General features: G+C 67.8%; 49 protein-coding genes and 7 pseudogenes (1 of these 56 only partly in view). 31 read left to right on the top strand and 25 right to left on the bottom strand.

The annotated features are described in order from the left end of the window. A protein-coding gene (gene hslU / locus F1643_RS11450) for an ATP-dependent protease ATPase subunit HslU (RefSeq protein WP_194913306.1) crosses the window boundary here: on the top strand, window positions 1–1,320 show its 3' portion. It extends 24 nt beyond the left edge of the window; 1,320 of the gene's 1,344 nt are visible here — the last part of the coding sequence; the start codon falls outside the window, past its left edge; its stop codon occupies window positions 1,318–1,320. 54 nt (window positions 1,321–1,374) lie between these two features. Here the strand turns inward: hslU and F1643_RS11445 are convergent, their stop codons facing one another. Both F1643_RS11445 and F1643_RS11440 read right to left on the bottom strand, forming a co-directional pair. Beyond that, the gene (locus F1643_RS11445; RefSeq protein WP_194913305.1) at window positions 1,375–2,589 is read right to left on the bottom strand and encodes a murein transglycosylase A; all 1,215 of its coding nucleotides are present in this window, start codon (window positions 2,587–2,589) and stop codon (window positions 1,375–1,377) included. Window positions 2,590–2,606: 17 nt separating this feature from the next. After that, the gene (locus F1643_RS11440) at window positions 2,607–3,287 is read right to left on the bottom strand and encodes a Tim44/TimA family putative adaptor protein (protein WP_194913359.1); all 681 of its coding nucleotides are present in this window, start codon (window positions 3,285–3,287) and stop codon (window positions 2,607–2,609) included. A 271-nt stretch (window positions 3,288–3,558) separates the two neighbouring features. On the opposite strand from F1643_RS11440, the gene F1643_RS11435 reads away from it, so the two are divergent. Both F1643_RS11435 and secB read left to right on the top strand, forming a co-directional pair. Continuing rightward, complete coding sequence (locus F1643_RS11435; RefSeq protein WP_194913304.1) at window positions 3,559–4,194, top strand: FxsA family protein; 636 nt, start codon at window positions 3,559–3,561, stop codon at window positions 4,192–4,194. 184 nt (window positions 4,195–4,378) lie between these two features. Then, complete coding sequence (gene secB, locus F1643_RS11430; protein WP_194913303.1) at window positions 4,379–4,867, top strand: protein-export chaperone SecB; 489 nt, start codon at window positions 4,379–4,381, stop codon at window positions 4,865–4,867. A 244-nt stretch (window positions 4,868–5,111) separates the two neighbouring features. Here secB and rho read toward each other — a convergent pair. The 4 genes and pseudogenes from rho to hemE form a co-directional block, all read right to left on the bottom strand. Further along, a pseudogene (rho, locus tag F1643_RS11425) lies at window positions 5,112–6,367 on the bottom strand (transcription termination factor Rho). Window positions 6,368–6,750: 383 nt separating this feature from the next. Further along, a complete protein-coding gene (gene hemJ / locus F1643_RS11420; protein ID WP_324867703.1) occupies window positions 6,751–7,179 on the bottom strand; it encodes a protoporphyrinogen oxidase HemJ in 429 nt (142 codons plus the stop codon). Between the two features lie 41 nt (window positions 7,180–7,220). Beyond that, window positions 7,221–8,348: a ferrochelatase gene (gene hemH / locus F1643_RS11415; RefSeq protein WP_194913302.1), complete on the bottom strand. Its 1,128-nt coding sequence runs from the start codon at window positions 8,346–8,348 to the stop codon at window positions 7,221–7,223. Window positions 8,349–8,439: 91 nt separating this feature from the next. Further along, window positions 8,440–9,465 carry a uroporphyrinogen decarboxylase gene (gene hemE, locus F1643_RS11410; protein ID WP_194913356.1) on the bottom strand — a complete coding sequence of 342 codons (1,026 nt, stop codon included), beginning with the start codon at window positions 9,463–9,465 and terminating at the stop codon, window positions 8,440–8,442. Window positions 9,466–9,967: 502 nt separating this feature from the next. Here hemE and F1643_RS11405 point away from each other — a divergent pair. The 5 genes from F1643_RS11405 to dnaQ are packed head-to-tail and all read left to right on the top strand — an operon-like array spanning window position 9,968 to window position 13,599. Further along, window positions 9,968–10,807 (top strand): pyruvate, water dikinase regulatory protein, encoded by an 840-nt coding sequence (locus F1643_RS11405; protein WP_098740894.1) that lies wholly within the window; start codon window positions 9,968–9,970, stop codon window positions 10,805–10,807. Continuing rightward, entirely contained in the window at window positions 10,804–11,406 is a 603-nt protein-coding gene (locus F1643_RS11400; RefSeq protein ID WP_194913300.1) for a Maf family protein, read from the top strand. Before F1643_RS11405 ends, F1643_RS11400 begins: the two co-directional genes overlap by 4 nt. After that, window positions 11,403–12,269 carry a shikimate dehydrogenase gene (locus F1643_RS11395; protein ID WP_194913297.1) on the top strand — a complete coding sequence of 289 codons (867 nt, stop codon included), beginning with the start codon at window positions 11,403–11,405 and terminating at the stop codon, window positions 12,267–12,269. Before F1643_RS11400 ends, F1643_RS11395 begins: the two co-directional genes overlap by 4 nt. Before the next feature lie 9 nt (window positions 12,270–12,278). Continuing rightward, on the top strand, window positions 12,279–12,923 hold the full coding sequence (gene coaE / locus F1643_RS11390) for a dephospho-CoA kinase (RefSeq protein WP_194913295.1): 645 nt from the start codon (window positions 12,279–12,281) through the stop codon (window positions 12,921–12,923). Next, window positions 12,916–13,599, top strand: a complete 684-nt coding sequence (dnaQ, locus tag F1643_RS11385) for a DNA polymerase III subunit epsilon (protein WP_014249171.1) — start codon at window positions 12,916–12,918, stop codon at window positions 13,597–13,599. The genes coaE and dnaQ overlap by 8 nt, the downstream gene beginning before the upstream one ends. A gap of 205 nt (window positions 13,600–13,804) precedes the next feature. On the opposite strand, the gene F1643_RS11380 is transcribed toward dnaQ, so the two are convergent. From F1643_RS11380 to F1643_RS11370, 3 genes are read right to left on the bottom strand one after another with little or no spacing between them, the layout of a single operon-like run. Beyond that, window positions 13,805–14,779 (bottom strand): quinone oxidoreductase, encoded by a 975-nt coding sequence (locus tag F1643_RS11380; protein ID WP_194913293.1) that lies wholly within the window; start codon window positions 14,777–14,779, stop codon window positions 13,805–13,807. A 41-nt stretch (window positions 14,780–14,820) separates the two neighbouring features. After that, entirely contained in the window at window positions 14,821–15,318 is a 498-nt protein-coding gene (locus F1643_RS11375; RefSeq protein ID WP_194913291.1) for a methylated-DNA--[protein]-cysteine S-methyltransferase, read from the bottom strand. A gap of 18 nt (window positions 15,319–15,336) precedes the next feature. After that, entirely contained in the window at window positions 15,337–17,388 is a 2,052-nt protein-coding gene (locus F1643_RS11370; RefSeq protein WP_194913288.1) for a thioredoxin domain-containing protein, read from the bottom strand. A gap of 183 nt (window positions 17,389–17,571) precedes the next feature. Here F1643_RS11370 and F1643_RS11365 point away from each other — a divergent pair, with 183 nt between their 5' ends. The 7 genes and pseudogenes from F1643_RS11365 (at window position 17,572) to F1643_RS11335 (ending at window position 23,899) form a co-directional block, all read left to right on the top strand. Further along, on the top strand, window positions 17,572–17,823 hold the full coding sequence (locus F1643_RS11365; protein ID WP_014249167.1) for a DUF6489 family protein: 252 nt from the start codon (window positions 17,572–17,574) through the stop codon (window positions 17,821–17,823). Then, window positions 17,820–18,179 carry a (2Fe-2S) ferredoxin domain-containing protein gene (locus F1643_RS11360; protein ID WP_194913286.1) on the top strand — a complete coding sequence of 120 codons (360 nt, stop codon included), beginning with the start codon at window positions 17,820–17,822 and terminating at the stop codon, window positions 18,177–18,179. Before F1643_RS11365 ends, F1643_RS11360 begins: the two co-directional genes overlap by 4 nt. Before the next feature lie 10 nt (window positions 18,180–18,189). Further along, entirely contained in the window at window positions 18,190–19,518 is a 1,329-nt protein-coding gene (gene mnmE, locus F1643_RS11355; protein WP_194913285.1) for a tRNA uridine-5-carboxymethylaminomethyl(34) synthesis GTPase MnmE, read from the top strand. A gap of 118 nt (window positions 19,519–19,636) precedes the next feature. Next, window positions 19,637–21,517 (top strand): tRNA uridine-5-carboxymethylaminomethyl(34) synthesis enzyme MnmG, encoded by a 1,881-nt coding sequence (gene mnmG / locus F1643_RS11350; protein ID WP_194913284.1) that lies wholly within the window; start codon window positions 19,637–19,639, stop codon window positions 21,515–21,517. Then, a pseudogene (gene rsmG / locus F1643_RS11345) lies at window positions 21,514–22,127 on the top strand (16S rRNA (guanine(527)-N(7))-methyltransferase RsmG). Before mnmG ends, rsmG begins: the two are co-directional and overlap by 4 nt. A 65-nt stretch (window positions 22,128–22,192) precedes the next feature. After that, window positions 22,193–22,991, top strand: a pseudogene (locus F1643_RS11340) (ParA family protein). Further along, a complete protein-coding gene (locus F1643_RS11335; RefSeq protein ID WP_194913281.1) occupies window positions 22,988–23,899 on the top strand; it encodes a ParB/RepB/Spo0J family partition protein in 912 nt (303 codons plus the stop codon). Before F1643_RS11340 ends, F1643_RS11335 begins: the two are co-directional and overlap by 4 nt. A gap of 135 nt (window positions 23,900–24,034) precedes the next feature. Here the strand turns inward: F1643_RS11335 and F1643_RS11330 are convergent, their stop codons facing one another. The 4 genes and pseudogenes from F1643_RS11330 to rph all read right to left on the bottom strand — a co-directional run bounded on the left by F1643_RS11330 (window position 24,035) and on the right by rph (window position 27,084). Further along, window positions 24,035–24,529: a dihydrofolate reductase gene (locus F1643_RS11330; protein ID WP_194913279.1), complete on the bottom strand. Its 495-nt coding sequence runs from the start codon at window positions 24,527–24,529 to the stop codon at window positions 24,035–24,037. A 34-nt stretch (window positions 24,530–24,563) separates the two neighbouring features. After that, window positions 24,564–25,734 (bottom strand): annotated as a pseudogene (gene hemW, locus F1643_RS11325) (radical SAM family heme chaperone HemW). After that, complete coding sequence (rdgB, locus tag F1643_RS11320) at window positions 25,722–26,321, bottom strand: RdgB/HAM1 family non-canonical purine NTP pyrophosphatase (protein ID WP_194913276.1); 600 nt, start codon at window positions 26,319–26,321, stop codon at window positions 25,722–25,724. The pseudogene hemW and the gene rdgB overlap by 13 nt, the downstream one beginning before the upstream one ends. 42 nt (window positions 26,322–26,363) lie before the next feature. Further along, window positions 26,364–27,084: pseudogene (gene rph / locus F1643_RS11315) on the bottom strand (ribonuclease PH). A 331-nt stretch (window positions 27,085–27,415) separates the two neighbouring features. Between rph and F1643_RS11310 the strand changes: the two are divergent. Then, window positions 27,416–29,685: pseudogene (locus tag F1643_RS11310) on the top strand (NADP-dependent malic enzyme). A gap of 173 nt (window positions 29,686–29,858) precedes the next feature. Here F1643_RS11310 and F1643_RS11305 read toward each other — a convergent pair. The 3 genes from F1643_RS11305 to F1643_RS21680 are packed head-to-tail and all read right to left on the bottom strand — an operon-like array spanning window position 29,859 to window position 31,035. Further along, complete coding sequence (locus F1643_RS11305) at window positions 29,859–30,398, bottom strand: GNAT family N-acetyltransferase (RefSeq protein WP_255542660.1); 540 nt, start codon at window positions 30,396–30,398, stop codon at window positions 29,859–29,861. Between the two features lie 11 nt (window positions 30,399–30,409). Further along, window positions 30,410–30,823: a cupin domain-containing protein gene (locus tag F1643_RS11300; protein WP_206692450.1), complete on the bottom strand. Its 414-nt coding sequence runs from the start codon at window positions 30,821–30,823 to the stop codon at window positions 30,410–30,412. Next, window positions 30,820–31,035 (bottom strand): helix-turn-helix domain-containing protein, encoded by a 216-nt coding sequence (locus F1643_RS21680; RefSeq protein WP_206692449.1) that lies wholly within the window; start codon window positions 31,033–31,035, stop codon window positions 30,820–30,822. Before F1643_RS21680 ends, F1643_RS11300 begins: the two co-directional genes overlap by 4 nt. Before the next feature lie 138 nt (window positions 31,036–31,173). Here F1643_RS21680 and F1643_RS22910 point away from each other — a divergent pair, with 138 nt between their 5' ends. The 9 genes and pseudogenes from F1643_RS22910 to F1643_RS11265 all read left to right on the top strand — a co-directional run bounded on the left by F1643_RS22910 (window position 31,174) and on the right by F1643_RS11265 (window position 39,279). After that, entirely contained in the window at window positions 31,174–31,524 is a 351-nt protein-coding gene (locus tag F1643_RS22910; RefSeq protein ID WP_255542659.1) for a hypothetical protein, read from the top strand. Beyond that, window positions 31,445–32,191, top strand: a complete 747-nt coding sequence (locus F1643_RS22905) for a histidine kinase dimerization/phospho-acceptor domain-containing protein (RefSeq protein WP_255542658.1) — start codon at window positions 31,445–31,447, stop codon at window positions 32,189–32,191. Before F1643_RS22910 ends, F1643_RS22905 begins: the two co-directional genes overlap by 80 nt. After that, window positions 32,125–32,583: pseudogene (locus F1643_RS22900) on the top strand (sensor histidine kinase); the annotation flags it as partial. The gene F1643_RS22905 and the pseudogene F1643_RS22900, both read left to right, overlap by 67 nt. 364 nt (window positions 32,584–32,947) lie before the next feature. Next, complete coding sequence (locus F1643_RS11290; protein ID WP_370540564.1) at window positions 32,948–34,030, top strand: PstS family phosphate ABC transporter substrate-binding protein; 1,083 nt, start codon at window positions 32,948–32,950, stop codon at window positions 34,028–34,030. After that, window positions 34,021–35,403 carry a phosphate ABC transporter permease subunit PstC gene (gene pstC, locus F1643_RS11285; protein WP_194913274.1) on the top strand — a complete coding sequence of 461 codons (1,383 nt, stop codon included), beginning with the start codon at window positions 34,021–34,023 and terminating at the stop codon, window positions 35,401–35,403. Before F1643_RS11290 ends, pstC begins: the two co-directional genes overlap by 10 nt. Then, a complete protein-coding gene (pstA, locus tag F1643_RS11280; protein ID WP_194913272.1) occupies window positions 35,396–36,721 on the top strand; it encodes a phosphate ABC transporter permease PstA in 1,326 nt (441 codons plus the stop codon). Before pstC ends, pstA begins: the two co-directional genes overlap by 8 nt. Window positions 36,722–36,836: 115 nt before the next feature. Next, window positions 36,837–37,583, top strand: a complete 747-nt coding sequence (gene pstB, locus F1643_RS11275; RefSeq protein ID WP_255542666.1) for a phosphate ABC transporter ATP-binding protein PstB — start codon at window positions 36,837–36,839, stop codon at window positions 37,581–37,583. 108 nt (window positions 37,584–37,691) lie between these two features. Next, on the top strand, window positions 37,692–38,396 hold the full coding sequence (gene phoB, locus F1643_RS11270; RefSeq protein ID WP_063635613.1) for a phosphate regulon transcriptional regulator PhoB: 705 nt from the start codon (window positions 37,692–37,694) through the stop codon (window positions 38,394–38,396). Window positions 38,397–38,550: 154 nt separating this feature from the next. Further along, window positions 38,551–39,279 carry an S-adenosyl-l-methionine hydroxide adenosyltransferase family protein gene (locus F1643_RS11265; RefSeq protein WP_194913270.1) on the top strand — a complete coding sequence of 243 codons (729 nt, stop codon included), beginning with the start codon at window positions 38,551–38,553 and terminating at the stop codon, window positions 39,277–39,279. A gap of 93 nt (window positions 39,280–39,372) precedes the next feature. Here the strand turns inward: F1643_RS11265 and F1643_RS11260 are convergent, their stop codons facing one another. The 3 genes from F1643_RS11260 to F1643_RS11250 all read right to left on the bottom strand — a co-directional run bounded on the left by F1643_RS11260 (window position 39,373) and on the right by F1643_RS11250 (window position 43,793). Continuing rightward, a complete protein-coding gene (locus F1643_RS11260) occupies window positions 39,373–40,098 on the bottom strand; it encodes a Bax inhibitor-1/YccA family protein (protein WP_194913269.1) in 726 nt (241 codons plus the stop codon). Window positions 40,099–40,243: 145 nt separating this feature from the next. After that, window positions 40,244–42,769, bottom strand: coding sequence for an ABC transporter permease (locus F1643_RS11255; RefSeq protein ID WP_194913267.1), 2,526 nt, complete (start codon window positions 42,767–42,769; stop codon window positions 40,244–40,246). Between the two features lie 256 nt (window positions 42,770–43,025). After that, on the bottom strand, window positions 43,026–43,793 hold the full coding sequence (locus tag F1643_RS11250; RefSeq protein ID WP_194913264.1) for an ABC transporter ATP-binding protein: 768 nt from the start codon (window positions 43,791–43,793) through the stop codon (window positions 43,026–43,028). Window positions 43,794–43,905: 112 nt separating this feature from the next. Between F1643_RS11250 and F1643_RS11245 the strand changes: the two genes are divergently transcribed. From F1643_RS11245 to thpR, 4 genes are all read left to right on the top strand, one after another. Next, a complete protein-coding gene (locus F1643_RS11245; RefSeq protein WP_194913262.1) occupies window positions 43,906–44,526 on the top strand; it encodes an arylesterase in 621 nt (206 codons plus the stop codon). A gap of 6 nt (window positions 44,527–44,532) precedes the next feature. Continuing rightward, a complete protein-coding gene (locus F1643_RS11240) occupies window positions 44,533–45,684 on the top strand; it encodes an FIST N-terminal domain-containing protein (RefSeq protein WP_194913260.1) in 1,152 nt (383 codons plus the stop codon). 28 nt (window positions 45,685–45,712) lie between these two features. Beyond that, window positions 45,713–46,756 carry an NADP(H)-dependent aldo-keto reductase gene (locus F1643_RS11235; protein WP_194913258.1) on the top strand — a complete coding sequence of 348 codons (1,044 nt, stop codon included), beginning with the start codon at window positions 45,713–45,715 and terminating at the stop codon, window positions 46,754–46,756. 174 nt (window positions 46,757–46,930) lie between these two features. Next, window positions 46,931–47,473 (top strand): RNA 2',3'-cyclic phosphodiesterase, encoded by a 543-nt coding sequence (gene thpR, locus F1643_RS11230; protein WP_194913255.1) that lies wholly within the window; start codon window positions 46,931–46,933, stop codon window positions 47,471–47,473. Here the strand turns inward: thpR and F1643_RS11225 are convergent. The 3 genes from F1643_RS11225 to dnaK form a co-directional block, all read right to left on the bottom strand. Continuing rightward, window positions 47,470–48,642, bottom strand: coding sequence for a diguanylate cyclase (locus tag F1643_RS11225; protein ID WP_194913254.1), 1,173 nt, complete (start codon window positions 48,640–48,642; stop codon window positions 47,470–47,472). The two genes, thpR and F1643_RS11225, sit on opposite strands and share 4 nt — an antisense overlap. A 228-nt stretch (window positions 48,643–48,870) precedes the next feature. Next, the gene (gene dnaJ / locus F1643_RS11220; RefSeq protein WP_194913253.1) at window positions 48,871–50,022 is read right to left on the bottom strand and encodes a molecular chaperone DnaJ; all 1,152 of its coding nucleotides are present in this window, start codon (window positions 50,020–50,022) and stop codon (window positions 48,871–48,873) included. 150 nt (window positions 50,023–50,172) lie between these two features. Continuing rightward, on the bottom strand, window positions 50,173–52,089 hold the full coding sequence (gene dnaK, locus F1643_RS11215) for a molecular chaperone DnaK (protein WP_194913251.1): 1,917 nt from the start codon (window positions 52,087–52,089) through the stop codon (window positions 50,173–50,175). Between the two features lie 635 nt (window positions 52,090–52,724). Between dnaK and F1643_RS11210 the strand changes: the two genes are divergently transcribed. Continuing rightward, on the top strand, window positions 52,725–52,928 hold the full coding sequence (locus tag F1643_RS11210) for a hypothetical protein (RefSeq protein WP_014249133.1): 204 nt from the start codon (window positions 52,725–52,727) through the stop codon (window positions 52,926–52,928). Between the two features lie 54 nt (window positions 52,929–52,982). Here F1643_RS11210 and F1643_RS11205 read toward each other — a convergent pair whose 3' ends face one another. The 3 genes from F1643_RS11205 to ddpX form a co-directional block, all read right to left on the bottom strand. Continuing rightward, window positions 52,983–53,528 carry a hypothetical protein gene (locus F1643_RS11205; RefSeq protein WP_255542655.1) on the bottom strand — a complete coding sequence of 182 codons (546 nt, stop codon included), beginning with the start codon at window positions 53,526–53,528 and terminating at the stop codon, window positions 52,983–52,985. Between the two features lie 136 nt (window positions 53,529–53,664). Further along, the gene (locus F1643_RS11200; protein WP_194913249.1) at window positions 53,665–54,717 is read right to left on the bottom strand and encodes a polysaccharide deacetylase family protein; all 1,053 of its coding nucleotides are present in this window, start codon (window positions 54,715–54,717) and stop codon (window positions 53,665–53,667) included. Window positions 54,718–54,926: 209 nt separating this feature from the next. After that, the gene (ddpX, locus tag F1643_RS11195; RefSeq protein WP_194913246.1) at window positions 54,927–55,475 is read right to left on the bottom strand and encodes a D-alanyl-D-alanine dipeptidase; all 549 of its coding nucleotides are present in this window, start codon (window positions 55,473–55,475) and stop codon (window positions 54,927–54,929) included. A 160-nt stretch (window positions 55,476–55,635) separates the two neighbouring features. On the opposite strand from ddpX, the gene tsaB reads away from it, so the two are divergent. After that, a partial coding sequence (tsaB, locus tag F1643_RS11190; RefSeq protein WP_370540563.1) for a tRNA (adenosine(37)-N6)-threonylcarbamoyltransferase complex dimerization subunit type 1 TsaB occupies window positions 55,636–56,379 on the top strand: 744 nt, incomplete at its 3' end.

Here is a 56,379-nt window from a genome sequence, read left to right as displayed (position 1 = left end):
TCCGCCGACACCGCCGCCTTCAGCCCGCGCGAGATCGTCTCCGAGCTCGACCGCTACATCGTCGGCCAGAACGACGCCAAGCGCGCGGTCGCCATCGCGCTGCGCAACCGCTGGCGCCGGCAGCAGCTGCCCGAAGGCCTGCGGGAAGAGGTGCTGCCGAAGAACATCCTGATGATCGGCCCGACCGGCGTCGGCAAGACCGAAATCGCCCGCCGCCTCGCCAAGCTGGCCCAGGCGCCCTTCCTGAAGGTGGAGGCAACCAAGTTCACCGAGGTCGGCTATGTCGGCCGCGACGTCGAGCAGATCGTCCGCGACTTGGTGGAGGCCGCCATCGGCCTGACCCGCGAGCGGCTGCGCAAGGAGGTCGCCGCCAAGGCCGAACTGCGCGCCGAGGAACGCGTTCTCGACGCGCTGTGCGGCGACAGCGCCAGTGCCGATACCCGCGCCAAGTTCCGCAAGATGTTGCGCGAAGGCACGCTGAACGACAAGGAGATCGAAGTCCAGGTGGCCGACACCGGCGCCGGCAACATGCCGACCTTCGACATCCCCGGCATGCCGGGCGCCCAGATGGGCATGCTGAACCTGAACGACATGTTCGGCAAGATGATGGGCGGGCGAACCAAGACCCGCCGCATGAGCGTGGCCGAGAGCCACGGCGTGCTGATGGCCGAGGAGTCCGACAAGCTGCTGGACCAGGAGAAGGTGGTGGCGGAGGCGATCCGCGCGGTCGAGCAGAACGGCATCGTCTTCCTCGACGAGATCGACAAGATCTCCGCCCGATCGGACGCGCGCGGCGCCGACGTCAGCCGCGAGGGCGTTCAGCGCGACCTGCTGCCGCTGATCGAGGGCACGACGGTGTCGACCAAGCACGGCCCGGTGAAGACCGACCACATCCTCTTCATCGCGTCGGGCGCCTTCCACATCGCCAAGCCGTCGGACCTGCTGCCCGAACTGCAAGGCCGCCTGCCGATCCGCGTCGAACTGAAGGCGCTGAGCCAGGACGACTTCAAGCGCATCCTGACCGAGCCGGAAGCCAGCCTGATCCGTCAGTACAAGGCGCTGATGAAGACGGAGGAGGTCGATCTGGTCTTCACCGACGACAGCATCGACGAGCTGGCCCGGCTGGCGGCGGAGATCAACAGCTCCGTCGAGAACATCGGCGCGCGGCGCCTGCACACGGTGCTGGAGCGCCTGCTGGAGGAGATCAGCTTCGCCGCCAGCGACCGCGCCGGCGAGACGATCACCATCGACGCCGCCCTGGTGCGCGAGCGTGTCGGCGGACTGGCGAAGAACGCGGATCTGTCGAAGTTCATTCTGTGAGGGTGTGGGGGGCGCTCGTGTCGGGCGCCTCCTGCTTCACGTGAAACATTCCCCCTACCCGCCTGCCGCCGGCTTCACACTCTTCGGCAGCAGCAGCGCGTAGGTGCCGCGGCTCTTCATCACCCCGGCCTTCTGCTCCGCCTCCGCCCCATGGCCCCAGAAGACGTCGCCGCGCACCGGGCCGCGGATGGCGCCACCGGTGTCCTGGGCGATCAGCAGCCGCTGCAAACGCTGCCGGCCGTCGAGCGGATCCTCGGCATCCAGCCAGACCGGCGCGCCGTAGGGCATGAACTTGGAGTCCACCGCCAGACTGCGCCCTGGCGTCAGCGCCACGCCCTGGGCGCCGTTGGGGCTGTCGCCGGTCAGCGGTTGGAAGAAGACGTAGGACGGGTTGAGGTTCATCACCGCCGCCGCCTGGTCGGGATTGGCGAGCAGCCAGGCGCGGATGGTCTGGAGCGAGACCTCCTCCCGCTTCAGCGCACCGCGGTCGATCAGCTCCTTGCCGATGGCGACGTATTTGTGGCCGTTCTGGGCGGCGTAGCCGACGCGCATCTCGCCACCGTCTGCCAGCCGGATCCGCCCCGACCCTTGGATCTGCAGGAAGAAGGCGCCGATGGGGTCCTTCACCCAGACCAGTTCCAGCCCCTTGCCCCCAAGGGCGCCGGCGGCGATGGCAGCGCGGTCCTCATAGGGCTTCAGCCGGCCGTTCACCACCCGGCCGGCGGTGCGTTCCCCCTTCCAGCGATCTGAGAAGTCGCCGAGATCCACCATCACCAAGTCCGAAGGCTGGCGATGGAGCGGCACGGGATAGGCTGGATCCGGCCGGCGGCTGCCCTCCAGCTCGGGCTCGTAATAGCCGGTGAACAGCCCTTCACGCGTGCCGTTGTTACCGGCGGCATAGGGGGTGAAAATGGCTTCGAAGAAGGCGCGGGCGGCCTCGTCGCCGGGCGGCAGATCCGTCAATTGGGCGCAAGGGCCCTGCCAGTCGCCGACGGTGCCGGCCACCCCGTTCGGCCCGACCGGGCGGTCCGCCGGCTGTGTCCTGAAGCGGGCGCAGGAGCGGGCGAGCGCCGGGATCGCCTGGGCGACCGGATCGGTCCGCCAGCCCGGAAGCTCGGCGAAGGTCAGCGGCGCCAGGGTCAGGGCATCGGGCGGCGGCTTGGCCTCTTCCCGCTTCGCTTCGTCCTTCGGCGTGCAGGCCGAAAACAGCAACGCCACCGCCCCGAAGAGGGCGATGGCGTTGAAACCGGTCCGATGACGGGTGTTCATTACCGGCGGTCGTCCGATCACTGAACCTGCCGCACCTCGACCAGAGACCAGTTCGGGTCGCGCGAGCGGATGTTGCGGGCAAAGGTCCAGACGTCGACGTTCTCCACCAGATCCTTGGGATCGCCGTCGATGACGGTGCCGTCGCGGTCGCGCACCACATTGACCTGATCGGTGACCAGACGGACGGTGACGAAGGCGGTGCGGCCGGCATCCAGCCTCGCTTCCACCACCTCGGCCTCGCGCACGAACTCGATGCGGGCCTCGTGCTGCTCGCCGGCGGTCTGACGGTCGCGGATGACGCGGGCGAAGCTCTCGTACACATCGTCGGCCAGCAGCGGGCGAAGCGTCGCGGTGTCGCCGCGGGCGAAGGCGTCGACGATCATGGCGAAAGCGGCCTTGGAGCCTTCCAGGAAGTGCTTTTCATCGAAGGTCGGGTCGGCGGCGCGGATCTGTTCGATGGAGGCGGCCAGCGACAGCGGCTCGTCCGGAGAGACTGCGACATCAGGACGCGGCCGATTGCGCTCCGGCAGAGGCACGACGTTATCGGGCTTCGCAGTGCTGGGGGCGGCGGTGAAAGGATTGGGGCGCTGACGCTCCTCCCCCGTCCGGCGGCCCAAGACGCTGCGCAGCCGATAAACGAGGAAGGCCGCGATCATCGCGAAGATCACGATCTCGATGAACACGAACCCATCTCCCATCATCTGTTCCTTCCAACGACTTGAGCCAACGACTTGAGCGATTTGACCTGCGGAAGCGGCCTTGATACGGCAGATCCACGGCGGATCCGATGAAAGATCCGGTTGCGGCCGCGGCGTCACCGCCTGCCCCACCCCTGGACCTTGCGGACGGGCGGCATTACGTGTTGCTTGCCCGTCAGAAACCGCCATCCCGGATGGAGCCGCCGGACTTTCGACCGGACGACCTATCCAAACCTAGATAGGGGCAGCGAGCCCGAAGAGCAAGGACACCATGAATCCCCTGCTGTTGATCCTTCTTCTGCCGATCCTGGAGATCGTCGGATTCATCCAGGTCGGCGACTGGATCGGCGCCGGGCCGACCATCGGGTTGCTCGCCCTGTCGGCGGTGGTGGGCGTGCTGCTGGTCCGCCACCGTGGCCTGTCGTCGCTGACCCGCGCGCAGGCCGCGGCGGCCCGCGGCGAGGCGCCGATCGGCACGGTGCTGGACGGCTTCTGCGCCGTGCTGGCCGGCATTCTGCTGATCATTCCCGGCTTCCTGACCGACATTCTGGGGCTGGTCCTGCTGATCGGCCCGCTGCGCCGGGGCATCGGCCGCTGGTTGCTCGGCCGCATCGGCGCCGGCATGCCGGTCTTCACCATGGGCGGGACCGCCGCCGGCGGGCGGCCCGGCTTCGGAAGCGGCGGTTTCGGCGGCGCAACGGATCGTGGTTTCGGCGAGCCGGACTTCGGGTCCGGCAATGCCCGCCGCCCCGACGATCCCTTCCGCCCCACACCCGGCGTGATCGACGTGGATTACCGCGACGTCACGCCCGGCGAAGGCGGAACGGGCGATGGGAAGGACGACGCCGACGCGCCGCGGCTGACCGATTCCCAATGGGGGAAGCACCGCCCGGATGAGCGGCGCTGAGCCAGCGTCCGGCCGGCGGTTTCCGTTGGCAGGACGGCCGATCCGTGATAGCCAGCCCACTGGGCGAAGGCACAACCGTCGCGAACCAAACCCTGTCACCTCACATCCGGGTCGGCCCGCCGCCCCTGCCCTGTTCCAAGCCGGGACCCGGGCCGGGAGGAAGGCCGGCGATTAGGAGTCCGTTATGTCCGATCAGATGAGCAACGGCGCCGAGCAGCAGCAGGCGTCCTCGCTGCCGATGCATGTCCTCGCGCAGTATGTGAAGGACCTCTCGTTCGAGAACCCCAACGCCCCGCAGAGCCTGCTGCCCAACCAGCCGCAGCCGCAGGTGAACATCGGCGTCGACGTCCAGGGCCAGAAGGTCGGCGAAGACATCTACGAGCTGACGCTGAACCTGCGCTGCGAAGCCCGCCAGGGTGAGGCCGTGGCCTTCCTGGTCGAGCTGTCCTATGGCGCCCTGTTCCAGTTCCCCGGCCTGCCGGAAGAGCATCACCGCCCGGTCCTGATGATCGAGGGCGCCCGGATGATCTTCCCGTTCGCCCGCGCCATCGTCTCCAGCGCGACCCGCGAAGGCGGCTTCCCGCCGCTGATGATCAACCCGATCGACTTCGCCGAGCTGTACCACCGCCAGTCGGCCGAGCAGGCCGAGCAGCCGCAGCAGCCCCCGTTCTGATCCCAAATCGGATCGGAAGGAACCGAAAGAAAAGGGCGGGTGGCCGAAAGGCACCCGCCCTTTTTCATGCTCTTCTTCAAACCACCCGACACCTCTTTCGGCCGTCATTCCCGCGAAGGCGGGAATCCAGTGCTGCCGGAAGCAGCCACTTCGGGAAGCCTGGATCCCCGCCTTCGCAGGGATGACGCTTCCCGAGGTACAGGCGGCGGGCGGGGAGAGCCGGACCCGGATCCGGCATGGCACCTTACTGGTTCATACTCTCGAAGAACTCGTTGTTCGACTTGGTGTGCTTCAGCTTGTCGACCAGGAAGTCGACCGCGTCGGTCACGCCCATCGGCATCAGGATGCGGCGCAGGATCCACATCTTCGACATGGTGCCCTTGTCGACCAGCAGCTCCTCCTTGCGGGTGCCCGACTTGGAGATGTCGATGGCCGGGAAGGTGCGCTTGTCGGAGAGCTTGCGATCCAGCACGATTTCCGAGTTGCCGGTGCCCTTGAACTCTTCGAAGATCACCTCGTCCATGCGGCTGCCGGTGTCGATCAGCGCGGTGGCGATGATGGTGAGCGAGCCGCCCTCTTCCACGTTGCGGGCGGCGCCGAAGAAGCGCTTGGGCCGCTGCAGGGCGTTGGCGTCGACACCGCCGGTCAGCACCTTGCCGGACGACGGCACCACGGTGTTGTAGGCGCGGGCCAGACGGGTGATGCTGTCCAGCAGGATCACCACGTCGCGCTTGTGCTCGACCAGCCGCTTGGCCTTCTCGATCACCATTTCGGCGACCTGGACGTGGCGGGTGGCCGGCTCGTCGAAGGTGGAGCTGATGACCTCGCCGCGGACCGAGCGGGCCATGTCCGTCACTTCTTCCGGACGCTCGTCGATCAACAGGACGATCAGGTAGGCTTCGGGTGGTTGGTGGCGACCGAGTGGGCGATGTTCTGCAGCATCACCGTCTTGCCGGTGCGCGGCGGCGCCACGATCAGCCCGCGCTGCCCCTTGCCGAGCGGCGCCACCAGGTCGACGATGCGGCCGGTGAGGTTCTTCTTGGTGGGGTCCTCGACCTCCATCCGGATGCGTTCTTCCGGATAGAGCGGTGTCAGGTTGTCGAAGTTGATGCGGTGACGGACCTTGTCGGGCGCGTCGAAATTGATGGTGTTGACCTTCAGCAGGGCGAAGTAGCGCTCACCGTCCTTGGGCGAGCGGATCTGCCCTTCCACCGTGTCGCCGGTGCGCAGGCCGAAGCGGCGCACCTGGCTGGGACTGACGTAGATGTCGTCGGGACCCGGCAGATAGTTGGCTTCCGGCGAGCGCAGGAAACCGAACCCGTCCTGCAGCACCTCCAAAACGCCGTCGCCGAAGATCGGAATGTCGTTCTCGGCCAGCTGCTTCAGGATCGCGAACATCATGTCCTGCTTGCGCAGCGTGCTCGCGTTCTCGATCTGCAGCTCCTCCGCGAACGCCAGCAGTTCGGCGGGGCTTTTGCACTTCAGCTCTTGGAGATGCATCGGATTGCCTGTGAAATCGTCATGCGGGGGAGGTGACCCTAAGGGGATGGGAAGTGCCTGGAACCCCGGCGGACGGCGGTTGGAGGCGGCGGGAGCCGCAACGCGGTCGCGTCGGGTGGGCAGCGGGTGGCGCTTTGACGATCGCGCGCCAGGGCGTCCGGAAAATGGTCGCACGGGAGCGGGTCGCCAGCCACCAGGCCCGGCTCAAGAACAGAGCGTCGGATCGGCAGATGTGGGCGTGGGAGGCCGCGGGGCGAAAACCCCGTGGTCCTGACATGGTTATCGGATCGGCGGACGCAAGTCAAACGAAAGCGAAACCCGCGCCGGTCGCGGATTCCGCTTTTTTCCGGGGTGTGGAAGACCGTTCGATCACGTACCGCCGGTCAGAAGGGCTTGACGATCACGAAGATGACGATGCCGATCATCAGCAGCGTCGGCACCTCGTTGGCGATGCGGTAGAAGCGCTGCGGCCGCGTGTTGCGGTCCTCGGCGAACTCCCGGCGCCACTTGGCCATCATCATGTGGCTGGCGGTCAGCAGCAGGACGAACAGCAGCTTGGCGTGCAGCCAGCCCTGCTTCATCCATTCCGGCGTCAGCACGATCATGGCGATGCCGAACACGTACGCCGCGATCATCGCCGGGTTCATGATGGCGCGCAGCAGGCGGCGTTCCATCACCTTGAAGCGTTCCGACGTGTCGGACCCGGCCGGCACCTCGCAGTGGTAGACGAACAGGCGCGGCAAATAGAGCAGCCCCGCCATCCAGGCGATGATGCTGATGACGTGCAGCGCCTTGATCCATTCGTACAGCACCGGGCGTGTTCCCTCTTTCTTTGCGGTTCGACCGTTGCGGCTCAGCGCCGCGCCTGCGGGCAGCCGGGGAAGTTGGACGGGCAGATCCGGTCGCCGTTCTGGGCGCAGACCGTCGCCTTTCCCGCAACCATCTGCCTCACCAGCCGGGCCAGCCCGTCGATGAAGCCGGGATGCACCCCCACCGTCGGAACGCGGGTGAAGTGCGGAACCCCTGCCTCCTTGGCCAGATGGCGGTATTCGATCTCGATCTCCACCAGCGTCTCGGAATGCTCCGACACGAAGGCCATCGGCACCACCAGGATCGGCACGCCGTCCTGGCCGGCGCGGCGGATCTCGGCGTCGGTGCTGGGGCCGATCCACTCCATCGGGCCGACGCGGCTCTGGTAGCAGTTCACCCAATCCAGATGCTCGATGCCCAGCGCCGCGGCGATGGATTCGGCCGTACGCTCGCACTGCCACTGATAGGGATCGCCGGAGGTCACCACCTTCTTCGGCAGGCCGTGGGCGGAGAACAGGACGCGCGGCGTACCGTGCGCCTTGGCGGCCTCGTACAGCGGACGGATCAGGTCGGCCGACGCGTCGATGAAGCCGGCCTGGGTCGGGTAGCAGCACAGCAGCCTGGTCGGCGCCGTCAACCCGACGGTCTTCGCCGACTCATGCCAGACCTTGGCGCTGGATGCCGTGGTGGTGGTGGAGAATTGCGGATAGAGCGGCAGCAGAACGACCAGATCCGGATCGTATTCCTTCACCCGCGCCGCCGTCTCGGCACTCATCGGGTGCCAGTAGCGCATGGCGATGAAGACCTTGCTCTCCGCCCAATCAGCCGCCGGATCAGCCCCCAGATCCGCCGCCAAATCCGCCCCGAGCGCCGCCTCCAGAGCCGCGGCCTGGGCCTCCGTGTTCTCCAGCAGCGGCGACTTGCCGCCGAGCTGCGCGTAGATCTCCGCCGCCGGCTTCGCCCGCCGCCCGCTGATCAGGCTGGCGATCAGGAAGCGGAACGGGTTCGGCAGCCGGATGATGGCCGGATCCGCGAACAGGTTGAACAGGAAGGGCCGTACGGATTCCGGCGCGTCGGGACCGCCGAGGTTGAACAGCACGACGGCCACGCGGCGCGGCCGGCCGCCGGGGACGGAGTGCGAGGCGGATGTCTGGGGAGGTTGCTGGATCATGGTGCCCGCTAAACTGGAGCGTCGCCGTGCTTGTGTCCAGACCCCCGCCGTCGCTTTTTCAGCCCGTCAGGACCTGCCGCCGGAAAAGCCGTCAGCCGCGGTTCGGCCACTCGCGCAGGATCCGGGTCAGCGCCGCCACATGATCGGGCGGGGTGGACTGAATCACGCCATGGCCCAGGTTGAACACGAAGGGCCGGTCGGCCAACGCCTCCAGGATGCCGAGGGTTGCCGTCTCCAGCGCCTTGCCGCCGGTGGCCAGCATGATCGGGTCGAGGTTTCCCTGCACCGGCAGGCGGGGCTGCAGCGTACGGGCGGCCCACACCGGCGAGACGGTGGTGTCGAGCCCGACGGCATCGACGCCGGCATCGGCGACGTAATCCTCATAGGCGTGGCCGGCCCCGCGCGGGAAGCCGATGATCGGCGTGTTCGGGTGCTTGGCCTTCACCAGTGCGACGATCCGCCGCGTCGGCTCGATCACCCAGCGGCGGAACTCGCCGACCGGCAGGACGCCGGCCCAGCTGTCGAACAGCTGCACCGTTTCCACCCCCGCCTCTATCTGGCGGCAGAGATAGTCGGCGGTGACATCCACGATCAGATCGATCAGCTGACCGAATCCCACCGGGTCGCCGTAGGCCCAGCGCTTGACATGCGCATACTCCTTCGACCCCGCCCCTTCGACCATGTAGCAGGCGATGGTCCAGGGAGCCCCGGCAAAGCCGATCAGCGTCGTGCCCTCGGGGATCGCGGTGGAGAGCCGGCGCACCGTCTCGTAGACCGGCGCCAGCGTCTCGTGGAAGCGGTCGCGCGACAGGCGCTTGAGGTCCTCGACGTTGCGGACCGGATCCAGCTTCGGCCCCTCCCCTTCCAGATAGGCGAGAGGCTGGCCCAGGGCGTGCGGCACCACCAGGATGTCGGAGAACAGAATCGCCGCGTCCATGCCGTAGCGGCGCAGCGGCTGCAAGGTCACCTCGACCGCGAAGTCGGGATTGTAGCAGAGGTCGAGGAAGCTGCCCGCCTTCGCCCGCAGTTCCCGGTACTCCGGCAGGTAGCGCCCGGCCTGACGCATCAGCCAGAAGGGCGGACGCGTCCGCACCTCTCCCGCCAGGGCGGCGAGCATCGGCTTCAGCGGGGACTTCGGATTCTGGACGGCGGAGCTGGAATCGGACAAGGCGGTGCGTTCCCCTGAATGCGAATCTCGATTCCGCGATTCCAACACGGAATCGGACGCGGAATCTCGGACGGGCTTATCCCCTCTTCTTCACTATATTTTTTAAAGGGAGAAAGGAAGAGGATGAGGTGGATGGCTGTGGATAACGGTGATCCCCGAGGCGCATGAATCTATCCACAGATCCGGGGGCTTGTGCGGACATGTGCGCGGATCTGTGGACGATTCGGAGCACTACCGCCGGAAACGGCTGAAATGCTATAGCTGGACGAATGGGAGTCCCGTGGATAACAGCGCGGGCGGGGCCGGATCTTCCCAGCTTCCGAAGCGGTCGGCGGAGTTGTCCTCCCCTTGGCCGTATCGGGGAGGAGGAGTCCCCCGGTCGGGATGAAACGCAGGCGGATCCGGTTGTCCACAGATCTGGGCCGGGTTCTCCACAGAATGTTGGGGACGGATGAAAGAGTTCCACCTACATCTCGTGTCCGATGCGACGGGCGAGACCATCAACAGCGTGGCGCGCGCCTGCGTCATCCAGTTCGACGACGTGCGTCCCATCGAGCATTTCTGGAATCTGGTGCGGACCGACCGCCAGCTCGACCTTGTCCTGGAGGGGATCCGGGACAATCACGGGCTTGTGATGTTCACGCTGGTCGACGAAACGCTGCGCCGCCGCCTGCAGGATTTCTGCCGCGAGATGCAGGTGCCCTGCATCCCCGTGCTCGATCCGCTGATCAACGCGCTCGCCGCCTTCCTGGGCGTGGAATCGCAGCGCCAGCCCGGCCGCCAGCATGTCCTGGACGCCGAGTATTTCAGCCGGATCGATGCGGTCGACTTCGCGCTGTCGCACGACGACGGCCAGTCGAACTGGGACCTGCACGAGGCCGACGTGGTTCTGATCGGCGTGTCGCGCAGTTCCAAGACGCCGACCTGCATCTATCTGGCCAATCGCGGCATCAAGGCGGCCAATATCCCGCTGGTGCCCGGCAGTCCGCTGCCGGCCGAGGTCGATCTCCTGACCCGGCCGCTGATCGTCGGGCTGACCAAGGACCCCGACCGGCTGGTGCAGATCCGCCGCAACCGGCTGAAGCTGCTCAACCAGGGCGAGGGCTCCAGCTACGCCGATCCGGAGTTGGTGCGTTCCGAAGTGCAGGAGGCGCGGCGCCTGTTCAGCCGGCGCGGCTGGCCGGTGATCGACGTCTCCCGCCGCTCCATCGAGGAGACGGCCGCCGAAATCATGATGCTGCTGGCCCGGCGACAGAGCGCCAATTTCAGCCCGGAAGGAAAGAAGACGTGAGTGCGTCCGTTCTGGTGCTGGCGTCCGGCTCGCGCACGCGGGCGGCGATGCTGGAGCAGGCCGGCGTCAGCGCCATCCTCGACAAGCCGCTTGTCGACGAGGACGAGGTTAAGGCCGCCGGCCGGGCGGAAGGCGTCCCGGCCGATGCGGTCGCCGAGGCCCTGGCCGAGCTGAAGGCCCAGCGCATCACCCGTCGCCATCCCGGCGCGCTGGTGGTCGGCGCCGACCAGATGCTGGAATGCGAGGGGCGCTGGTTCGACAAGCCGCCCGACCGGGCCGCGGCGCGTGCGCAGCTTCTGGACCTGCGCGGCAAGACCCACCGGCTGGTCAGCTGTGCGGTTGTGGTGCGCAACGGTGAGCGGCTGTGGCACAAGATCGACAGTGCCCGCCTGACGATGCGCAACTTCACCGAAGATTTCCTCGACGACTATCTGGACCGCGTTGGCGAGGACGTGCTGCACTCCGTCGGCGCCTATCAGCTGGAAGGGCTGGGAGCGCAGCTGTTCCAGCGGGTCGAGGGTGATTTCTTCACCATCCTCGGGCTGCCGCTGCTGCCGCTGCTCGGGTTTCTGCGCGTGCATGGGGTTGGGAAGGAATGACGACGGTCGATTCAATCAGCGGCAAGGCAAAGGTCGCCGGCGTGATGGGGTGGCCGATCGGTCATTCGCGGTCTCCCCGGCTGCATGGATTCTGGCTGCGGCAGTATGGGATCGACGGCGCCTATGTCCCTCTGGCGGTGGCGCCGGAGCGCGCCGAGCAGGCGATCCGCGCCCTGCCCGCGCTGGGCTTCCGCGGCTGCAACGTCACCGTCCCGCTGAAGGAGATCGCCTATCGCACCGTCGACCGTCTGGACGAGACCGCCCGGCGCATGGGTGCGGTCAACACCATCGTGGTGGCTGAGGACGGCTCACTGGAGGGTGGCAACACCGACGGCTTCGGCTTCATCGAGAACTTGCGCGCCGAACAACCGGATTGGGCCGCGGAACACGGTCCGGCCGTGGTGATCGGCGCCGGCGGGGCGGCCCGTGCCGTGGTGGTCGCCCTGCTCGACGCCGGCGTGCCGGAAGTCCGTCTGGTCAACCGCACCCGTGCCCGCGCCGAAGAGCTGGCGGCGGATCTGGCCGCGGTCGGGCTGAATGGCGGTGTGATGGTGGTCGATTGGGTTTCACGTGAAACGGCGCTCGATGGTGCCGCGCTGCTGGTCAACACCACCACCCAGGGCATGGCGGGTCAGCCGGCGCTGGACCTGTCCCTGCGCGCCCTGCCCGTCTCGGCGGTCGTCAACGACATCGTCTATGTGCCGCTGGAAACCCCGCTGCTGGCCGAGGCCAGGACGCGCGGCAACCCTGTGGCCGGTGGTGTCGGCATGCTGCTGCACCAAGCGCGTCCCGGCTTCAAGGCTTGGTTCGGCATTGAGCCGCAGGTGACGGCGGAACTGACCCGATTCGTTCTGGAAGGCTGAGGACCGGCCATGATCGTGTTGGGCCTGACCGGTTCCATCGGCATGGGCAAGAGCACCGCCGCCCGCATGCTGCAAGCCATGGGCGCCCCGGTCTGCGATTCCGACGCGGTGGTGCACGGGCTGCTCCGCCGCGGCGGCCGGGCGGTGCCGGTCATCGACGCCGCCTTCCCCGGCGTGGTGGTCGACGGGGCGGTCAGCCGGCCGGCGCTGGGAGCGGCGGTGTTCCGTGATCCGGATGCGCTGAAGCGGCTGGAATCCATCCTGCATCCCATGGTCCAGGCGGCGCAGCGCGACTTCCTCGCCCGTGCCGCCCGTCGCGGGGCGAAGATCGCCGTGCTGGACATCCCGCTGCTGTTCGAGACCCATGGCGAGCGACGGGTCGATGCCACCGTCGTGGTCTCCGCACCTTTCGCCGTCCAGCGCGCCCGCGTGCTGGCGCGGCCGGGCATGACGGCGGAGAAGTTCGCCGGCATCCTTGCCCGCCAGATGCCGGATGCCGAGAAGCGGCGGCGTGCCGACCATGTCGTGCCGACCGGCGCCGGTCGGCTGGTGACGCGGCGGGCACTTCAGGGCATTGTGCGGAACGTGATGCGGCGGCCGGGCAGGCATTGGCCGCCGCGCGGCTATCAACCAGGGCAAATCCATCATGCGTGAAATCGTTCTCGACACCGAAACCACGGGCTTCAAGCCGGAGGAGGGCCATCGGCTGGTCGAGATCGGCTGCATCGAGCTGGTCAACCACTTGGCCACCGGCGAACGCTTCCACGTCTATCTCAACCCCGAACGCGACATGCCGCCGGAGGCCTTCGCCGTTCACGGGCTGAGCACCGAGTTCCTGGCGGACAAACCGCTGTTCAACGACGTCGCCGCCGACTTCGTCGCCTTCATCGGCGATTCACCCCTGGTGATTCACAACGCCGCCTTCGACATGCACTTCCTGAACTGGGAGCTGAAGATCGCCGGCTATCCGGTGATGCCGAAGGACCGTGCCATCGACACGCTGCTGATGGCCCGGCAGAAGTTCCCCGGCTCGCCTGCCACGCTGGACGCGCTGTGCAAGCGCTTCGGCGTCGACAACTCCAACCGCACGCTGCACGGCGCGCTTCTCGATGCCCAGCTGCTGGCCGAGGTCTATCTGGAACTGCTGGGCGGGCGGCAGACCGGCCTGTCCTTCGCCGGCGGTCCGGCATCGAAGGGCGGATCTGCCGGCCCGGTCCGCATCGACCGCCCCTTCCGCGAGGCTCGCGTCTTCGCCGTCAGCGAGGAGGAAGCCGCAGCGCATGCCGAGATGCTGAAGAAGATGAAGAATCCGCTCTGGGCGGTGGAATAGGGGGCGACGTTATACCCCCACCTAACCTCCCCCGCTCTCAGCGGACCTATGGTCCGCCTGTCGCGTCAGCACAAAGCATAGCTTTGTGCGAGAGCTGGGCGGGGGAGGGACTGCCGCTGCTTTACCGAACAAGTACTTGCTCCCTCCCCCGCCCAGCGGGGGAGGGTTGGGGTGGGGGCATCGTAAGCCAACATCCTTCACACCCTTACGGCACCAGCACCGTCGACCCGGTCGTCGCCCGTGCCTCCAGTGCCCGGTGCGCCTCCGCGGTGTCCTTCAGCGCAAAGCGCTGATTGACCGTGAACGTCACCCCGCCATTCTTCACCGCGTCGAACAGATCCGCGGCGGACGCCATCAAATCCTCCCGCTTGGCGGTGTAAGTCGCCAGCGTCGGCCGCGTCACATACAGCGACCCCTTGGTCGCCAGCAGCCCCAGATCCAGCGGCGCGGGAGCGCCCGACGCGGCACCGAACAGCACCATCAGCCCGCGTGGCCGCAGACAGTCCAGCCCGTCCAGGAAGGTCGTCTTGCCGACACCGTCATAGACCACCGGCACGCCCTGCCCGTCCGTCAGGTCCTTCACCCGGGTGACGAAGTTCTCGCGGGTATAGTCGATGGTGTGGTGGCAGCCATGGGCCTTCGCCAGTTCCGCCTTCTCCGCCGACCCGACTGTGCCGATCACCGTGGCGCCGAGATGCCGCGCCCAGGAACACAGCAGCAGTCCCACCCCGCCGGCCGCGGCCTGCACCAGGATGGTGTCGCCGGGCTGCACCACATAGGTGCTGCGCAGCAGATACTGCGCGGTCAGTCCCTGCAGCAACGTGGCCGCCGTCGCCTGTTCGTCGAGCCAGCTCGGCAGCGGCACCAGCCGGTCGGCGGCGATCAGGCGGCTCTCGGCGTAGGCGCCGATGGACATGGCGTAGCCGACGCGGTCGCCGACCTTCAGCGTGGTGACGTTCGGACCCAGCGCTTCGACCACGCCGGTGCCGGCCATGCCGATCACCGCCGGCAGATTCGGCAGCTTGTAGGCGCCGGAACGGTGATAGGTGTCGATGTAGTTCAGCCCGACCGCGGTCTGGCGGATGCGCACCTGACCGGGACCGGGCTCTCCCACCTCGATCTCGTCCCAGCGCAGAACCTCCGGCCCGCCGTGCTCATGGATGCGGATCGCGTGAACCATGGTGGTGTGGTTTCCCTTCTTGTTTGGAGTTCCTGTGCGTCTCAAAGCAGCGCGAATTGCTCCGCCGCGGCGCCATTGCCCTGCCCCACCCCGGCATGCCGGCGCTCCAGCGCCAGCAGCCACGCCTTGGTGTCGAGCCCGCCATGGCCGGAATAGCCGCCGGGCGCTCCGCCGCTGGCCAGCACCCGGTGACAGGGGATGACGATCGGGATCGGGTTGGCGCCGCAGGCGCCGCCGACCGCGCGCGGGGCGCTGCCGAGCATCTTCGCCATCCCGCCATAGGTTGCGGTGCCGCCATAGGGGATCGCCAGCATCGCGTCCCAAACGCTTTGCCGGAACGGGGTGCCGGCCGGCTTCAGCGGCAGGTCGAAGCGCTGGAGCCGGCCGGTGAAATAGGCCTCCAACTGGCGCGCCGTCTCGATCAGCACCGCATCGGGTTCGTCATGGTCGAAGCGGCCCCAGCCGACGGACGTCAGCGCGGATCCGTCCCCGGTCAGCATCAGGGGGCCGAGCGGGCTGTCGATGGAAAGATGCGCCATGAAGTCCTCCCGCAAAGTTCAGGTCTTCGTCGACAGAAGAGCGGCCAGATCCGCCGGCGCCGTCACCGGAGCCGAACAGGTCATGCCGCGGCAGACATAGGCGGTGGCCGACCCGTCGCGCATCCCCTTCCCCTGTGCCGGATGATTGGCGGGCAGATCCGCCCCCGGTGGAAGCACCGTCAGGATACGGTTGGGCAGCGAAGTGTCGAGCACGGTGCGGCGCAGCGCCTCCGTTTCCGCCGCCTTGGGTGGGCCGACGACGACGATCTGCAGCGGCGCCGTCATCAACTCCACGGAGTTCAGGAAGGTGGTCAGGGGGAAGAAGTTGCGGGTCAACTCGCCGGAGAAGGCGGCGGCGAGCGCGTCCGCCCGCTCGCGATAGGCATCCTCGCCGGTGCGCTGGAACAGGGTGGTCAACACGGCCAGCATGGTGCCGTTGCCGCTGGGGGTGGCGTTGTCGTAGGCGGTCTTGGTGCGGACGATCAGCCCCTCCGCATCGTCGGCGGTGAAGAAATAGCCACCGTTGGCGCCGTCCCAGAAATGGGCGTCGAGCGTCGCCACCCAAAGCTTGGCCTGATCGAGCGCCGCCGGATCCCCGGTCGCCTCATGCAGCGCCAGGGCGGCGCGCGCCATATGGGCATAGTCGTCCAGCATGCCCGTGTGCTTGCCCTGCCCGTGCCGCCAGCTGTGGCAGAGCCGCCCGTTCGTATCCATCCGGTCGCGGACGAAGGCGAAGGCACGGCCGGCGGCGTCCAGCCACTCCGGCTCGTCCAGCGCCAGGGCGGCGTGGGTCAGCGCCGCGATCATCAGGCCGTTCCAGTCGGCCAGCACCTTGTCGTCCCAGCCCGGCCGCACCCGCTTGGCCCGTGCCCGCAGCAGAATCTCCCGGCCCTTGGCGAGCGTCGCCTCGGTGGCGTCGTCGGCCAGCGACAGGCCGCCCAGCCGGTTCAGGATGGTGACGCCTTCCCAATTGCCCTGGGGCAGCACCTCGTAAACGCGCTTGAACGTCGCCAGCCCGTCTGCGCCCAGGGCGGGGATCAGCAGCCGGTCGACCTCCTCCTCGTTCCATATATAGAAGAGTCCCTCTTCGCCTTCGCTGTCGGCGTCCAGCGTCGCGGCGAAGCCGCCGCCGTCGGCGATCATCTCGCGCAGCAGCCAGCCGACCGTCTCGCGGATGCGGGTCTCCAGCCGCGGGTCGCGCGTCTCCTGCCAGACCAGCGTCATCAGGTCGAGCAGTTCCGCGTTGTCGTAGAGCATCTTCTCGAAATGCGGGACCAGCCAGCGTTCATCGACCGAATAGCGGGCGAAGCCGCCGCCGAGATGATCGTAGATGCCGCCCTGCGCCATGTTGGCGAGCGTGTGGGTCACCGCCTCGCGGAACGGTTCGCGACCGGTGCGCTGCCAGGCCCGCCATAGCAGTTCGAACAACGGCACCTGCGGGAACTTCGGCGCCGTGCCGATGCCGCCATGGATCGGATCGACCTCCCGCAGCAGCCTTTGCGCCACCTGGTCCAGCACCCCGGCATCGACGGCGCCGGCCGACCGGTTCTCTCCCATACCGGCGAGCGCCGATTTCAGCGCGTCGACATTCTTGCCGACCTTGTCCTGCTCATTGGCATAGGTGCCGGCGATGCCGCGCAACACGTCGGGAAATCCGGCGCGGCCATAGCGCGGAGCCGGCGGGAAATAGGTGCCGCCCCAGAAGGGTTCGGCATCCGGGGTCAGGAACATGGTCAGCGGCCAGCCGCCCTGCTGTCCCAGCAGCGCAAGCGCCGACTGATAAATGGTGTCGAGGTCCGGCCGCTCCTCCCGGTCCACCTTGATGTTGACGAACAACTCGTTCATCAACCCGGCGATCTCGGGATTCTCGAAGCTCTCATGCGCCATCACGTGGCACCAGTGGCAGGCGGCATAGCCGACAGACAGCAGCACCGGCTTGTTCTCCGCCTTGGCACGGGCGAAGGCATCCTGTCCCCAGGGCATCCAATGCACCGGGTTGTCCTTGTGCTGCAGCAGATAGGGGCTCGTCTCCCGGCCCAGCAGGTTCGCGCCCAACGGAGTGGCGGGCATGGCGGTGTCCGATCTGTTGGTGTGTCGTGAATCAATAGGTGGCGCCGGGGTGGCGTTGCGCCAGTGCATCCTATCTGTATAGTGGGGCATGAGCCGCCGCGGCGCTCAACCCCAAAATCAACACGGCCAATGCCTGGACCGGTGCCGGATCCGGTGCCCGGCTCCCGGTCTGGAGGGGGTCCCATGAAAATCACCGTCGACATCGACTGCACCCCGGACGAGGCCCGGCATTTCCTCGGCCTGCCCGACGTGAAGCCGATGCAGGATGCCATGATGCACGAGATCCAGGAGCGGATGCGTGCGAACCTCCAGGCCATGGACCCGGAGACCATGCTGAAGACCTGGCTTCCCGCCGGCATCCAGGGCATGGAGCAGATGCAGAAGATGTTTTGGTCCCAGATGGCGTCCGCCCTGGGGCAGGAAGGAAGAAAGTGACCGATCCGAAGCCGTATTTCGAAGCCCACGTCTTTTGCTGCACCAACCGCCGCCCCGATGGGCACAAGCGCGGGTCCTGCGCCGCCCACGGCTCGGAGAAGCTGCGCGACTATATGAAAGCCCGCGCCCGCGAACTCGGCTTCGACGGCAAGGTGCGGATCAACTCGGCCGGCTGCCTCGACCGGTGTGAGCTGGGCCCGACGCTGGTGATTTATCCCGAAGGCGTTTGGTACACCTATCACAGCACCGGCGATGTCGACGAAATCCTGCAGACCCATCTGGGCGAAGGCCGCCGCGTCGAGCGGCTGATGCTGACGACGGAGCAGCGGGAGCTGCGACCCGAGCAGCGCGGCTGATCTGACAGCGATGTTCACCACCATCTACGCGCTCGCCACCGCCCCCGGCCGATCCGGTGTGGCGGTGGTTCGCATTTCGGGACCTGAGGCCGGATCCGCCCTCGCTGCATTGACCGGCCGTCCCCTGCCTGCGCCACGCCGTGCCGTGCTGACCAAGCTGCGCGATCCGCGGACCGGCGACATGCTCGACGACGCTCTTGTTCTGCGCTTCACCGGTCCCGCCAGCTTCACCGGCGAGGATGTGGTGGAGTTGCACCTGCATGGCGGCCGCGCCGTCGTCGCCGGGGTGATCGAGGCGCTCGCCAGCCTGCCCGGCTTGCGGCTGGCAGAACCCGGCGAGTTCACCCGCCGCGCCTTCGAAAACGGCAAGCTCGACCTGACGGAGGCCGAGGCGGTCGCCGACCTGATCGATGCCGAGACCAACGCCCAGCGCCGTCAGGCATTGCGGCAGATGGAGGGGGCGCTTGGCCGGCTCTATGACGGCTGGCGCGAGCGGCTGACCCGGGCGTTGGCCCATATCGAGGCGGACATCGACTTCGCCGAGGATGATCTGCCGGGCGGTGTCGCCGACGCCGTCCGTCCGGTGATCGCCGGGCTGGCCGACGAGATCGCCGCCCATCTCGACGACGGCGGTCGCGGCGAGCGTCTGCGTGAAGGGCTGCACATCGCCATCGTCGGCGCGCCCAACGCCGGCAAGTCCAGCCTGCTGAATGCCCTCGCCCGTCGCGACGCCGCCATCGTGTCCGCCCGCGCCGGAACCACCCGCGACATCATCGAGGTGCATCTCGACCTCGGCGGCTATCCGGTCGTGCTGGCCGACACCGCCGGTTTGCGGGAGGCCGCCGCCGACGAGGTGGAGGAGGAAGGCATCCGCCGCGCCAGAGACCGGGCGGCGCGCGCCGACGTGAAGGTGGCGGTGTTCGACGCCACCACCCTGCCCGATCTCGATCCGGCGACGCTGGACCTGATCGACCGCGATACGGTGGTGGTGTTCAACAAGTCCGACCTCGCGATCGCTACGGACCGGCGACCGGACCTGTCCCCGATTCTGGTTTCTGCTCAGACCGGCGCCGGGCTGAAGGCTCTGGAGGAGAAGCTGACGGAGTTCAGCGCCGACCGTCTTGCGATCGGCAGCGCGCCCTCCCTGACCCGCGCCCGTCACCGTGCGGCGCTGACCGAGTGCCGTGAGTCGCTAGTGCGTGCGCTGGATGCACCGCTTCCCGAACTGGCGGCGGAGGATGTGCGTCTCGCCAGCCGGGCGCTGGGACGCATCACCGGACGGGTGGATGTGGAGGACCTGCTGGACGTGATCTTCCGGGACTTTTGCATCGGGAAGTGAAGGCGTGTTTCACGTGAAACAGCGGGTGGGGTGAGAAAGACAGACAACCACCCCCGACCCCACGATATTCCTGCCCCGCCTCTTGGATCCCCGCGTCCATTCCGTTATGGTCCCGCACATGCGAAGCTATGATGTCATCGTTGTCGGCGGCGGTCACGCCGGCTGTGAGGCGGCTGCGGCGGCAGCGCGCATGGGTGCGCGTACGCTTCTGCTGACCCACAAGGTCGAAACCATCGGCGAGATGTCCTGCAACCCCGCCATCGGCGGCTTGGCCAAGGGCCATCTGGTGCGGGAGATCGATGCGCTGGACGGGGTGATGGCGAAGGCCATCGACCGGGGTGGCATCCAGTTCCGCATCCTGAACCGCAGCAAGGGTCCCGCCGTTCGCGGCCCGCGCGCCCAGGCCGACCGCAAGCTCTATCGCCAGGCGATGCAGTCGCTGCTTGCCGAGCAGGAGAACCTGTTCATCGAAGCCGGCGGTGCCGAAGACCTGATCGTCGATACAGAGCAGCGGATCACCGGTGTCGTGACCGGGGCCGGCGAGACCATCCGCGCCGGTGCGGTGGTGCTGACCACCGGAACCTTCCTGCGCGGCCTGATCCACATCGGCGAGGAACGCACTCCCGCCGGCCGCGTCGGAGAGGCGCCGTCCATCGGTTTGTCCGACACGCTGGCCCGTCTCGGCTTCCCGCTCGGCCGCCTGAAGACCGGCACGCCGCCGCGCCTCGACGGCCGCACCATCGACTGGGACGCGCTGGAGAAACAACCGGGCGACACCCCGCCCCCGCCCTTCTCCTATATGACGGAACGGATCGACACGCCGCAGATCGACTGCGCGATCACCTGGACGACGCCGGAGGCCCATGCGCTGATCCGCGCCAACCTGCATCGCGCGCCGATGTATTCCGGCCAGATCACCGGCACCGGTCCGCGCTATTGCCCGTCCATCGAGGACAAGGTCGTCCGCTTCGCCGAGAAGGAGAAGCACCAGATCTTCCTTGAGCCGGAAGGGCTGGACGATCCGACCGTCTATCCGAACGGCATCTCCACCTCCCTGCCCCGCGACGTGCAGCTCGGCATCCTCGCCAGCATGCCGGGGCTGGAGAAGGTGGTGATGATCCGCCCCGGCTATGCCATCGAATACGACTACGTCGATCCGCGCGAGCTGAAGCCGACGCTGGAGACCCGCCGGGCGGCGCGGCTGTTCCTGGCCGGCCAGATCAACGGTACCACCGGCTATGAAGAGGCGGCGGCCCAGGGGCTGATGGCCGGGATCAACGCTGCTCTGGCGGCAAGCGGCAACCGCGATGGCTTCGTGCTCGACCGCGCCGACGCCTATATCGGCGTGCTGATCGACGACCTGATCGGCCGGGGCACCAACGAGCCCTACCGTATGTTCACCTCGCGCGCCGAATATCGGCTACTGCTGCGCGCCGACAATGCCGACCAGCGTCTGACCGGCAAGGGCGTTGCCATCGGCTGCGTCGGCTCCGAGCGCCGTGACGTCTTTGCCGCCAAGAGTGCCGCACTGTCGGCTGGTCGCGCGCTGGTCGCCTCGCTGCAGGCGACACCGGCCGAACTCGCTCGCCAAGGGGTCGCGGTGAACCAGGATGGCGTGCGCCGCAGTGCCGCCGACCTGCTGCGCTATCCGGACATCGACCTCGCCGCCCTCGCCCGCCTATGGCCTGAGTTGGGCGAGATCGCACCGGAGATCGCCGAGCAGTTGGAGATCGACGGCAAATACGCCGGCTATCTCGGCCGGCAGGAGGCCGACATCCGCGCCTTCCGCAAGGACGAGTCCCTCGCCCTGCCAGACGATCTGGATGTCGACGGGATCGGCAGTCTGTCCGCCGAAATCCGGCAGAAGCTGCGTCTGTCGCGTCCGGCTACGCTGGGTGCGGCGGCCCGCATACCCGGCATGACCCCGGCCGCTCTGGTCGCCCTGCTCCGTCATGTGAAACGTCGCGAAGCGATTTCCTCCGGGGTGGCTGCGGAATGAGTGGGTTCGATGCCGTCGCATTTCAGGAAGCCACCGGTGTTTCACGTGAAACACTCGACCGCCTGATCGCCTACGAGGTGCTGCTGCGCAAGTGGCAGCCGAAGATCAATCTGGTCGGCCCCTCCACCCTGCCCGATGCCTGGAAGCGTCACTTTCTCGATTCCGCGCAGCTCTATCCGCTGCTGCCGGAGGGCACGCGGGTGCTGGTCGATCTCGGCAGCGGTGCCGGTTTCCCCGGGCTGGTGCTCGCCATTCTCGGTGTGCCGCAGGTGCACCTGATCGAGAGTGATGTGCGCAAATGCGCCTTCCTCCGCGAGGTCGCCCGCGTCTGCGAAGCACCGGTCACCGTTCACACCAAGCGGATCGAGACGGTCACCGGGATCGAGGCCGATGTCGTCACCGCCCGTGCGTTGGCGCCGCTGGCCGACCTCTTCGCCTGGGCCCATCCTTTCATCGGATCGCGCGGCAAGTGCCTGTTCCTGAAGGTGCGGCGCTGGACGACGAATTGACCGCCACCACGCAATATTGGACACTGGAATCCGGTCGATTTGACAGCCGCACCGATCCCAGCGGAACCATCCTGCGTGTGAGTCACCTTGAGCGTGTGTGAAGACCGTGCCTGACACTGTTGTTCCCCCGCCCTCCTCCCGCCAACCGGACTCCCGAGAGGCTGCCATGTCTGCCGTCACCCGTCCCCTTGCCCGCGTGGTTGCGATTGCCAACCAGAAGGGCGGCGTGGGCAAGACCACGACGACGATCAACCTCGCCACTGCGCTCGCCGTCATCGGCAAGCGGGTGCTGGTGATCGATCTCGACCCGCAGGGCAACGCATCCACCGGCCTCGGCATTCCGCGCTCCGACCGCCGCATCGGCATCTATGACGTGCTGTTCGACGACGTGTCGCTGGAGGATGCCGCCACCCCGTCCTCCGTGCCCGAACCTGTCGATCATCACCTCGTCGGTCGATCTGTCGGGTGCGGAAATCGAGCTGGTCGGTGCCGAGCGGCGCGAGTTCCGCCTGCGTGAAGCGGTCGCCAACAGCGCGCTCGAATACGACTATGTCCTGATCGACTGCCCGCCGGCGCTGGGTCTGCTGACGCTGAACGCGCTGGTCGCCTCGCATGCCGTGATGGTCCCCCTGCAGTGCGAATTCTACGCGCTGGAGGGTCTCAGCCATCTGGTCCGCACCATCGAGCGGGTGAAGCGCGCCTTCAACCCGAACCTCGACATCCACGGCGTCGTGCTGACCATGTTCGACAAGCGCAACAACCTGTCGGACATGGTGGCGGCGGACGTTCGCGGCTTCTTCGGGGAGAAGGTGTACGACACCGTGATCCCGCGCAACGTCAAGGTCTCCGAGGCGCCGTCGCACGGCAAGCCGGTGCTGATCTACGACATGCGCTGCCCCGGATCCCAGGCCTACATCCATCTGGCGGGCGAGGTGCTGCGCCGTGAGAAGAGACTGACCGCATGATCGACGACACCAAGCAAGGTGGCGCCCGCCGCGCCAGCCTGGGCCGCGGCCTTTCCGCCCTGTTCGGCGAGGCGACCGAGGATTATTCGGCACTCGACAAGGTGCGGCAGTCCAAGCAGGTGCCGATCGAGTTCGTCCACCCCGGCAAATACCAGCCGCGGCGGAAGTTCGACGAAGAGGCGATCAGCGGCCTGGTCGAGTCCATCCGCGACAAGGGCATCCTTCAGCCGCTGCTGGTCCGCCGCGACGTCGAGGACGCCAATTCCTACGAGCTGATCGCCGGCGAGCGCCGCTGGCGCGCGGCGCAGATCGCCGGCCTGCACGAGGTGCCGGTCATCATCCGCGATCTCAGCGACCGCGAGGCGCTGGAAATCGCGCTGATCGAGAACATCCAGCGTCAGGATCTGACCCCTCTGGAAGAGGCGGAGGGTTACCGCCGCCTGATGGAGGAGTTCGAGCACACGCAGGAGGATCTGGCCCGCGCCGTCGGCAAGAGCCGCAGCCATGTCGCCAACATGATGCGCCTGCTGGCTTTGCCGGAGCCGGTCAAGTCAATGGTACAGGACGGCGCGCTGACCGCCGGCCATGCCCGCGCCCTGCTGACCGCCCCGGATCCGGCCGCAGCCGCCCGCGAGGTGGTTAGCCGTGGCCTGAACGTCCGTCAGACCGAAGACCTGATGCGTGGCGACCAGCCCAAGGTGAAGAAGGGCAAGGCCGCGAATGACGGATCCGGCACCGCCCCGGCGATGAAGGACGTCGACCTGATCAATCTGGAGGAGGAGATCTCCGCCCGCATCGGGCTGAAGGTCGCAATCAATCCCCAGGGACAGCGCGGGACGATCACCATCCACTACCAGACGCTCGACCAGTTGGACGACGTGCTGCACCGTCTGGGCGGAGAGGAGTAAGGGGAGGTTCGTAAAGGTTTTTCCCCCTCCCCAACCCTCCCCCGCTCCGCGGGAGAGGGAGTTGAGGGCCAGAACAGCGGAGTTCCCTCTCCCGCGGAACGCGGGGGAGGGTCAGGGAGGGGAAAGGCACTTTCCCTATCCCTGCGCCTTCTCCAGGTCGATGTAGCGGTAGAACAGCCCGTTCTCTTCCATGGGCGCACTCGACCAGACTTCAACCCATTCGGCACCGATGGGCGGCATCAGCGTGTCGCCCTCCATCGCGCTCTCCACGCGGGTCAGGTGCAGGCAATCGGCGATGGGCAGAGTCTCGCGGAACAGCGCGGCGCCGCCGATGACACAGAGTTCCGCCGCGCCGGATTCCTGAGCCCAGGCAATCGCGGCTCCCAAGCCGGAGAACCAGCGGGCGCCGTCATGCTCCCCGACCACGGCCTGATGGCTGATGACGAGGTTGTCGCGGCCGGGAAGCGGGCGCAGCGGCAGCGACTCCCAGGTTTTGCGGCCCATCAGCACCGGCTTGCCCATGGTCAGCTGCTTGAACCGGCGCAGATCGCCGGGAAGAGTCCAGGGCAATCGGCCGTCGCGACCGATCACGTCGTTCATCGCAGCGGCCACAATCAGACTGATGCGCATCCCCTGCCCTTTCGTGGTTCGGAACGGGCAGATCTTACGCCAAAATTGCGCCGAGCACCGCGTTCAGTCGCTGTAGCCCCTCCGATGTCGCAGACAGGCGATCCCTATCGCGGATGAGGAAGCCGCCTTCGATCAGGCGGGACAACGCTGCCGGTTCCACGAAATCGTCCAGCGTTCGGCCGGATTCCTCCTCCAGACGGGCAAGCCGCACCCCTTCATTCAGGCGCAGCCCCATCATCAGCAGCTCGGTGCCACGGGCATCGCGGTCGATCGGGTTGGGAGTGGAGGCGCCATGGCCGTCGCGTTCCACCCGCTCCAGCCAGATTTCCGGGGCACGGTGCGCCCGGGTCGCATACTTCTCGCCGTCCAGCGTCAGCCGTCCATGGGCACCGGGGCCGATGCCGACATAGTCGCCATAGCGCCAATAGGTCAGGTTGTGGCGGCTTTCCTCGCCCGGACGGGCGTGGTTGGAGATCTCGTAGGCCGGCAGCCCCGCCGCGGTCAGCTGGCTCTGCGTCGCCTCGTAGAGGTCGCCGGCGAGATCCTCGTCGGGCAGCACCAGATCGCCGCGGGCATGCATCGGGTAGAAGGCCGTCCCCTCCTCGATCGTCAACTGATAGACCGAGAGATGGCCGACGGCGTAATCCAGCGCCCGCGCCAGCTCCGCCTGCCAGGCCGCCACCGTCTGGCCGGGGCGGGCATAGATGAGGTCGAAGGAAAAGCGGTCGAAGGTCCGCGCCGCCAGTTCGATGGCGCCGGTGGCCTCCGCTGCGTTGTGCTGACGGCCGAGGAACTTCAGGCTGGCATCGTCCAGTGCCTGGATGCCGAGTGAAACGCGGTTGATCCCGGCGGTGCGGAAGGCGCGGAACTTGTCGGCTTCGACGGAGGTCGGGTTGGCCTCCCAGCGTCACCTCCAGCCGCTCGGCGGCCGGCCAGCGTTGGGCGACGCGGTCGATGATGGCGCCCACCGTTGCCGGCTCCATCAGCGACGGGGTGCCGCCGCCGAAGAAGATCGAGGTGACGGTGCGCCCGGCGGTCAGGTCGGCGTAATGGTCCAACTCGCGCAGCAGCCCGGCCCGCCAGCGGTCATGGTCGACACGCTCGCGGACATGGCTGTTGAAATCGCAGTACGGGCACTTCGACTTGCAGAAGGGCCAATGGACGTAGACGGCAAACCCGGGATCGGATGCACTCACCGGAAACACCGCTCCACCAGCTGGCGGAAGGCATCGGCGCGGTGGCTCATCTCGTGCTTCTTGGCCGGATCCATCTCGCCGAAGGTCAGGCCGTGACCGTCCGGCAGGAACATCGGGTCATAGCCGAAGCCATGCGGCCCGCGCGGCGGCCAGACCAGCGTGCCGTAGCAGCGGCCCTCCACCGTCTCGACATGGCCGTCCGGCCAAGCCAGCGACAGGGCGCAGACGAAATAGGCGCTGCGGTCGCTCTGTCCAGCAAGACCGTCCTCCACCTTCCGCATCGCCATGGCGAAGTCCTTGGCCGGGCCGGCCCAGCGGGCGGAGTAGATGCCGGGATCGCCGTTCAGCGCCGGCACCACCAGCCCGCTGTCGTCGGCGAGCGCGACATGGCCGGCGGCGGCGGCGGCCTTGGCCTTCAGCTCCGCATTGGCGATGAAGGTGGTACCGGTCTCTTCCGGTTCGGGCAGGCCCAGCTCCCCGGCCGAGGTGAAGGTGGCGACATAGGGGCCGAGCAGGTCGGCGATCTCGCGCACCTTGCCCTTGTTGTGGCTGGCGATGACGAGGGTGTCGCCGGTGAAGCGGCGGGGAGCGGACATGGTAGTGAACCCCTGGGTCATGAACCTCTGGCTGATACGGCCTTACTTGATGCCGAGGACCTGCTTCTGCAACGTCACCAGCTCGGTCACGCCCTTGCGGGCGAGCGCCAGCAGCTCCATGAACTGCGGCTCGGAGAAGGGGGTTTCCTCGGCAGTGCCCTGGATTTCGACGATGCCGGCCTTGCCGGTCAGGACGAAGTTGGCATCGGCCTGGGCCTTGGAATCCTCGTCATAGTCGAGGTCGAGCACGGCGTTGCCCTGGAAGAGGCCGCAGGACACGGCGGGCGACCTGATCGGTCAGCGGCATGGTCTTCAGCGCGCCGATCTGCATCAGGTGCTGGAAGGCCAGATGCAGGGCGACATAGCTGCCGGTGATGGCGGCGGTGCGGGTGCCGCCGTCGGCCTGGATGACGTCGCAGTCGATCTTGATCTGCTTCTCGCCCATCGCCGAACGGTCGGTGACGGCGCGCAGAGCGCGGCCGATCAGGCGCTGGATCTCCTGAGTGCGGCCGGACTGCTTGCCCTTCGCCGCCTCGCGGTCGGTGCGGCTGTGGGTGGAGCGCGGCAGCATGCCGTATTCGGCGGTGACCCAGCCGAGGCCGGTGTTCTTCAGGAAGCGCGGCACCGTCTCGTCGACGCTGGCCGTGCACAGCACATGCGTGTTGCCGAAGCGCACCATGCAGGAGCCCTCGGCATAGCGGCTGAAGCCGGGTTCGAGGGAGACGGTGCGCAGTTGGTCGAAGGCGCGGCCGGAGGGGCGCATGGGCATCATTCCGAAGGTCGGTTGCAATGGGGCGGCAAGCTAACGACTCCGCCCGTCCCAGTCCAGCATGGCGTCCCGCCTGCCCTCCGGTGCCGACATGCGGGCGCGGCCGCGGACAGGGCGGAGACGAATTGGATGGGATGGCGAACAAACTGGATGTGTCGTTAATCGGCAGAAAAATGCATGATTCGTACAAAATGGTGCCGATCCAGGCTTGGCGAGTTGCGCGTTCGGCGTATACCATCGCTGCCCCACCGTCGGCAGCGCACCGCACAAAAAGGCATCAACGACGACCGACGGGCTGCACACTCCGTTGAGGAACACGACATCCATGTCCGACACCAAGCGCGTCACCGACGAAGAGGCCCTGCTGCTGCATTCCAGCGGCCGGCCCGGCAAGCTGGAAATCACCCCGACCAAGCCGCTCACCACCCAGCGCGATCTGGCGCTGGCCTATTCGCCCGGCGTGGCGGTCCCCTGCCTGCGCATCGCCGAGGGATCCGTCGCTCGCCTACGACTACACGGCCAAGGGCAACATCGTCGCCATCATCTCCAACGGCACGGCGGTGCTGGGGCTGGGCGACCTGGGCGCGCTGGCCGGCAAGCCGGTGATGGAAGGCAAGGCGGTGCTGTTCAAGCGCTTCGCCGACGTCGACGGCATCGACCTGGAGGTCGACACCCGCGACGTGGACGAGTTCGTCAACTGCGTGCGCTTCCTCGGCCCCAGCTTCGGCGGCATCAACCTGGAAGACATCAAGGCGCCGGGACTGCTTCATCATCGAGGAGCGGCTGCGCGAGCTGCTGGACATCCCGGTCTTCCATGACGACCAGCACGGCACCGCGATCATCGCCGCCGCCGGCCTGATCAACGCCTGCGACATCACCGGCCGCCGAATCGAAGACGTGAAGATGGTGGGTGAATGGCGCCGGTGCGGCGGGCATCGCCTGCGCCGAGCTGTTCTGGCACGATGGGTGTTTCACGTGAAAACATCATCCTGTGCGACACCAAGGGCGTGGTCTATCGCGGCCGCACCAGCGGCATGAACCAATGGAAGTCGTCCTTCGCCGTCGACACCGACAAGCGCACGCTGGAAGAGGCGGTGGCGGGCTCGGACGTCTTCGTAGGCCTGTCGGCCAAGGGTGCGATGACGCCGGAGATGGTGAAATCGATGGCGGCCAAGCCGATCATCTTCGCTCTCGCCAACCCCGATCCGGAGATCACTCCGGAGGAGGTCAAGGGCGGTGCGCAGCGATGCCATCGTCGCGACCGGCCGCTCCGACTACCCGAACCAGGTCAACAACGTCCTGGGCTTCCCCTACCTGTTCCGCGGCGCGCTGGATGTCCGCGCCACCACCATCAACGAGGCGATGAAGGTCGCCGCCGCCAGGGCGCTGGCGGCGCTGGCGCGCGAGGATGTGCCGGACGAGGTCGATGCCGCCTATTCCGGGCGCCGGCTGCGCTATGGTCCGGACTACATCATCCCGGTGCCCTTCGATCCGCGCCTGATCGTCACCGTTCCGGCCGCCGTCGCCCAGGCGGCGATGGAAAGCGGCGTGGCGCGCAAGCCGATCCTCGACCTGACCAGCTACAAGCACAGCCTGCGCACCCGCCTGGACCCGACGGCGGACAGCCTGGAGCTGATCCTGGAGAAGGTGCGGACCAAACCCGCGCCGCGTCGTCTTCGCCGAAGGCGAGGAGGAGCGGACGATCCGCGCCGCCATGGCCTTCCGTGCCCATGGCTATGGATCCCGGTGCTGATCGGCCGCGAGGAGGTGATCAGGGAACAGCTGGTGGCGATGGGCCAGCCCAACGTCCAGTTCGAAATCCACAACGCCCGCCTGTCGGATGCCAACCGCCGCTATGCCGACCATCTCTACCGCCGCCTGCAGCGCAAGGGCGCCCTGCTGCGCGACTGCCAGCGGATGGTTAACCAGGACCGCAACGTCTTCGCCGCCTGCATGGTGGCGCAGGGCGATGCCCATGCCATGGTGACCGGCCTCACCCGCAGCTTCGGCGTCGCCTATGAGGAACTCCGTCGCGTCATCGACCCGAAGGCAAGCGAGCCGGTGTTCGGCCTGCACCTGTTCATCACCCGCAACCGCACCGTCTTCATCGCCGACACCACCGTCCATGTCCGTCCCGACGGCAAGACGCTGGCCGATATCGCGATCGGTGCCGCGGCCAAGGCCCGTCAGATGGGGCACGAACCGCGGATCGCGATGCTGTCCTTCTCCAACTTCGGCCAAACGCCGCACCCGAACACCGATCCGCTGCGGGAAGCCCTGTCGATCCTCGACAGCCGCCGGGTCGATTTCGAGTATGACGGCGAGATGTCGGCCGACGTGGCGCTGGATTACCAGCTGATGAAGCGGGTCTACCCGTTCTCGCGGCTGTCCGGTCCGGCCAATGTGCTGATCATGCCCGGCCTGCATTCGGCCAACATCTCGGCCAAGCTGCTGAACAAGATGGCCGGCGGCCAGATGATCGGCCCGCTGCTGATCGGTTTGGACAAGCCGGCGCAGATCGTCAGCATGGGCGCCTCGGTCAACGACATCGTCACCGCCGCGGCCCTGGCGGCGCATGACTCGCTGCCGTGGTGAGTTGAGACGCTCTTTCTAAAAATCCCCTCTCCCCCCTGGGGAGAGGGTTTGGGTGAGGGGGACGCATAGGCCGGAGTGTCTTCGGCTACGCCCGAACCCCTCATCCCGACCTTCTCCCCAGGGGGAGAAGGAGAGTCATCCATCACCCCAACGTCTTGTAGAAGTATGTCGTGTCACAGAACCCGCCTTCCGGCCACAGGGCGTAGTGCGGGATGACGCCGACCTTTCACCCAGCCGGCGCGGATGTACAGGCGTTCGGCATCGGGCGAGGCGGTGTCCAGCACCAGCAGGGTCTTGCCGGCGGCGCGTGCGGCATCCTCGGCGGCCTGCATCAGGGCGGCGCCGACGCCACGGCGGCGGGTGCGGCGGTGGACCAGCATCTTGGAGAGGTCGGCGCGGTGGGGCTGGTTCGGCGGCTGGCCGACCACCAACTGGACGGTGCCCAGCACGCCCTCCCCGTCCTCAGCCACCAGCAGGATGCGGTCGCCTTGCTCCGCCTCCAACGCCACGTTCCGCCAGAAGTCTTCGGCGGTGGTGCGGTCGAGCGGCGCCATGAAGCTGACCGAGGCACCGCCCGCCACGCAATCCAGCAGCACGTCCGTCAACCCCGGCACGGCGGCGTGGGCTTGCGGACCCGACAGCACGCGCACCGTCACGGCGGCGGCCCCGCTTCCGTCACTCACTCGTCCGGAGTCCAGGCAAGCGCTGTCCATGGCAAGCTCCTTCAGCGTTTAACGGCGTTTAGGGCTGGGCGCCCATCGGTGGTCAGCGCCACGATGTAGCGGGCCGTTCGGTCCGTCGGGTTGTGGAAGCCGGTCGGCCGATCGAGCCGCATGGCGAGGCAGTCGCCGGTGGACAGGCGGTGCGTCACCTCCCCCACCGTCAGGTCGATGGTGCCGTCCAGAAGGTAGACCTGCTGCTCCACCGCCGCGGCGCGGTTCCCGCTGTCGTAAGAGACGCGGGCGCCCGGCGGCAGCTCCACCTCCACCAGCTCGATGGGCGACGGGAAGCCCGGCGGCGACAGGTTGCGGCGGCGGTAGCCGGTGGCGGGGTCCGTCCAGGCGACCTGATCGGCGCGGCGGGCGACCGGAGAGGCATCCTGCCGCTCCGCCTCCGCGAACAGGGCGGCCAGCGTCACGCCCAGCCCGGCGGCGAGCCGGTCGAGGACGGACGCGGTCGGGCTGCTCTGCCCCGTTCGACCAGCGAGATCATGGAACGGCTGACGCCCGACCGTTCAGCCAAGCCGTCGAGGGTCAGGCCGCGGTCCGCCCTGAGGGCACGCAGGCGAACGGCAAGGCGTCTGTCGATGTCTGTTGTGGCGTTCTCCATGATGATAGAATGAAGTTCCATGATATTGGAGTCAACGAAGGACCGCACAGTACTGCACATGAATCTTTTATGACCGCCGCGCGGCATGCGCGACGATGGTGTAGAAGGGCTGATCGTCACGCTGTCTGCCCTTCCACCCCCTTATCCGGTGCCGTTCCCATGCGCCTGAAGGCGTCGCCTCCCACCCCGCTGCTGACCGCGATCCTGTTGATGCTGGTGCCCCTGCTGGGCGTGCTGGCCTGGGCGGTTCATGTCGGGGCGCTGCATGGCGGGCTGGCGCTGGTCGCGGCTGCGCTGGCGCTGGCAGGCGCGGTGCTGGTCCTGCGCACCTACCGGCGCGATGCCGATGCGATGACCGACTATGCCGCCCGGGCTGGCGGAGGCCGACGAGCCGCTGGCCCCTATCGGAACGCCCCCCGCCCTGAAGGCGTTGACCGCGACCATCGGCCGGCTGCACCGGGTCGGCCTGCGCCGGGCGGAAAGCGTGCGGATGCAGCTGGACGCGGATGAAGCGGTGATCGACGCCCTGCCCGCCCCGCTGCTGCTGATGGATGCGGAGCGGCAGGTGGTGCGGGCCAACCGGACCGCGCGGGAGCTGTTCGGCGACAAGGTGGTGGACCGCGACCTTGCCTCCTCCCTGCGCACGCCGACGGTGCTGGAGGCGGTGGATTCGGTCCTGCGCGGGGTGCGTCGCGCATCATCGAATTCACGCTGCCGGTGCCGGTGGAGCGCAGCTTCGAGGCGCAGGTCAAGCCCTTCCAGCGGCTGGTGCCGGAACCCGACCCCTCCCTGCTGGACGGAGAGATCGAGGAGGGATCCGGCGCCGCGTCCGCCCACCGTTGCCCGCATGGCGATCCTGACCCTGCACGACGTCACCGCCGCCCGCCGGTCGGAGCAGATGCGCGCCGACTTCATCGCCAACGCCAGCCACGAGCTGCGCACGCCGCTGTCCTCGCTGCTGGGCTTCATCGAGACGTTGCGCGGTCCGGCGCGCGACGATCCGGAGGCGCAGGACCGCTTCCTGTCGATCATGCACGACCAGGCCAGCCGCATGACCCGGCTGGTCAACGACCTGCTCTCGCTCTCCCGCCATCGAAACTGGACGAGCATATGCCGCCCAACGGCCGGGTCGATGTGGTGGAGGAGCTGGAGAACGTCATCGCCGCGCTGGAGCTGAAGGCCGCCCAGCGCCGCATCCGCCTGCGGCTGGAAGCGCCGGAATCCCTGCCCTATGTCATCGGCGACGAGGACCAGCTGACCCAGGTCTTCCAGAATCTGGTCAGCAACGCGATCAAATACACGCGCGAGGACACGGACGTGACCGTCACCGTGGCGCTGGCCGACGGCGCGGCGGTGGGCTTTGCGGGGCTTCCTACACCCACCGGTGCCACGGCGAAGGACAAGCGCGTGGTGCGCAGCGGCACCGCCATGGTGTCGGTGTCGGTGCGCGACCGTGGCGACGGAATCGCCCGCACCCACCTGCCGCGCCTGACGGAACGCTTCTACCGTGTCGATGCAGCGCGGTCCCGTGCCATGGGCGGTACCGGGCTGGGGCTCGCCATCGTCAAAGCACATCCTGAACCGTCACCGCGGCCGCCTGACCATCGAAAGCGAGGTGGGGGTGGGCAGCGCCTTCACGGTCTATCTGCCCGTGGTGGGAGAGGTTGCTTCTCCCTCTCCCCCCCGGGGAGAGGGACGGGGTGAGGGGGAAACACTAAGTATCGTTCCCAAAACTCCCGCCGCGCGTCCCCCTCACCCTAACCCTAACCCTCTCCCCTGGGGGAGAGGGGATTTGGAGGTGGGTGAGAGGGGTGGGTGCCCTGTGACCGTGTCATGAAAGTGTCATAAAAACGCAATCAATCGGTCGCCCTCCGGGTCTATGGTCCGCGCCATTACAATGGAGCAGTCTCCGTTTCCTCAAGGAGGGGCACCCGTGACCACCCGGACGCCTGTCATCGCCGCGAGCGCCTTTGCCCTGGCCCTGAGCTTCGCCGCCACCCCCGCTTCGGCGCAGTCGCGCGACCAGATCCGCGCGGTCGGCTCCTCTACCGTCTTCCCCTTCACCACCGCGGTGGCGGAGGCTTTCGGCAAGACCGGCAAGTTCAAGACGCCGGTGATCGAGTCCACCGGCACCGGCGGCGGGTTGAAGCTGTTCTGCGCCGGCGTCGGCCCGGCCCATCCCGACATCGCCAACGCGTCGCGCCGCATCAAGAAGTCGGAGGTCGACCAGTGCGCCGCCAACGGCGTCACCACGATCACCGAGCTGAAGATCGGCTATGACGGCATCGCGCTGGCCTCGTCCAAGAAGGCGGTGCCGGTGTCGCTGTCGACCGTCGTGCTGTGGAAGGCGCTGGCGAAGGAGGTGCCGGTGAACGGCGCCCTGGTCGCCAACCCGTACAAGCAGTGGTCGGACATCGACCCGTCGCTGCCCAAGGCTGCGATCGAGGTGCTGGGCCCGCCCCCGACCTCCGGTACCCGCGACACCTTCAACGAGCTGGCGATGCTGGAGGGCTGCAAGAAGGTGGCCGAGGTCGCCAAGGCGGTGCCCGCCGAAAAAGCGCGCGAGCGTGCCTGCATGACCATCCGCGAGGACGGCGCCTATGTCGAAGCCGGCGAGAACGACAACCTGATCGTCCAGAAGCTGACCGCCAACCCCAACGCCTTCGGCGTCTTCGGCTACAGCTATCTCGACCAGAACCGTGACACGCTGCGCGCGGCGCCGATGGACGGGGTGGAGCTGACGGCGGAGACCGTGGCAGCCGGCAAGTACGAGCTGGCGCGTCCGCTCTACATCTACGTCAAGACCGCCCATGCCGGCGTCATTCCGGGCATCCGCGAGTTCATCGGCGAATACACCTCCGAACGCGCGGTGGGCGAGGACGGCTATCTGGTCGACAAGGGCCTGATCCCGGAGCCGAAGGCCCTGCGCGACGCCGCCCGCCACCCAGGCGGTCGGCCTGACGCCGCTGCAGTTCTGACCACCCATTCTCCCTCCGGGCATTTCGTATGCAGCTGACCCTTCTCGCCCTCATCCTGGCCCTGCTCACCGTAATCGGTTTCATGACCGGCCGGTCGCGGGCGGCGGCGTCCGTCGGCGGGCGGGTGGCGGAACTGCATTCGGTGCCGTCCTACCACGGCGTCTATGTGGCGCTATGGGCCGGGCTGCCTGCGCTGCTGCTGTTCGTGGCCTGGACGGCGTCGGAAGGCTGGCTTGCCATGCAGCTGGTCCTGTCCTCCCTGCCGGAGCGGTTGACGACCGGCGACGGCCAGTCGGTCGCCCTGCTGAAGGCAGACATCCTCAACCTCGCCCGCGGCATTGCCACCGGGCGTGAGCCCGATCCCCTGGTGCAGGATGCCGCCCGCCGCTATGCGGGCTTGCGCGACCTTGCCGACTGGAGCCTGCTGGCCGTCGGCGCCAGCCTGGCGGTCGCCGGCCTCGCCTGGGGCCGCCACCGCATCGGGCCGGACCTGCGCGCCCGCCCGGTGGTGGAGCGGGTGGTGCGGGTGGCGCTGATCGTCTGCTCGATGGTCGCCATCCTGACCACGGTCGGCATCGTCCTGTCGCTGCTGTTCGAGGCGCTGCGCTTCTTCACCGTCGTCTCGCCGCTCGACTTTCTGTTCGGCACCCATTGGAGCCCGCAGATGGCGATGCGGGCCGATCAGGTGGGCTCCAGCGGCTCCTTCGGGGCGATCCCGCTGTTCGCCGGCACGCTGCTGATAACCGTCATCGCCATGCTGGTCGCGGTGCCGGTCGGGCTGATGGCGGCGATCTACATGTCCGAATATGCCGGGCGCGGTATGCGCACCTGGCTGAAGCCGGCGCTGGAGATCCTGGCCGGCATTCCGACCGTGGTCTACGGCTTCTTCGCCGCGCTGACCATGGCGCCCTTCGTGCGGTCGGTGGGCGAGGCGCTGGGGCTGGACGTCAGTTCGGAATCGGCGCTGGCCGCCGGCATCGTCATGGGGGTGATGATCATCCCCTTCGTCAGTTCGCTGTCCGACGACGTCATCAACGCGGTGCCGCAGAGCTTGCGCGACGGCTCCTACGGCCTGGGCGCCACCAAGTCGGAGACGATCAAGCAGGTGGTCCTGCCGGCGGCGCTGCCGGGAATCGTCGCCGCGGTGATGCTGGCGGTCAGCCGCGCCATCGGCGAAACGATGATCGTCACCATGGCGTCGGGCCTGACCGCCAATATGACCGCCAATCCGCTGCAGGCGGTGACCACCGTCACCACCCAGATCGCCACGCTGCTGGTCGGCGACCAGGAGTTCGACAGCCCGAAGACGCTGTCGGCCTTCGGCCTGGGCCTCGTGCTTTTCCTCGTCACGCTCTGCCTCAACATGGTCGCCCTGCGGGTGGTCCGGACCTATCGGGAAAAATATGACTGACCTCGTCGAGCAGGACGTGTCGGCCGTGACGCCCTCCCCTGCCTCCTCCTCCGGCTCCAACAGTCCGGCGAAGTCGCGCGTCAGGAGCGAGGCCTTCGCCCGCCGTCTGCGCGCCCGCCATGCCGCGGAGCGCCGCTTCCGGCTGGCCGGTGCGGCGGCGGTGGCGCTGGCGGCGTTGATGCTGGTGGTTCTGCTGGGCTCGATCGTCGCCAAGGGCGGCACCGCCTTCTGGGAAGCACGGATCCGGCTGGAGGTGATGCTGGATCCGGCCGAGGTCGCCGAGCGCAACTACATGCCCCTGCTGCGCCGGGCGCTCCATGCCCAATTCCCGCAGGTGACCGACCGCGCCGGCCGCCGCGTGCTGAACGACCTGCTGTCGTCGGGCGCGCCGTACGAGCTGGAGGCGATGGTCGCCAAGAACCCGGCGCTGGTCGGCACCACTCTGACCGTCTGGGTGCGTGCCGACGACGAGATCGACCAGCTGGTGAAGGGACGCTACCGCCGCGACCTGCCGGAGAGCGAGCGCGGGCTCAGCGACGCCAAGATCGCCGCGGCCGACGCGCTGCTGGCGTCCGGCGCGCTGGCGCAGGGCTTCAACACCACCCTGTTCACCGCCGGCGACAGCCGGGAACCGGAGCAGGCCGGCATCGGCGGCGCCATCGTCGGTTCGCTGCTGACGCTCCTGGTGACCATGGCGCTGTCGGTGCCGGTGGGCATCTCCGCAGCGGTCTATCTGGAGGAGTTCGCGCCGAAGAACCGCTGGACCGACCTGATCGAGGTGAACATCAACAACCTCGCCGCGGTGCCGTCGATCATCTTCGGCCTGTTGGGTCTCGCCGTGTTCCTCGGTTTCTTCGGCATGCCGCGCTCGGCGCCGCTGGTCGGCGGGCTGGTGATGGCGCTGATGACGCTGCCGGTGATCATCATCTCGGCCCGCGTCGCGCTGAAGGCGGTGCCGCCGTCGATCCGCGAGGCGGCGCTGGGCATCGGCGCCTCGCCCCTGCAGACGGTGCTGCATCATGTGCTGCCGCTGGCGATGCCCGGCATCCTGACCGGCACCATCATCGGCATGGCCCGCGCGCTGGGCGAGACGGCACCGCTGCTGATGATCGGCATGGTCGCCTTCATCGTCGACGTGCCCCATGGGCTGACCGACAGCGCCACGGTGCTGCCCGTTCAGATCTACATGTGGGCCGACAGCCCGGAGCGTGCCTTCACCGAACGCACCTCGGCGGCGATCCTGATCCTGCTCGGCGTCCTGATCCTGCTGAACGGGACGGCCGTGATCCTGCGCAAGATTTTCGAGAGACGGTGGTGAGCGCCCCATGAGCATTGCAAGCGGCATCCCGAGCGGCATTCCGGGCCAGCTGAAGCTTCGTCCCCGCGGCGATGGACGGGCGGAGCCGCGTTCCGCAGCGGACTTCCCGGCCAAGATGACCGCGCGCGGGGTCAAGGTGTTCTACGGCGCCAAGCAGGCGCTGAAGGGCATCGACCTCGACATCCACGAGAACCGGGTGCTGGCGCTGATCGGCCCGTCCGGCTGCGGCAAGTCCACCTTCCTGCGTTGCCTGAACCGGATGAACGACACCGTCGAGGGCTGCCGGGTCGAGGGGCGGATCGCGCTGGACGGCGAGGACGTCTACGGCAGGACCGTGGATGCGGTGCAGCTGCGCGCCCGCGTCGGCATGGTGTTCCAGAAGCCGAACCCCTTCCCGAAGTCGATCTACGACAACATCGCCTATGGCCCGCGCATCCATGGACTGGCTTCCGGCCGGGACGAGCTGGACGATGTGGTGCAGACCTCGCTGAAGCGCGCCGGCCTGTGGGCCGAGGTGAAGGACCGCCTGCGCGAACCCGGCACCAGCCTGTCCGGCGGCCAGCAGCAGCGGCTGTGCATCGCCCGCGCCATCGCCGTCAGCCCCGAGGTGATCCTGATGGACGAGCCCTGCTCGGCGCTCGACCCCATCGCGACCGCCCACATCGAGGAGCTGATCGACGAGCTGCGGGCCAACTACACCATCGTCATCGTCACCCACAACATGCAGCAGGCCGCCCGCGTGTCGCAGCGCACCGCCTTCTTCCATCTGGGCGAGATGGTGGAGTGCGACGACACCGAGGAGATCTTCACCAACCCGCGCGACGAGCGCACCCAGGGCTACATCACCGGCCGCTACGGCTGAGCCCTGTCCCTAAAAGTCCTGCCTTATGCCTGCGCCCCTTCCCTCCTTTGTTGAAAAGGCTGTCCCATGCCGGTTAACGTCGAGACGCGCGCTGTGAACGGAGCCTCCATGAACGCGGCCCTGAAGCCGCTCGTCCTGGTCGTCGAGGACGAGGCCGACATCCTGACGCTGTTGAAGTACAACCTGGAAAAGGAAGGCTTCCGCGTAGCCACCGCCAGCGACGGCGAGGAGGCTCTGCTGGCCGCCGGCGAACAGACGCCGCACATCGTGCTGCTCGACTGGATGCTGCCGCTGATGAGCGGGCTGGAGGTCTGTCGCCAGCTGCGCCGCAATGCCAAGACCCGCGACATCCCGATCATCATGCTGACCGCCCGCGGCGAGGAGGGCGACCGGGTGCGCGGCCTGAATTCCGGCGCCGACGACTACATCACCAAGCCCTTCTCCCCGACCGAGCTGGTGGCCCGCATGCGCGCGGTGCTGCGCCGCGCCTCGCCCGGCATGACGGACGAGGTTCTGACCTTCGCCGACGTGACGATGGATCTGGCCGCCCACCGCGTACGCCGCAACGGCCGGGACGTACATCTGGGCCCGACGGAATTCCGCCTGCTGCGCCATTTCATGCAGCATCCCGGCCGCGTCTTCTCTCGCGAACAGCTGCTCGATCTGGTGTGGGGCCACGACGTGTACGTCGAGCCGCGTACGGTCGACGTACACATCCGCCGCCTGCGCAAGGCGATGAACGAAGAGGACGAGCTGGATCTGATCCGCACCGTACGGTCGGCGGGGTATGCGCTGGATACGAAGTCGGTGTGAGGATGCTGGCTTCGATTGCCCCCGCCTAACCTCCCCCGCTGGGCGGGGGAGGGACTGCCGCCACTCTCCCGCATCAGCACTTGTCCCCTCCTCCGCCCAGCGGGGGAGGGTTAGGGTGGGGGTAAGTCTGCAGCGGCACTGGTGAGATTGCCCCATGATCCTGCTCTTCACCGACTTCGGCCAATCCGGCCCCTACACCGGCCAGATGAAGGCGGTGCTGGTGCAACGGGCGCCCGCCGTTCCGGTCATCGACCTGTTCGCCGACGCTCCCGCCTTCGACCCGCAGCTCTCCGCCTATCTGCTGGCGGCCTACGCCCCGGCCTTCCCCGCCGGCAGCGTTTTCCTCTGCGTCGTCGATCCCGGCGTCGGCACCGACCGGCGGCCGGTGATGGTGGAGGCGGACGGGCGGTGGTTCGTCGGCCCCGACAACGGCCTGTTCGCCCTGATCGCCCGCCGCGCAACGTCGCTAAACGCCTGGACCATCGACTGGATTCCGGAGCGGCTGTCCGCCAGCTTCCATGGCCGCGACCTGTTCGCCCCTGTCGCCGCCGATTTGGCGACCGGCCGGCCGGTGCAGCGCAGCCCCCTCCCCCTCGCCGCCATCGACCGCCCCGACTGGCCGGACGAGTTGCCGCGCATCGTCTATGTCGATGTCTACGGCAACGCCATGACCGGCATGCGGGCATCCACCCTTCCCGCCGATGCCGTGTTGACCGCCGCCGGCACCCGCATCACCCGTGCCCGCACCTTCGGTGCCGTCGGACCGGGGGAGCCGCTGTGGTACGGGAACTCCAACGGGCTTGCCGAGATCGCCGTGAACCGCGGACGGGCGGACCATGCGCTTGGTCTCAAGGTCGGCGATGCGGTGACCGTAGAAGTCTGAAAAACTCCGGGCAAAAGAAAACCGCCCGGAAGCGGGTGCTTCCGGGCGGTTGCTGCTTGACCCGATGCTTGTCCGATCAGGCGTCTTTCAGGCTCAGTCGTTGTTGCGCTGACCCAGGAACTGCAGCAGGAACTGGAACAGGTTGATGAAGTCCAGGTACAGCGTCAGGGCGCCCATCAGGGCGAGCTTGCCGGTGCTCTCGTGATCGTAGCCCTCGGCGTAGCTTTCCTTGATCGACTGGGTGTCGTAGGCGGTCAGGCCGGTGAAGATCAGCACGCCGATGGCGGAGATCGCGAAGTGCAGGGCCGGCGACTGGAAGAAGATGTTCGCCAGCCCGGCGATGACCAGGCCGATGACGCCCATCATCAGGAACGAGCCCATCTTCGACAGGTCGGCCTTCGTGGTGTAGCCGTACAGGCTCATCGCCAGGAAGGTCGCGGCGGTGACGAAGAAGGTCAGCGCGATGGAGGCGCCGGTGAAGACCAGGAAGATCGCCGACATCGACAGGCCCATCGCGCCGCAATAGGCCCAGAAGACGAGCTGGGCGGATGCGAAGGACAGGCGCTGGATGCCGAAGGACAGCACCATGACGAACGCCAGCGGGGCCAGCATCACCACCCACTTCAGCGGAGTGCCGAAGATTGCCGCCATCATGGCCGGGCTGGACGACACGAGCGCGGCGACCAGGCCCGTCAGAATCAGGCCGGCGCCCATGTAGTTGTACACGCGCAGCATGTGCTGCCGCAGGCCTTCGTCGAAGTATCCCCGATCTGTCGCGCGGCCTGCGGTCGCGAAGCGGTTATAGGTCGGGTCTGCCATGTTGGTTTCCTCGGTGGAATAGGGTGATCCCGTCGGGATGACATATTGGCGAGTCCGCAAATCGGTTCAATAGGAATCGGCAGCGGTTCTCCAAGATGAAAAAGCTTTCACGTTTCGTTTTTGCTACCGCTTTCCGCCGCGGGAATCACTCGTTGCGAAGCAAAGGCGCGGACGGCTGGCCCAGTGCCCGCCAAGTACCATAGAACCCGAAAGCGAGAGTGATCGCCGTGCTGAGCAAGGCCGTGGTGACCACCGCCGACGGCAGGAAGCTCCACTCCCAATGCATCAGGAAGCGCAGCACCGCCCAGGCGGTCAGCGTGCCGATGCCGCCGGCGATGACCGCGGTCAGCAGGCCCAGCAACCCGTACTCCAGCAGGAAGGCGCGCAGCACGTCGCCGCGCGTCGCCCCCAGCACCTTCAGGACCACCGCGTCGTAGACCCGGCGGCGGTGGCCGGCGGCGACCGCGCCGGCCAGCACCAGCGTGCCGGCGGCCAGCGTGAGGCCGGCGACGATGCGCACCGCGGTGCCGATATGGCCCAGCATCTCCGACACCGTGTCCAGCGCGTCCTTGATCCGCACCATGGTGATGTTGGGGAAGCGCTGCAGCACGGCGCGCTGCACCTGCGTTTCGGCATCCGGCGTGGCGCGGACCGTGGCGACCCAGGTCTGCGGGGCGCCTTCCAGCGTGCCCGGGGCGAAGACCATGGTGAAATTGATCGCCATGCTGCTGAAATCGGCGGCGCGGACGTTGGCGACCGTGGCCTCGATGCCGCGGCCCAGGATGTTGATCGACAGCGTGGCGCCAGGGCCGATGCCGAAAGCCTCGGCGACGCTCTGGTGGATGGAGATCAGCGGCGGGCCGGCATAGTCGGCCGCCCACCAACTGCCGGCGGTGACGGTGGAATGCTTCGGCAGCGTCGCCGAATAGGTGATGCCGCGGTCGCCGGCCAGGATCCAGGCCTGCTCGGGGTTCACCAGCGCCTTTTCGGCCTCCTGTCCGTTCACCCGCTCGATCCGGCCGCGCAAGCTCGGCACCGCCTCGAAAGCGCTGGTACCGGGGATGGCGGTGACGAGATCGCGCAAGGGGTCGAACTGGTCGCGCTGGATGTCGACGAAGAAGAAGCTGGGAGCGTCCTGCGGGATCGTCTCCGACACCCGGCGGGAGAAGTTGCCCTGGATCAGCGCGATGGCGACCAGCACCGTCAGGCCGAGCCCGAGCGACAGCACCACTGCCGCCGTCGGGTTGCCCGGCCGGTGCAGGTTGGCGAGCGCCAGCCGCAATCCCGGACGACGGACACGGCCCACGCGTTTCGCGCCCCAGGTCACCAGGTCAGCCGCAGCGCGGAAGGCGATGAAGGTGGCGATGGAGCCGCCGACGAACCACAGGGCGAAGAGCTTGTTATGGGCGGTCAGCACCGCCAGTCCGGCCAGCGCAACCGCCGACGCGATCGTCGCCACCGTATAGGGCATGCGCGGCCGACCGGCGGCCGGGGCGATCACGTCGCGGAACAGGGCGCCGGCCGGCACCTCCCGCGCCCGGCCGAGCGGCCAGAGCGAGAAGGTCAGCGCCGTCAGCACGCCATAGAGCGCGGCCAGAGCCAGCGCCCCCGGATAGACGCCGATCTGGGCCGACACCGGCAGCACGCCGTCGAGCAGACGGCCCAGCGCCAGCGGCGCAACGGCACCCAGCGCCAGCCCGATGGCGATGCCCAGCAGGGCAAGCGCCAGGATCTGCGCCAGATAGAGCTGAAACACCAGGGCACCCGGCGCGCCGATGCACTTCATCATGGCGATGGTGCGGGCGCGCGAATCCAGATGGCTGCGCACCGCATTGCCCACCCCGACGCCGCCGACCAGCAGCGCGGTCAGCCCGACCAGCGTCAGGAACAGCGTCATGCGGTCGATGAAGCGCTCGATCTGCGGCGAGGCGTTGGTGTAGTCGCGCATCCGCCAGGGCGCGTCGGGGAAGCGGGTGCGCAAATCCTCCTGCCACGCCTTCAGGTCGGTTTCCGGCGGCAGCGCGACCTTGGCGCTCCACCAGGTGAGACTGCCGGGTTGCAGCAACCCGGTGCCCTGCAGCGACGGCAGCGCCACCATCAGGCGCGGCCCCAGCGAGAAGGCGTTGGAGGAGGCGCGGTCCGGCTCGCGGTCCAGCACGGCGGCGACGCGATAGGCACCCTCGCCGACATGGATGGTGTCGCCGGTCTTCACGCCCAGCCGGTCGACGAGACTCGCTTCGATCACCGCTCCCCAGCGGCCGTTCTTTTGCGCCAGCGCGTCCCGCAGGTCGCCGCCGCCCACCAGGGTGACGGTCCCGTAGAGCGGGTAGACGTCGTCGACCGCCTTCAACTCGACCAGCGAAGAGCGGACGTCGTCGTCGGCGCGCGCCATCGCCCGCATCTCGGCGGAGGTCGACACCCGGCCGCCGGCGGTCAACGCCGCCATCTGCTCGTCGGCCGGCGGGCTGTAGAGTTGCCGCAACGCGACGTCGCCGCCCAGGATCGAACGTCCGTCATTGGCCAGCCCGTCGAGCAGCCCGCTCGACACCGACTGCACCGCGGCGATGGCGGCGACGCCCAGCGCCAGGCAGGCGAGGAAGACCCAGAAGCCCTTCAGGCCGGTGCGCAGCTCCCGCCGGGCAAGGCGGAGGGCGAGGGTGAGGTTGGTCATTGCGTGACCCTCCCCCTGCGACTGTCCCCTCTCCCCCCTGGGGAGAGGGTTAGGGTGAGGGGGATGCATGGCGAGAAGTATGGTGATGAAAAGCACGTTGCGCGTCGAGCAACGCCACGCACTGCGTCCCCCTCACCCCGACCCTCTCCCCGCGTTCGGCGGACCTTTGGTCCGCCTGTCGCGTCAGCGCAAACGAAGTTTGCGCGTGAGCGGGGGGGAGAGGTGGAAACGGTCCCGAGAGTTGCGAACATCCCCCTCACTCCCCCGCCGCCTGCAGCCTTGCGCGCCGCGCCGCCTGCCCGTCGTCGGCGATGCGGCCGTCGGCCAGCCGGACCGTCCGGTCGCAGCGCGCGGCGAGGCTCGGGTCGTGGGTGATCAGCACCAGCGTCGTGCCGCGCCGCTCGGCCAGATCGAACAGAAGCTTCACGATGGTGGCGCCGGTGTCGATGTCGAGGTTGCCGGTCGGCTCGTCGGCCAGAAGCAGCGACGGCTCGGTCACGAAGGCGCGGGCGAGCGCCGTGCGCTGCTGCTCGCCACCCGAAAGCTGGCCGGGATAATGGTGGATGCGGTGACCCAGCCCCACCTGCTCCAACCCGATGCGGGCGCGGTCGAAGGCGTCGGCGATCCCGGCGAATTCCAGCGGGATGGCGACATTCTCCAGCGCCGTCATGGTCGGCACCAGATGGAAAGCCTGGAAGACGATCCCCACATGCTGGCGGCGGAAGCGCGCCAAGCCGTCCTCGTCCAGCCGGTTCAGCTCCTGCCCGGCGACGCGGACGGTGCCGCCGCTGGGGCGTTCCAGGCCGGCCATCACCATCATCATGGTCGACTTGCCGGAGCCGCTGGGGCCGACGACGCCGACCCGCTCCCCGGCGGCCACCTGAAGATTCACGCCCCGCAGGATGTTGACGGGCCCGGCACCGCTGTCCAATCTCAAGTGGACGTCGTCGAGTTCCACGATGGAATCATGGTGGGGTCGGGCGATGGAATTGGACGACGTTGCAGAGGATTGGACTTTGGACATGCGACTCTCGCACAAGCGGAACGGACCATCGCCATATGGCTCGACCCGCCGGGCTTTCAACATGGGTGCCATCGGCGCCGCGCTCGCCTTCGTTTTTGCGTCAGGGGTATCGATGACCGTTCCGACCCGCGCAGAGGCGGCGCAGCCGGTGAAGCTGCTGGCGCTGGGCGACAGCCTGACCGCCGGCTACGGCCTGCCGGAACCGCAGGGCTTCACCCGCCAGCTGGAAAAGGCGCTGGCCGACAAGGGATACAGCGTCACCGTCGTCAATGCCGGCGTGTCGGGCGACACCACAGCCGGCGGCCGGGCGCGGCTGGACTGGGCGCTGGCCGACAAGCCCGACGCCGCCATCGTCGAGCTGGGCGCCAACGACATGCTGCGCGGGCTCGATCCCGCACAGGCGAAGGACAACCTCGACGTCATCCTGAAGACGCTGAAGGATCGCAGGATTCCGACGCTGCTGGCCGGCATGTACGCCTCTCCCAGCCTGGGAAAGCCCTATACCGACAAGTTCAACGCCATCTATCCCGACCTTGCGAAGACTTATGATCTGCCGCTCTACCCCTTCTTCCTAGACGGGGTGGCGCTCGAACGGTCGCTGATCCAGCAGGATGGGCTGCATCCCAATGCCCAGGGTGTGGCGACGATCGTGGAGCGCATCCTGCCTTCCGTCACGGCCCTGCTCGACAGTCTGCCGCAAATCCAGAAGACTACCGAAAAACCCGGAGGCTGACCCATCATGACCGTTACCCTGGACAGCGACACCCGCTTTCACGCCGCCTGCGCCGCCGGGGCGGAGTGGGGACCGACGGTCAAGGCCTGCCTGGACAAGCTGGGGCCGGTCGCCGGCTGCAACCTCGGCTTCCTCTACCTGACCGACGGGCTGGCGGAGCATGCGACCAGCATCGTCACCCTGCTGCGCGGCGTTACCGGCATCCGCCATTGGGTCGGCACCGTGGGCATCGGCGTGATGGCGAACGGTGAGGCCCTGTTCGACGAGCCGGGGCTGGCGATCATGGCCGCCCGCCTGCCGGAGGACAGCTTCCGCCTGTTCCCCACCCTGACCGATGGGCTGGAGCCGATGCGCGGCAGTGCCGGCGGCTGGCTGGACAAGCATGGCGCGGCGCTGGCGCTGGTCCATGTCGATCCGCACCATGCCGACATGGCCGGGCTGGTGTCCCGCCTGTCGGAGGAGGCCGGCGTCTTCCTGGTCGGCGGCCTGACCGCTTCGCGCGGGGAGTTCCCGCAGATCGCAGCCGGGGCCGAGGATGCCGATCCGGTCACCGACGGCGGCGTGTCGGGTGTGCTGTTCGCGCCCAATCTGCCGGTCGCCACCGCCCTGACCCAGGGCTGCCGCCCCATCGGGCCTAACCGCACCGTCACCGCCAGCGACGACAACGTGATCCTGGAGATCGACGGCCGCCCGGCGCTGGACGTCTTCAAGGAGGACATCGGTCCGGAGCTTGCCGCCGACCTGCGGCAGGTGTCCGGGCTGATCTGCGCCGGGCTGCCCATCGTCGGATCCGACACCCAGGACTATCTGGTCCGCGACCTGATCGCCATCGACCCGCGCGCCGGCTGGATTTCCATCGCCGAACGGGTGACGACCGGCCAGCCGGTGATGTTCACCCGCCGCGATCATGATACCGCCGCCGCCGACATGCGCCGGATGCTGGACAACCTCAGGAAACGGGTGAAGGCGACGCCGAAGGGGGCGGTGTATGTCAGCTGCATCGCCCGCGGTCCCAGCCTGTTCGGCACCGCCGACGCCGAGCTGTCGATGATCCGCGAGACCTTCGGCGACATCCCGCTGACGGGTTTCTTCGCGTCGGGCGAAGTGTCGCACAACCGGCTCTATGGCTACACCGGCGTGTTGACGCTCTTTCTGTAAAGATCATTTCGAATAAGGAACGTTCCGGATGCAGTATCGTCCGCTCGGCCGAACCGGCCTGTCGGTCAGCGCCATCGGCCTGGGCACCATGACCTGGGGCCGCCAGAACACCGAGGCCGAAGGCCATGCCCAGATGGACGCGGCACTCGACCGCGGCATCAATTTCTGGGACACGGCGGAGATGTACGCGATCCCGCCCACCGCCGACACCTACGGCAAGACGGAGGAGGTGATCGGCAGCTGGTTCCGGTCGCGCGGCAAGCGCGACAAGGTGATCCTCGCCAGCAAGATCATCGGCGCGCCGGCCGGCGGCTTCGGCTGGGTGCGCGAGGGCAAGTCGCGGCTGGACCGCGCCAACCTCTTCGCGGCGGTGGAGGCCAGCCTGTCGCGGCTGAAGACCGACCACATCGACCTCTACCAGATCCACTGGCCCGACCGCGTCACCAACCGCTTCGGCGTCCGCACCTACCAGCACAAGCCGCAGCAGGACGGCGTGCCGATCGAGGAGACGCTGGCGGCGCTGGCCGAACTGGTGCAGGCCGGCAAGATCCGCCATATCGGTCTGTCGAACGAGAGCCCGTGGGGCGTGATGCGCTGGCTGCGCGCTGCCGAGGTCGCGGGCCTGCCGCGCGTCGCCTCGATCCAGAACGCCTACAACCTGCTGAACCGGACCTTCGAGAACGGGCTGTCGGAGGTGTCCCTGCGCGAGGATGTCGGGCTGCTTGCCTATTCGCCGCTGGCCGCCGGAACGCTGACCGGCAAGTATCTGAATGGCACCGTCCCGCCGGGCAGCCGCCGCGCGCTCGACCATCGGCCGTCGCGCTACGCCACCGTCAACGCGGATGCGGCGACGGAGGCCTATCTGGACATCGCCCGCCGCCATGGTCTGGCGCCCAACCAGATGGCCATCGCCTTTACGGTGCAGCAACCCTTCGTCACCTCGTCGCTGATCGGGGCGACGACGATGGAGACGCTGATCTCCAACATCGACTCCAGCGACCTGACCCTGTCGCCGGAGGTGATGGCGGAGATCGACGCCGTGCACAACCGCATGCCGGATCCGTGTCCGTAAAGCGCCGGCTGCGGTTGTCCCCCCCCTGACCCTCCCCCGCTCTCGGCCGACCGAAGGCCGGTCCGATCGCAGGGGAGGGAAATGGACCGTTTTCGGCGTTCAGCGGCAGTCCCTCCCCACCCAGTGGGGGAGGTTAGGTGGGGGTCTAACTCCGCGGATAAATTGAGGTGTCCCATGCTCCGCCTGTTCGTCGCCATCGACCTGACGGAGGAGGTACGCCAGCGGCTGGCGGGGCTGGCCGGCGGGGTGCCCGGTGCGCGCTGGACCGAGCCGGAAAACCTGCACCTCACCCTGCGCTTCATCGGCGAGGTGCCGGAGGATCAGGCGATGGACATCGACGCCGCGCTGGCCGAGATTCGCGCACCAGCCTTCCCGCTTACCCTCGACGGGGTCGGCGTGTACGGCAGCGCGCGCCGGGCGCGGGTTCTATGGGCGGGGGTGGAGCGCAGCGAGGCGCTGGCCCATCTGCAGGCAAAGGTCGAATCCGCTCTCGTCCGCTGCGGCCTGCCGGCGGAGGAGCGGAAATTCTCACCCCACGTCACGCTGGCCCGGCTGAAGGACGCGCCCGCCGACCGCATCGGCCGCTTCCTGTCCGACCGCGGCCTGTTCCGCGCCGGCCCGATGCCGGTGGAGCATGTCACGCTCTACCGCAGCCATCTCGGCAACGGCGGCGCGGTGTATGAGGCCTTGCGGGAATATCCGCTCGACGCCGCTTAGGCGAGGATTTCATCCCAGGGCTGGATGTCGGAGTCCGGTCCGATCACCCGATCCTTGCCGTCCTGCTTGGCGCGGTACATGCGCTGGTCGGCCAGTTCCACCAGGGATTCCCAATCGGCGGGGCGGTCGGTGGTCTGCTCGGCGATGCCGATGCTGGCGGTCTGCAGGCTGCCGTCCGGCCGCTTGCCGAACCCGGCGCGGCGCATCCGCTCCACCGCGATCATCGCACCGTCCAGCGGGGTGTCGGGCATGACGATCAGGAATTCCTCCCCGCCCCAGCGGACCAGCGCATCGGACTGGCGCAGCAGGCTGCGGATGGTGTTGGCGGCATGGCGCAGGACCCGATCACCCTCTTCATGTCCATAGCGGTCGTTGACCGCCTTGAAATCGTCCAGGTCGACGAAGATCGCCGTCAGCGGCTGCGATGTCCGCTCGGCATGGGCGACCTGGAGTTTCAGCAACTCCTCGCCGATGCGGCGGGAAAAGGCGCCGGTCAGCGCGTCGTGCGCCGCCTGCTCCAGCAGGGCGATCATGAAATGCAGCTGGCTGATCGCCGCCAGCGTCGCCACCACCGCGATCAGCGCCAGCAGCCAGAGCGCGCTGATGTAGGAGGGGAACGGCATCACCAGCGACCCATAGAAGCCGGCGGCCAGATGGGCGCCCAGCATCGGAGCGGCGAACAGGGCGCCTTCCAGCGCGGTCAGCGGAAAGACGCTGAGACCCGCCACCATCACGAAGGGCAGATAACCATAGCCGGCGCTGACGGCGATGCGCAGATCGTCGACGCCCTGGTTGTAGAGCAGCGGGTGCGAGATGGCGAAGAACAGCGTCGGGATCGCCAGCAGCGCCGTCAGCCGCCACCAGGCGCAGGTCATGTCGTCGCACGACCGGCGGTCGAAGGCGAGCGCCAGGAAGGCGGCGCTGGCGGTCAGGCGCAGGATGATCAGCCAGATCGCGAGCGACCATTCGAAGACCGTCACGTCGATGGCGATCCACAGCGGTGTCAGGATGCCGAAGATTAGCGCCACCATCCGCACGCGCGACTGGATCATCGCGGCGCGTCGCCGCTGCAGGATGGGGGTGTGGTTGGTCGGATGGATCAGCGTGGGCAGTTCGTCGCCCCGGACAAAGGCGTCGAACAGGGCAGCGAGGAGCCTGTCAACCCGCATGCAGCCGCCTGCCCCCGGCTTGAGCCGGGCATTTCGCCGAAGAGTTAGCCATGATGGGTGATTACACGCGCATGACCATCCCTTCAACGGCTTTTGCGTGGAAAGGGCCTTTCAGCCTTCGGAAAGCACGGAAAGTTCCGGCCATGCGACAAAAAGTAACGGGCGGCGCGTCACCGACACGCCGCCCGTTCACAACGCCCGTCCCGGAGAGCGGAAAGCCGCCTCGGTTCAGTCCTTCAGGTCTTCCCACAGCTCCTTCACCTTGGCGAAGAAGCCTTCCGACTGTGGATTCGACCCTTCCTTGGCGGCGCCCTCGAACTCGCGCAGCAGTTCCTGCTGGCGCTTGGTCAGGTTCACCGGGGTCTCCACCACCGCCTGGATGTACATGTCGCCGCGCTGGGCGCTGCGCAGCACCGACATGCCCTTGGCCTTGATGCGGAACTGGTGGCCGGACTGGGTGCCCGGCGGCACCGTCACCTTGGTGCGGGTGCCGTCGATGGTCGGAACCTCCACCGAACCGCCGAGCGCCGCCGTGGTCATCGGGATCGGCACCCGGCAGTGGATGTTGGCGCCGTCGCGCTGGAAGATCGGGTGCGGCCCGATCGCCAGGAAGATGTAGAGGTCGCCGGCCGGCGCCCCGCGCAAGCCCGCCTCCCCCTCGCCCGCCAGACGGATGCGGGTGCCGTCCTCGACGCCGGCGGGGATGTTGACCTGCAGGGTCTTTTCCTTGCGCAGCCGGCCGGAGCCGCCGCAGCTCTTGCAGGCGTCCTTGATGACCTTGCCGGCGCCATGGCAGCCGGGGCAGGTCCGCTCGATGGTGAAGAAGCCCTGCTGCGCCCGCACCTTGCCGTGGCCCTGGCAGGTCGGGCAGGTGATCGGCTGGGTCCCCGCCGCCGCACCGGAGCCGTTGCAGCCGTCGCACTGCACGGTGGTGGGCACGCGGATGGTGGTCTGGGTGCCCTTGAAGGCTTCCTCCAGCCCGATCTCCAGATTGTAGCGCAGGTCCTGACCGCGGCCGGACGCACCGCCGCCGCCGCGACGGCCGCCCATGAACTCGCCGAACATCTCGTCGAAGATGTCGGCGAAGCCGCCGCCGCCGCCGAAGTCGAAGTTGAAGCCGCCGGCCCCGGCGCCCGCGCCCGGACCACGGCCATTCTCGAAGGCCGCGTGGCCGAACCGGTCGTAGGCCGCGCGCTTCTGATCGTCCTTCAGGACGTCATACGCTTCGCTGATTTCCTTGAACTTCTGCTCGGCGTCCTTGTCACCCTGGTTGCGGTCCGGGTGGTACTGCATCGCCATCTTGCGATAAGCCTTTTTCAGCTCATCCGCGCTGGCGTTCTTCGCCACACCGAGCAGCTCGTAATAATCCTGTTTCGCCATGGGGGCCGACCGCCTTTGAGTCGTTCTGGTCCAAACTGTCCGCGTCGCGCCGGAACCTGAGCCCAGCATACCGAAGGCCCGCCGCCGGGGAAAGGCGGCGGGCCATCGATGCTCGCGTCAGATCCGTATCAAAAAGAAGCTGGCCTAAGATCAGGCCGACTTCTTCTTGTCGTCCTGGACCTCTTCGAAGTCGGCGTCGACGACGCCCGGCTCGTTCGGCTGGGCGCCCGGTGCCTCGCCGCCCGCCGCCGGGGCCTCGCCCTGGCCGGCCTTGTACATCGCCTCGCCCAGCTTCATCGAAACCTGGGCCAGCGCGTCGGTCTTGGCCTTGATGCCGTCGAGATCCTCGCTGTCCAGCACCGACTTCAGCTCGGCGACGGCAGCCTCCGCGGCGGTCTTGTCGGAGGCCGGGATCTTGTCGCCGTTCTCCTTGATGGTCCGCTCGGTGGTGTGGATCAGGGCGTCGGCATGGTTGCGGGCGTCGACCAGCTCGCGGCGCTTCTTGTCGTCGGCCGAATGAGCCTCCGCGTCCTTCACCATCTTCTGGATGTCGGCGTCCGACAGGCCGCCCGAGGCCTGGATGCGGATCTGCTGCTCCTTGCCGGTCGCCTTGTCCTTCGCCGTGACGCTGACGATGCCGTTGGCGTCGATGTCGAAGGTCACCTCGATCTGCGGCACGCCGCGCGGGGCCGGCGGGATGCCGACCAGATCGAACTGGCCCAGCATCTTGTTGTCGGCAGCCATCTCGCGCTCGCCCTGGAAGACGCGGATGGTGACGGCGTTCTGGTTGTCCTCGGCGGTCGAGAAGGTCTGGCTCTTCTTCGTCGGGACCGTGGTGTTGCGGTCGATCAGACGGGTGAAGACGCCGCCCAGCGTCTCGATGCCCAGGCTCAGCGGGGTGACGTCGAGCAGCAGGACGTCCTTGACCTCGCCCTTCAGCACGCCGCCCTGGATGGCGGCGCCGATGGCGACCACCTCGTCCGGGTTGACGCCGCGGTGCGGCTCACGGCCGAAGAACTGCTTCACCGCGTCGATGACCTTGGGCATGCGGGTCATGCCGCCGACCAGGATCACCTCGTCGATCTCGCTGGCCTTCAGGCCGGCATCCTTCAGGGCCGCCTTGCAGGGCTCGATCGTGCGCTGTACCAGCTCGTCCACCAGGGCTTCCAGCTTGGCGCGGGTCAGCTTGATGTTCAGGTGCTTCGGACCGGTCTGGTCGGCGGTGATGAAGGGCAGGTTGACTTCGGTCTGCGTGGTGGACGACAGCTCGATCTTCGCCTTTTCCGCAGCTTCCTTCAGGCGCTGCAGCGCGAGCTTGTCCTTGCGCAGGTCGATGCCCTGCTCCTTGTTGAATTCGTCGGCCAGATACTCGATGACCCGGCTGTCGAAGTCCTCGCCGCCCAGGAAGGTGTCGCCGTTGGTCGACTTCACCTCGAACACGCCGTCGCCGATCTCCAGCACGGAGATGTCGAAGGTGCCGCCGCCCAGGTCATAGACCGCGACGGTGCCGGTGCCCTTCTTCTCCATGCCGTAGGCCAGCGCGGCGGCCGTCGGCTCGTTGATGATGCGCAGCACGTCGAGGCCGGCGATCTTGCCGGCGTCCTTGGTGGCCTGGCGCTGGCTGTCGTTGAAGTAGGCCGGGACGGTGATGACCGCCTGCGTGACCTTCTCGCCCAGATAGTTCTCGGCGGTTTCCTTCATCTTGGTGAGGATGAAGGCGCTGATCTGGCTGGGGCTGTACTTCTTGCCGTGCGCCTCGACCCAGGCGTCGCCGTTGTCGCCGGAGATGATGCGGTAGGGAACCAGGCCCTGGTCCTTCTTCGTCAGCGGATCGTCGAAACGGCGGCCGATCAGACGCTTGATGGCGAAGAGGGTGTTTTCCGGATTGGTGACCGCCTGGCGCTTGGCGGGCTGGCCGATCAGCCGCTCGCCGCCCTGGCTGAAGGCGACCATGGACGGCGTGGTCCGCGCGCCCTCGGCGTTCTCGATCACCTTGGCGCTGCCGCCTTCCATCACGGCGACGCACGAGTTCGTGGTGCCGAGGTCGATACCAATCACTTTGCTCATGTTCAGCCTCTTTCGTTCGGCAGATGCGTGGCGGCCCGTCTGGTCCGGCACCGCCGCGATCCCCATTGGGTCGGTGAAACGTCGGTGGAGCGCTTGGGGGTCCGGTCCGCGGGGGAGCGATGCTTGAGAGCAAGGCCCCCGGGTCCGGCCCGTGCTGGCGGAGATATAGGCGGAGCCGTTTCGGGCTGCAACAGGGTGGCGCGCCTTTCGGTCTGCAAAAGCGGGGAAAAAACGCTGCAGTCTCGTCCTTCCCGCATGCGTTGCCGATCCGCGTCCCGCGGCAGTAGAATACCGGTGTATTCAAATCCGCGGAGGCGAATATCCCGATATTCACCGCATCTGATTCAACTCGTCACAAGTGTTACAAGTGAATAATAGTTCGGCTATGAACCGTCTTCTGAGGTTAACCTTTCATTAACAAGCAACGGCGTGCTAAGCTGCTTCAAATCAATTCGCGGTTGCTGTGTTTATTCATGGAACGGCAAATCTATTAGTGAAACCACAAAAGAAATATGCTATCTCCTTTGCGCTATAGGGTATGACCGCAAAGGGTCGGGCCGGCGGCGTCTGCGTCGCAGCCACCACAGCAGCGGTTCCATGCAAAGCTGGTCACACAGGTGTGAAAGGGAAGCGCGATGATGGACGAACGACGCGATGTGGCCCTGGCCATCAAGTCCTGCCTGGACAGCCTGATGAGCGACGCGACGCGTTGCGATCTGGACGACCTCGCGCGCTTCATCAGCCTCGCCGCCCTGGCCGCGGAAGAGGCGGCGGTCGCCCACGATCCGAAGTCGGTCCGCCTGAAGGCGCTGATGGCCACCGGCGCCGGCCACTGCTGACCGGTATCCCCGCTTTAGGCATACCGGCGTTTCGAGCGCGGCAGCCGTCAGGATCTACAGTATCTCCGCATTGCGGATGGCGTCGTCGATCCGGCCCAGCATTTCGGCGCAGGAGTCGTCGCCATCCATCAGGGCGGGCAGCGCGAAGCTGAACATCGCGACCGCGGCCACTGCTCCCCCAATGGTCCCTGCCGCTTCCGCGCGTTCCGCGCCGACCAGCCACAGGTAATGGGTCTCGGCCCGGCCGTCTTCTTCCGTCCGCATCATCGCCTGGGCGATCACAGCGCCGTCGGCACGGCTTTCCACCGTCCGGTCGCCGGCCCGCGGATCCTGCGGCCTGACGAAGCGAAGGGCCATCTCCCGCAAGGTGCCGGCCACGCCGCCGGACTCCGGCCGCGGCGTCACCCGGTCGGTCACCAGCCGCAGCACGCCGGCGGCCGGAGGCGGCGGCCGGAAGGTGCCGATGGGCTGGCCCTCATGCTCTTCCACATCGACCGCCCAGCCCGGCGGAAGGCGGAACCGCACCGTATCGGCCCAGCCGATGTCGGATCCCGGTCCATTCGTCACTTGTCCGTTCTGCATCTGGGGGCCTTGCGCCATCGCTCCCTCCCGGGTTTGCCGCGCACGCCGCAACGGCGCGCCAGGGCCGGCACCATAGGCGCCACGGGCCGTGCCGCCAATGCCCTATCGGAGCCCTTGGGCTTTGGGGAAATCCCCGGGGAAACGCCTCAGACCGTCATTCCGGGATCAGGAACTGCACGCCCAGCCAGCGCCAGCGGCCATCGGCGGTCGGCAGGGTGCAGTTGACGCGGGCGCGGCCCGGCGGGAAGGGGTCCTTGATGCGGACCTCCACCCGGTCCTCCGCGATGCGTTCCAGCGCGGTGCGGCCCTGGCCGGTGGCGAAGCAGGCCAGCTTCGAACTGTCCCCCACCCCGTCGGCGATGGTGAAGCCCAGCGGGGGCGGATTGACGGTCACCAGCGGGTCGTCGGGCGTCAGGTCGGACACGGGCAGCGGCAGGGCATTGGCCGCCAGTTCGAACCGGTCGACATTGCCGTAGGTCTCGTTCATGACGAAGCGCGGCAGGCTCCAGGGATCGGCCTGGGCGTGCAGCACGCCCGACTGCTGGCCGAAGGCGGCGGCGAAGCCCTGGTCCATCACCAGCTGCCGCACCGCCAGCGAATATTCCCCTTGCGGGTAGGAGAAGATCGTCGGCCGCCGTCCCAGCTCCGTCTGGAAGCGGTCGGACATCCGGCGCAGGTCGGCGGCCAATTGGTCCGGGCTGCGCGTCAGCATCGACTGTGTCGAGGTGCCGAGCGCGCCGATGGTGACGCCGGCCGCCGCCAGCTGCCGGATTTCGCCCCAGGTCATGTGGCTGGGAGAGCCGCGGTCGACCGCGTCGGTCGCGACGAACAGCGTGAAGGGCAGATTGGCCGCCTTCAGCCGCGGCCAGGCCTCGGTGAAGGCGGAGCGGCTGGCTTCGTCGATGGTGATGGCGACCGTGCGGTCGGGCAGCGGCTTCCCGGTGCGCAGGGCATCCAGGATCCTCGGCAGCGGCAGGACGCGGTAGTCGCCGTCCGTCAGCTCGTCCAGATGGGCTTCGAACTGGTCGATGCGGATGCTGATCGAGGGGTTCTGGTCCTCGCCGAAGCGGTCATAGGCGAAGACGACCGCGCTGGCGCCCGGCGGAGAAGCGGAGTCGGCCATGGCAGGCCGCGACGCCGGCACGAGCGCAGTCCAGACGGACAGCGCGGCGGCAGCGAGAACCTTGACGGCACGACGGAACGGCATGGCGCCCTGCGGAATAGGCTGGCCGGGACGACCTCCGCCCCGACGCAAAGGGTGTGCCATAGTCTCCGTCATGCGAACAAGCGCCGACCGCCACTTTCCCGCTGAGGGCAGCGATGCGGTGCGCGCGTGCAACAATGGAATGCCTGATCCGTAGCACACGCCCTGATACGGACGGCGTCGGGATGCTGCCCGGCCTGTGTCGGCCGCTCCTACATCAGCCGCCCGCCGGCGGCGGCGTCGGTCAACAGGGGGTAGCGCTCCGCATCCGGCAGCTGGTAATGCCACCATTCGGACGGGTAGTGCTCCCAGCCCGCGGCGACCATCACCCCCAGCAGCATGGCGCGGTTCCGCTGCTGCTCCGCGGTCAGGTCGCTGCGGCCATGGTGCGACCGTTCCGTCATCGCGTCGAACCCGGTGCCCATGTCCAGCGGCACGCCGGCGGCATCGGCGAGCGTCAGGTCGATCGCCACGCCGCGGGTGTGGTTGGAGCCCAGCCGGGGGTCGGCGATGTAGGTCGGATCGGAAAAGGCGTGCCAAAGCCGCCATTGCGCCTCTGCCGGGCGGAAGGCATCGTACACCCGCAACCGGCAGCCGATGCCGCGCGCCAGCCGGATGGCATCGGTTAGCCGGCGGGCCGCGTCGGGGTGCAGCAGGCACACCGCCGACCGGTAGATCGGCGCGCCCGACAGGTTGTCGGCGGTGGCGTAGAGAAGCTCCAGGTCGATGTCGAAGGCCGGAGGCGCGATTTCGGTCAGCATGGACAGGGCAATCGTCGGCGTATTGGGAAGAGGCACGACCTCTAGCATGGCGCCGGCGCCGCCTGCCATGGTCGCGGGTCTGCCATGCCCGGGCCGGCGGGTTGTGCGGGCCCATGCGGGATTGTGCCGGGCCGGCAATCCATGGTGAAGGCAGGCACGTATGAAGACGGACCGGCGTGGCGGCAAACCCGATACGGCGGCGGTTAAGGAAGGTGGGGCGATGAAGGTTCTGGGTCTGGATACGGCGACGTCCGGCTGTTCGGGCCGCGCTGTGGGAGGGAACTGTCGGCTTGGCGGGTGCCCGAGTGGCGCGCCACGCGTGACCGTGCGGCGCAGTGCCCCGATGGCGCGCGGGCAGGCGGAGGTGCTGGTGCCGCTGGCGCAGGAGGTGCTGGCGGATGCCGGCGCCGCGTTCGACGACCTCGACCGCATCGCCGTCACCGTCGGGCCGGGGGCCTTCACCGGGCTGCGCATCGCGCTGGCCGCCGCCCGCGGGATCGCCGTCGCACGCGATCTTCCGGTGGTCGGCATCACCAGCTTCGACGCCATCGCCCATGGCGTGCCGGAGGCCGAGCGCGCCGGGCGCCCCTTGCTGGTCGCCGTCGACAGCCGGCGGGCCGAGCCCTTCCTGCAGCTCTATGACGCCACGCTGGCGCCGGTGGGGAAGCCGGCGATGCCGGACCCGGCGGCGATCCCCGGCTGGCTCGATGCGCTGTGCCCGTCCGGACCGTTGCTGCTGGCCGGCGACGCGGCGGCGGCGCTGGTCCCGCTGCTGGCCGGTCGGTCCGGGCTGGAGGTGGCGGCGGGCGACGGGTTGCCGGATGCCGCGGTGGTGGCGGCGCTGGGGGCCGCCCGTCCAACCGGCCTGCCGGCCGAACCCTTCTATCTTCGTCCGCCGACGTCA

The sequence above is a fragment of the Azospirillum sp. INR13 genome, from assembly GCF_015390205.1.
Taxonomy (GTDB): domain Bacteria; phylum Pseudomonadota; class Alphaproteobacteria; order Azospirillales; family Azospirillaceae; genus Azospirillum.
This window is presented reverse-complemented; position numbering and strand designations above follow the sequence as displayed.

Bases quoted from the DNA above. Each gene is read 5' to 3' on its own strand.
- F1643_RS11395 (WP_194913297.1), top strand. From the start codon at position 11,403: ATGACGACGGTCGATTCAATCAGCGGCAAGGCAAAGGTCGCCGGCGTG.
- F1643_RS11335 (WP_194913281.1), top strand. From the start codon at position 22,988: ATGATCGACGACACCAAGCAAGGTGGCGCCCGCCGCGCCAGCCTGGGC.
- F1643_RS11435 (WP_194913304.1), top strand. From the start codon at position 3,559: ATGAATCCCCTGCTGTTGATCCTTCTTCTGCCGATCCTGGAGATCGTC.
- F1643_RS11405 (WP_098740894.1), top strand. From the start codon at position 9,968: ATGAAAGAGTTCCACCTACATCTCGTGTCCGATGCGACGGGCGAGACC.
- F1643_RS11205 (WP_255542655.1), bottom strand. From the start codon at position 53,528: ATGGCGCAAGGCCCCCAGATGCAGAACGGACAAGTGACGAATGGACCG.
- dnaJ (WP_194913253.1), bottom strand. From the start codon at position 50,022: ATGGCGAAACAGGATTATTACGAGCTGCTCGGTGTGGCGAAGAACGCC.
- mnmE (WP_194913285.1), top strand. From the start codon at position 18,190: ATGTTCACCACCATCTACGCGCTCGCCACCGCCCCCGGCCGATCCGGT.
- F1643_RS11305 (WP_255542660.1), bottom strand. From the start codon at position 30,398: ATGGACAGCGCTTGCCTGGACTCCGGACGAGTGAGTGACGGAAGCGGG.
- dnaK (WP_194913251.1), bottom strand. From the start codon at position 52,089: ATGAGCAAAGTGATTGGTATCGACCTCGGCACCACGAACTCGTGCGTC.
- F1643_RS11260 (WP_194913269.1), bottom strand. From the start codon at position 40,098: ATGGCAGACCCGACCTATAACCGCTTCGCGACCGCAGGCCGCGCGACA.
- pstA (WP_194913272.1), top strand. From the start codon at position 35,396: ATGACTGACCTCGTCGAGCAGGACGTGTCGGCCGTGACGCCCTCCCCT.
- ddpX (WP_194913246.1), bottom strand. From the start codon at position 55,475: ATGCTGACCGAAATCGCGCCTCCGGCCTTCGACATCGACCTGGAGCTT.
- coaE (WP_194913295.1), top strand. From the start codon at position 12,279: ATGATCGTGTTGGGCCTGACCGGTTCCATCGGCATGGGCAAGAGCACC.
- secB (WP_194913303.1), top strand. From the start codon at position 4,379: ATGTCCGATCAGATGAGCAACGGCGCCGAGCAGCAGCAGGCGTCCTCG.
- rdgB (WP_194913276.1), bottom strand. From the start codon at position 26,321: ATGTCCGCTCCCCGCCGCTTCACCGGCGACACCCTCGTCATCGCCAGC.
- F1643_RS11365 (WP_014249167.1), top strand. From the start codon at position 17,572: ATGAAAATCACCGTCGACATCGACTGCACCCCGGACGAGGCCCGGCAT.
- F1643_RS11370 (WP_194913288.1), bottom strand. From the start codon at position 17,388: ATGCCCGCCACTCCGTTGGGCGCGAACCTGCTGGGCCGGGAGACGAGC.
- F1643_RS11440 (WP_194913359.1), bottom strand. From the start codon at position 3,287: ATGGGAGATGGGTTCGTGTTCATCGAGATCGTGATCTTCGCGATGATC.
- F1643_RS11250 (WP_194913264.1), bottom strand. From the start codon at position 43,793: ATGTCCAAAGTCCAATCCTCTGCAACGTCGTCCAATTCCATCGCCCGA.
- pstC (WP_194913274.1), top strand. From the start codon at position 34,021: ATGCAGCTGACCCTTCTCGCCCTCATCCTGGCCCTGCTCACCGTAATC.
- mnmG (WP_194913284.1), top strand. From the start codon at position 19,637: ATGCGAAGCTATGATGTCATCGTTGTCGGCGGCGGTCACGCCGGCTGT.
- pstB (WP_255542666.1), top strand. From the start codon at position 36,837: ATGACCGCGCGCGGGGTCAAGGTGTTCTACGGCGCCAAGCAGGCGCTG.
- F1643_RS11330 (WP_194913279.1), bottom strand. From the start codon at position 24,529: ATGCGCATCAGTCTGATTGTGGCCGCTGCGATGAACGACGTGATCGGT.
- thpR (WP_194913255.1), top strand. From the start codon at position 46,931: ATGCTCCGCCTGTTCGTCGCCATCGACCTGACGGAGGAGGTACGCCAG.
- F1643_RS11235 (WP_194913258.1), top strand. From the start codon at position 45,713: ATGCAGTATCGTCCGCTCGGCCGAACCGGCCTGTCGGTCAGCGCCATC.
- F1643_RS21680 (WP_206692449.1), bottom strand. From the start codon at position 31,035: ATGGAACTTCATTCTATCATCATGGAGAACGCCACAACAGACATCGAC.
- F1643_RS11265 (WP_194913270.1), top strand. From the start codon at position 38,551: ATGATCCTGCTCTTCACCGACTTCGGCCAATCCGGCCCCTACACCGGC.
- phoB (WP_063635613.1), top strand. From the start codon at position 37,692: ATGAACGCGGCCCTGAAGCCGCTCGTCCTGGTCGTCGAGGACGAGGCC.
- F1643_RS22910 (WP_255542659.1), top strand. From the start codon at position 31,174: ATGCGCCTGAAGGCGTCGCCTCCCACCCCGCTGCTGACCGCGATCCTG.
- F1643_RS11255 (WP_194913267.1), bottom strand. From the start codon at position 42,769: ATGACCAACCTCACCCTCGCCCTCCGCCTTGCCCGGCGGGAGCTGCGC.
- dnaQ (WP_014249171.1), top strand. From the start codon at position 12,916: ATGCGTGAAATCGTTCTCGACACCGAAACCACGGGCTTCAAGCCGGAG.
- F1643_RS11380 (WP_194913293.1), bottom strand. From the start codon at position 14,779: ATGGTTCACGCGATCCGCATCCATGAGCACGGCGGGCCGGAGGTTCTG.
- F1643_RS11200 (WP_194913249.1), bottom strand. From the start codon at position 54,717: ATGCCGTTCCGTCGTGCCGTCAAGGTTCTCGCTGCCGCCGCGCTGTCC.
- F1643_RS11445 (WP_194913305.1), bottom strand. From the start codon at position 2,589: ATGAACACCCGTCATCGGACCGGTTTCAACGCCATCGCCCTCTTCGGG.
- hemH (WP_194913302.1), bottom strand. From the start codon at position 8,348: ATGATCCAGCAACCTCCCCAGACATCCGCCTCGCACTCCGTCCCCGGC.
- F1643_RS11240 (WP_194913260.1), top strand. From the start codon at position 44,533: ATGACCGTTACCCTGGACAGCGACACCCGCTTTCACGCCGCCTGCGCC.
- F1643_RS11225 (WP_194913254.1), bottom strand. From the start codon at position 48,642: ATGCGGGTTGACAGGCTCCTCGCTGCCCTGTTCGACGCCTTTGTCCGG.
- F1643_RS11210 (WP_014249133.1), top strand. From the start codon at position 52,725: ATGATGGACGAACGACGCGATGTGGCCCTGGCCATCAAGTCCTGCCTG.
- F1643_RS11245 (WP_194913262.1), top strand. From the start codon at position 43,906: ATGACCGTTCCGACCCGCGCAGAGGCGGCGCAGCCGGTGAAGCTGCTG.
- F1643_RS11375 (WP_194913291.1), bottom strand. From the start codon at position 15,318: ATGGCGCATCTTTCCATCGACAGCCCGCTCGGCCCCCTGATGCTGACC.
- hemE (WP_194913356.1), bottom strand. From the start codon at position 9,465: ATGCTCGCCGCCCTGGCGGGAGAGGTGCGGACGCGTCCGCCCTTCTGG.